This is a genomic window from Kribbella sp. NPDC000426 (assembly GCF_040300265.1).
Taxonomy (GTDB): domain Bacteria; phylum Actinomycetota; class Actinomycetes; order Propionibacteriales; family Kribbellaceae; genus Kribbella.
Genome location: NZ_JBEPDK010000012.1, coordinates 114,024 through 171,185, shown reverse-complemented (window position 1 = coordinate 171,185; position 57,162 = coordinate 114,024). Strand labels below are relative to the sequence as shown.

Below are 57,162 nucleotides of genomic sequence, written 5' to 3'. Positions count from 1 at the left end.
GAGAAGTACCCGGATGCGACCGTGCTGGCGAACGGTGACGCGACCGCGGAGAAGGTACTGCGGGAGCTCGACGGCGCATGGATCGCGCACATCGCGGCGCACGGGACGTTCCGCGCGGACAGTCCGCTGTTCTCGTCGTTGCGGCTCGACGACGGACCGCTGACCGTGTACGACTTCGAGCGGCTGCGCAGAGCGCCGTACCGGATGGTGTTGTCGAGTTGCGACTCCGGGCTGGCGAAGCCGGTCGGTGCGGACGAGCTGTTGGGATTGAGCAGCAGCCTGATCCCGTTGGGTGCGGCGGGGATCCTCGCGAGCGTCGTGCCGGTGAACGATCCGGCGACCGCGCCGTTGATGCTCGCGTTGCACGACAACCTGCGGGCCGGCCAGTCGCTGGCGACCGCGTTCGCCGGCGCCCGGACCGAGGCGCGCGGTGATCCGGTCACGATCGCCGCGGCGCGATCCTTCGTCGCGCTCGGCGCCTAGTGTCCTGGATGTATCAGCGCTGGTCCGGACCGACTCTGTACTAGTGAAGCGGTCCGGTGAGAGAAGGGGGCGGCATGCGGGACGACCCGACAGTCGTCGACCTGGTCACCCGGGCCAGGGACGGCGAGAAGAGCGCCTGGGACGAACTGGTGGAGCGGTACGCGCCATTGGTCTTCTCGGTCTGCCGCCGGTACCGGTTGGCGCAGCCCGATATCGACGATGTCGGGCAGAGCGTCTGGTTGCGGTTGGTCGAGCATCTGCCCGGCCTGCGTGAACCGGCCGCGTTGCCGGGCTGGATCGCGACCACGACGCAGCGGGAGTGCTTTCGGCTGATCCGTTCGACCAGCCGGGTCGAGCCGGTCGACCTGGCGGAGTCGCCCGACGTGCCCGAGCAGGCGATCGCCGAGGAGGAAGTGCTGCGGCACGAACGCCGGACGATCCTGCGGACCGCGTTCGCCGAGTTGTCGCGGCGGTGCCAGCTCTTGCTGGCGTTGCTGATCCAGGATCCGCCTGCGCCGTACGACGAGATCAGCCGGCAGCTGGAGGTTCCGATCGGCAGCATCGGGCCGAACCGGGCCCGCTGCCTGACCAAGTTGCGGCAGACGCCCGCGCTGGCGTTGCTGGCCGCGGACGGACCCGATTTTGATCAAGGGACGAGGGGGTGAGAACCGTGATTCATCCGGACTGGAACGACGACGAGAAGTTGATCGACGCCCTGCGTGACGCGCTGGCGTCTTCCGACGAGGTGCCGGCCGCGTTCGTCGACGCGGGTAAGGCCGCGTTCGCGTGGCGGACCATCGACGCCGAACTGGCGGCACTCACCTACGACTCGGCCTGGGATTCACTGGACGCGCTGGCGATCCGGTCCGAGAGCGCGATCCTGCGGTCGCTCACCTTCGCCTCGGACGGCTGGACCGTCGAGCTCGAGCTGACCCCCGACGCGGTCCTCGGTCAGCTGGATCCGCCCGAAGCCGGGGCGGTCAGCGCCCGCGGTGAAAGCGGCAAGCTGGCCACCACGGACATCGACGACCTCGGCTTCTTCGTCCTCCACCCGCCGCCGAACGTACCATACCGTTTGGTATGCACGACCACGTCGGGCACCACGATCCTGACCGGGTGGATCACGCCGTAAAGACCTGCGAGTCGTCGGCGAAGGCCTTGAATTCAAGGGCATTGCCGGCCGGGTCGAGGAAGAACATCGTCCACTGTTCGCCGGTCTGGCCCTGGAACCGCACGTACGGCTCGATCACGAACTCGATGCCGGCCGCCTTCAGCCGCTCGGCGAAGGTCTGGAACCCCTCGACGGTCAGGATCAGGCCGAAGTGCGGCACGGGTACGTCGTGGCCGTCGACCGGATTGTGGATCCGCTGCTGCCGCACGGTGGCGGGATCGGCGGCGACGTGGGTGACGAACTGGTGGCCGCGCAGGTTCCAGTCGATCCAGGTCTCGGAGCTGCGGCCCTGCTCGAGGCCGAGGACCTCGCCGTAGAAGTGCCGCGCCGCGTCGAGGTCGTCGACCGGCATCGCGAGATGGAAACGGGGGATGGGCGAGTCGAGAACGGTCATGCTGCTATTCAAACAGTCCTTCAAGCCGTCGTCTCGTGACGCTGCTCGATCTCCACATGCGGACGGGATTGCCACAGGGCCCACTCGGCACTGACGTCGCCGGCCGTCCGCAGCAGCTGTGGCAGGTGGTCGTGCAGCAGCGTGTCGACCGTGGTCTCGGCGGCATGGACGGTCACGTTCATCGCCGCCCGGACCGTGCCGGTGCCGTCGCGGACCGGTGCCGCGACCGAGCGGACGCCCGGCGCGAGCTCCTCGTCGGCGAGCGCCCATCCGCGCGCGCGGATCTCGGTGAGCTCGTCGCGCAGCTGGCCGGCCGTCCGGCCGATGTACGGCGGGAGCCCGGCGCGACTCGGCAACGCGAGCACGTCGGCGAGCTCGTCCGGAGAAAGCGCGGAGAGCAGGACCTTGCCTTGTGAGGTCTGCGCGGCGGGGAACCTCGTGCCGATGTCGACGCGCAGCGCGATCAGCTTCGGCACCGACACGCGGGCCACGTAGACGATGTCCGAGCCGTCCAGTTGTGCCATCGACGACGACTCGCCGGTCCGGGCGACGAGTGATTCGAGGTGCGGTTTCGCGATGTCCCACAGCCCGAGCGAACCGACGTACGCCATCCCGAGAGTGAGGACCTTCGGGGTGAGCTGGAACGCGCCGTCGCTGGTACGGACGAAGCCGAGCTCCTCGAGGGTGAGCAGGAGGCGGCGCGCGGTCGGCCGGGCCAGACCGGCCGCGGTCGCCACCTCGCTGAGGGACATGGTCCGGTGGGCGGCGTCGAAGCAGGCAAGCACATCCAGCCCGCGAGCCAGCGACTCGACGAAATCCGGACCTGCGCCGCGCCCTGCCATCAGATCGTCCTCCAGTTGATCAGCTCGTGATCGAGCTGCTGCTCGACCTACTTGTCACCGAAGATGGTGCCACGTGCCTCGCGGGTCGAGTCGGACTTGTAGTCGGTGTACTGGTACGGGTTGTCGAGCACCTCGCCCTTCGGCAGCTCCGGGTTCATCCCGCTCCGCCAAGCCTCCTCGCCCAGCGTCGAACGCAGGTAGTCGACGGTCGACTCGACTTCCCGGCGTACGGCGGTCAGGTCGCAGCCGACCAGTTGACCGTCGTGCTTCACGACGCGGCCGTCGACGATCACGGTGTGGACGTCGCCGCGCTGGGACTGGAACGCCACCTGGCCGTACGGGTTGATCAGCGGGAACGAGACCGGCGACGCGTCGTTCTTGATCAGGATCACGTCGGCCTTCTTGCCCGGTTCCACGCTGCCTAGGTCGTCGCGGCCGAGTGCCTTCGCGCCGCCGCGAGTCGCCCAGTCGACGACATGCTCGGCGCGCAGATGGCTGTGGGTCACCGTCGCGCCCTTCATGTGCGCCTCGAGATGTTCGCGCGCGCGGTCGGCGCCGAGTGTGGTTCGCATCGAGCTGAACAGGTCGCCGCTCCACCAGACGCTGGTGTCCATCGACAACGACACCGGGATGTTGTGCCGGCGTACCTGCCAGGTGGGTGGGTAGCCTTGCCCGGCGCTCTGCTCGGACTCGGTCGACACCGAGATCGAGCCGCCGGTCGCGGCGATCCGCTGGTACGAGTCGGTGGTGAGGGTGGCCGCGTGGACGTAGATGTTCTGCGGCGTCATGAAGTCGTTCTCGTGCATCAGCTTGATGCCGTTGTCGTTGGTCGCACCCCACACGCCCGCATGCGTGGTCACGCCGAGCCCGAGCTCCCGCGCCACCTCGAAGGCGGCCTTCTCCGGGAAGGCGGGGTCGCCGGTCACGTCGAAGGCCAGTTGCAGTCCGAGCTTCGAGTCGTCCCGCATCCGCTCCAGGAACGAACGCACCGCCGGGTCCGCGGTCCACTCCCACGGTCCGGCCTGGATGTTGCCGTAGGCAAGAACAAACCGCCCGGGTACGGCGCGGAGTGCGTCCGCGGCCGCCTCGGCGTGGTCGACGCTCTGCAGGCCGTGCGACCAGTCGACGGTCGTGGTGACACCGGCCTCGAGCGACTCCCAGGCCGAGGTCAGGTTGCCGGCGTGGATATCCTCCGGGCGGAAGGTCTTGCCGTGCTCGAGGTAGTACCAGACGAAGTACTGCGTCAGCGTCCAGTCGGCGCCGTACGCGCGCATCGCGGTCTGCCACATGTGCCGATGGGTGTCGATCATGCCGGGCATCACGATGCCGCCGGTCGCGTCGATCACCTGGGTGTTCTCCGGGACTTCGAGCGCCTGGCCGACGGCAACGATCTGATCGTCGACAATCAGCACATCACCGTTGTCGACAATCGTGTGCCGGTCGTCCATGGTCAGCACGGTCCCGCCGCGCAGCAGGATCGGCCGGCCCGCCAGCGGCGTCTCGGCAGTGGTCATGATTCCCCTCCAGCAAAGTGTCCGGACATGCGTCCGTATGGCGGTCATCGGGGCGATGAGACTCACTATCTGAGCGTCGGTACGGGAGTGTCAAGGGCTCGAACCGGTGGTTGACAGCCGGGCGTCGAGCGGCTGAGACTGAAGCGATCTAGCCGTGCGGACACATGTCCGGAATCTTGCTGGGAGGTCGCGTGACGGGTCCGCTCTCGGGACTGCTGGTGGCCGACTTCTCCCGGATCCTGGCCGGCCCGTACGCGACCATGCTGCTGGCCGACCTGGGCGCCGACGTGGTCAAGGTCGAGGCGCCGGGCGGTGACGACACCCGGTCCTGGCAGCCGCCGGTCCGCGACGGCATCTCGACGTACTACCTCGCGGTGAACCGGAACAAGCGGTCGATCGCGCTCGACCTGAAGGACGCCGACGACCTCGTGGCGGCGCAGGAGCTGGCGCGGCGCGCGGACGTGCTGGTGGAGAACTTCCGGCCCGGTGGACTCGCCCGGTTCGGGCTGGACTACGAGACCGTTGCCAAGGGCAACCCGAAGCTGATCTACGCCTCGATCAGCGGGTTCGGGTCGGGACCGAAGGGCGCCAAGTTGCCCGGGTACGACCTGATCGTGCAGGCGATCTCCGGATTGATGAGCCTGACCGGCGACCCGAAGGGGGAGCCGTTCCGGGCCGGCATCTCGGTCTTCGACGTGATGGCCGGACTACACGCGACGATCGGCGTCCTGTCCGCGCTCAACGCGCGGCACGAGACCGGCCGCGGCCGGCATGTCGAGGTCAACCTGATGTCGTCGGCGCTGTCCGGCCTGGTCAACCAGTCCAGCGCGTACGTCGCGGGCGGCGTCGTACCCCTGCGGATGGGGAACAGCCATCCGAGCCTGTTCCCGTACGAGCCGCTGCCGTGCGCGGACGGGGAGCTGATCATCACGGCCGGGAACAACGGGCAGTTCCGCAAGCTGGTCGAGGTTCTCGGCGTACCGGAGCTGGCCGACGATCCGCGGTTCGACCGGAACGAGAAGCGGACCGCGAACCGCGAGGAACTGCGGCCGCTGCTGATCGAACGATTGTCGACAAGAACCAAGCTCGAGTGGTTCCAGGACATCATCGCGGCCGGGGTGCCGTGCGGCCCGATCAACACCGTCGACGGCGGCGTCGCGTTCGCGGAGGACCTCGGGCTGGATCCGGTGGTCACGATCGGCGGTATCCCCGGCGTGCGCAACCCGATCACATTCACGGGTGACACAGCGGGCAACGGAGGAGACGCCGCGTCGTACCGGCTGCCGCCGCCGGCGCTGGACGAGCACGGCGCCGAGCTGAGGAAGTGGCTGGAGGCCGAGGGATGAGCGACGAACAGGTGGCACCGCCGGCGTTCCCGACCTCACTCGGTACGTCGACCGCCGACGAGATCCGTCTGCTCGGGCAGGACCTGACCGCGGACCTGATGGGCAAGGTCGGGTTCGGCGAGCTGGCGTTCTGGCTGGTCGCGCTGCGCCGGCCGACACCGTCGGAGACTCGCGTGTTCGAGGCGGTCCTGGTCGCGCTGGCCGACCACGGCTTCACGCCGACCGCGATTGCCGCGCGGGTCACGTACCTGTCGGCTCCGGATTCCCTGCAGGGGGCGCTCGCCGCCGGCCTGCTCGGTGGTGGATCCCGCTTCCTCGGCGTGACCGAGGACTGCGGGATGTTCCTCCACCAAGCGCTGGAAGGCGGCGAGCCGCCGGCAGACGATGCCGGCTGGGACGCACTCGCACTGGAACTCGTCAAGCAGTCGCGGGCCAACGGAACCTTCATCCCCGGCCTCGGACATCCGGTCCACAAGGTCCAGGACCCTCGGACGCCGGTGCTCATCAATCTCGCCCGCGAAGAGGGCCTCGAAGGTCCGCACCTCAAACTCTTCCAGGCGATCGGCCGCGTGCACGAGCAGGTGCTCGGCCGCAAGCTGCCCTTGAACGGAGCCGGAGTCTGCGGCGCCGCGCTCGCCGACCTCGGTCTGCCGGTCGAGCTGCTGCGCGGATTCGCCCTGCTGGCAAGAGCCGCCGGGCTGCTCGGCCAGCTCGCCGAGGAACGTCGCCGGCCGATCGGGATGGACATCTACGCAGCAGTCGACCGCAACGCCGTGTACGTCGATCCGGAATCCTGAAGGAGCTCGTATGGCCACTGTCGCCGCCGTGATCGCTTCCACGCATCATCCGTTCTACTACCGGGCCAGCACCGCGACCGGCGCGGACCGGCCGCCGTTCGCGGACGAGTGGGTGGCGAAGATCGAGGCGTTCCGCGAGACGCTGACGAAGGCCCGGCCGGACATCCTGGTGATGGTCGGCAGCGATCACTTCCACCAGCTGTGGCTGGACAACATGCCGCAGTTCCTGGTCGGCAAGGCGCCGTACTTCGACGCGAACTGGTACAACGAGGAACGCGAGTTCGGGCTGCCGCGGATGCGGCTGGCCGGGGACGAGCAGCTGGCGTCGCACATCCTGCGCAACGGGCTGGACGCCGGCTTCGACCTTGCCTTCAGCAACGAACTGCGGATCGACCACAGCATCACCTGCCCGATCATCACGCTGCGTCCGGACGCGGACCTGCCGATCGTGCCGATCTACACGAACATCTTCGCGCCGCCGCTGCCCCGTCCGGGCCGGTTCGTCGAGCTGGGACGGACGATCCGGCAGCTGGTCGAGTCGTGGCCGATCGACAAGCGGGTGGCGATCATCGGCACCGGGCACCTGTCGCTGGAGCTCGGCGGACCGCGGCAGTTCGGCGAGCACGGGCCCGATCCGGAGTTCGACCGCAAGGCGGTGGACTGGATCGCGAGCGGTGACCTCGACGGGTGCCTGTCCGAGGTGACGCTGGACAGCTTGCATCAGCCGGGCAACGCGACGCACGGGTTCATGGACTTCATGCTGATGATGGGCGTCGCGGGTGCGGGCGCGAAGGCGGATCACGTCGACTCGCTCGACCTGTTCCACACCATGGAGGCCTACTTCACCTGGTACCCGAACGGAGTGCCGGCATGAGCAAGTACCTGCTGAACAAGTTCCTCTACACCGTCGATCGGGATCCTGAGCTGGTCGAGCGGTACCGCGAGGACGCCGCCGGGACGGTCAGCTGGTGGGAGCAGGAGATGGCGAACCAGTTGCTGAACTGCGCGGTGGCGGAGCAGTCGACCTGGCTCGAGTTCACCGACGAGGAGCGGCGTGCGCTGCGCGAGCACGATCATGTGGCACTGTTCGGGCTGGGCGCGCATCCGTTCCTGACGCTGACGTTGTTCATCGCGATGTTCGAGCGGGACCACGGACCGCTCGAGTACCAGAAGGCGTACGGGCGGGCCTTGCAGCAACATTCGTTGCCGTACCCGGACATATCTACCTGAGGAGGACCCCGTGCGAGCCGCAGTACTGCACACTCACGGCGAAGCCCCGAAGCACGTCGAGCATCCGGATCCCGTTGCCGGGGATGGCGTGTCGATCGTGCGTGTGACGGCCGCTCCGGTCGTCCCGCTGGACCTGTTGTGCGCGTCCGGTACGTCGTACTTCGGTCCGCCGGCGTTGCCGTACGTGCCGGGTGTGCAGGGTGTCGGCGTGGTCGAGCAGTCCGAGGTGATGGCGCCGGGGACGAGGGTGTTCTTCGCGACGTCCGCCGGAATGGCCGCGGGTGACGGGAGTTTCGCGGAGCGGGCCGCCGTTCCCGATGCGGACCTGATTGCGTTGGATACGCCGGTGTCGGACGCTGCGGTGGCGGCCATCGGGCTGTCGGGGGTGGCCGGGTGGATGACGTTGACCTGGCGGGCGCAGTTGCAGCCGGGGGAGCAGGTCCTCGTGCTCGGCGGTGGCGGTGCTGTGGGTCAGGTCGCGATCGGCGCGGCCCGGGTGCTCGGAGCCTCGCGGGTCGTGGCCGTGGCTCGCTCGGAGGCGTCGAAGGAGCGGGCGCGTGCCGCGGGTGCGGACGAGGTGATTGCCGCGAGCACCGATGTCGACGAGCTGACGAGCCGGCTCGGCTCCCCGTCGTACGACGTGGTGATCGACTCGGTCTTCGGGACGGCCGCGACGGCCGCGGCGCGGGTGCTCGCTCCGGGCGGCCGGCTCGTGAACCTCGGCGGATCTTCGGGCGACGAGGCGGTGTTCTCGTCCGCCGTACTGCGGGGCCGGACGGCGAGCGTGCTCGGGTACACGAACAACGCGCTGACGGCGGACCAGCGGCGCGAGGCGCTGACCGCCGTACTCCACCACGCGGCGTTCGGAGCCATCGCGGTGGCTCACGAGACTGTCACGCTCGACGAGGTCGCGAGCGCGTGGAAACGTCAGGCGGCCGGCGAAACCGACGGCCGCCTCGTGCTGACGATCAGCGCAGCTGGGTGATCAGGCCGTAGTCCTTGGCTTCCTGGGCATTCAGGATCCGACCTGAGTCCAGGTCGTGCGCCACCTCGTCGGCCGACCGGCCGGTCGCGCGCGCGAGCAGGTCCCTGAGTCGCGCCAACTGCCGCTCGTGCTGGTCGGCGTAGGCCACGAGTTGGTCGGCCGTGCCGTCCGCCCTGAACTGTGGCGTGGAGAGCACGAACATGGTGTGCCGGTGCGCCTCACGCTGCGCGGCGGCCGCGAGTACGGCGACCGCGGGACCGCGGACGGTGCCCCGGGCAACGACGTGGACCGGTGCGTCGATCAGGTCGATCGCACCGGTCAACGCGAGCACGGCATCGAGCTCGGATTCCGACGAGGACAGCTGCAGTGTGATCGGCTCGTTGCCGCGGGCATCGAGCAGGAGGAGCTGCGCCGCCACATGACTGCCCAACGGGTCGTCCAGCCGCCCGTCGACCAGGATCGTCCGCTGCGCCAACAACCGATCGGCCAGCTCCTGCTCGAGACTGATCGAGGTCGGCTCGTACCAGGACGGCAGGATCGGCTGCGGCGAGACACCAGGCTGCGGAGGCACCGCGGGGTTCGGTGGGATCGCGGGTCCCGGGCTGGGGATCTCCGGACCGGTTGGCCAGGTCGCGGCGGGTTTCTCGACGTACATGCTTCCTCCTGGGTGCGTCGTCCCGTCCACCTTGCGACAGACGTCTTCCAGCGTGAAGGGTCTTCAGCTGACAGCAGACACGGCGGCGACGATCCGGTTCCAGAAGGCGTCCTGGTCGAGGGCGACTGCGATCCGGGCGTTGGGCGGGCGACCGGTGTAGCCGTCGAGGTCCACGACGGTCGCGCCGGCGGTCCACTCGCCTTGGGTCTCGATCACCAGGTTCGCCTCGACGCAGCCGACGATGGCCGGGTCGATCACCCGCGCGACCGCGACCGGGTCGTGCAGGGGCGGTGACTCGAAGCCGAACAGCTCGCGGTACGTCGACGCGAAGAACGTCATCCACTCCGCGCACACCCGCGCCAACGGCGTCCCGAGCTGCTCGAAGCGCGCGAGTACGTCGGCCGTCACCAGCGCTTGGTGCGTCACGTTCAGCCCGCACATCGTGACCGGCACCCCGGACCGTACGACGAGGTCCGCCGCCTCGGGGTCGACGTACGCGTTGGCCTCGGCGAGGGGCGCGATGTTGCCGCGGTCGGTCGATCCGCCCATCCAGACGATCTCGGTGATGTTCGCGGCCAGGCCCGGCTCGTCGGAGAGCAGCCGGGCGATGTTCGTCAGCGCCCCGGTCGCCACGATCGTCGCCGGCGTCGTCCGCAGTACGTCGACCAGCAGCTCGTGCGCGGAGTACGGCGACTCCGGCACCGACGGCTCGTCGTCGAAGAGCGGTCCGTCGAGGCCGGTCTTCCCGTGAACGTCGTCCGCGATGCGCAACCGGCGTACCAGCGGCCGATCGGCGCCGCGCGCGACCGGGATGCCGGACACGCCCGCCAGCGACAGCACCCGGCGCGCGTTGAGCGTGCACTTGTCGACGGTCTGGTTGCCGGCCACGGTCGTCACCGCGAGCAGCTTGACGGCCGGATCGGCCACCGCGAGCAGGATCGCCATCGCGTCGTCGTGGCCGGGATCGCAGTCGAGGATGAGGGGTACGGGAGTAGGCGCAGCCATGCGTCAGGGTACGACGCTGGAGTTGTTGCTGTTTCCGGGACGGTTCAGGTCCTATGTTGGGCACATGAGCGACAAGGATCAGCCGCCGTCCCAGGATCAGTCCACGGCCGACCGCGGGCCGGGCCAGGGCCGGGACTCCGGTCAGAATTCTGGTCAGGGTTCCGGGCAGAGCGATGGCAGCGACGGATCGCAGCGGCCCCCGCACAAGCCGTGGCGGACCGAGGGACTGCCGCCCGGTCACGGCGACGGCGGCAAGCCGCGCCGCCCGAAGTGGTGGAAGTGGGCCGCCTGGATCGTCGGCGGGTACCTGGTGCTGTTCCTGCTCACGACCATGCAGGACCAGATGGCCGGCAGCCAGCAGACGATCGCCTACACCGACTTCACCGCACAGGTGCAGAAGCAGAACGTGGCCGAGATCTTCGCCCGCGGCGACACCATCCAGGGCCGGCTGAAGGCGGCCGCGCCGGTGCCGGGCAAGACCGACCAGAACTACACGAAGTTCACCACCGAGCGGCCGACGTTCGCGAACGACAACCTGTACGGCGACCTGCAGAAGGGCGGCGCCACGGTCCGGGCGACGCCGGTGGTCGCGCAGCGCGGCGTGCTGCTGAACCTGCTGATCTCGCTCGGCCCGTTCATCCTGATCGCGTTGTTCTACTGGTGGCTGTTCCGCCGGCAGCGGGCCGCGGGCGGTCTCGGTGGGGTCGGCGGGTTGTTCGGCGGCGGCCAGCAGAAGAAGCCGGTCGATCCGACCACCGTGCGGGTGACGTTCGCCGACGTCGCGGGGATCGACGAGGTCGAGGCCGAGATCGAGGAGATCGTCGATTTCCTGAAGGATCCGGACAAGTACCGGCGGCTCGGGGCGCGGGCGCCGAAGGGCGTGCTGCTGGCCGGCGCACCCGGTACCGGCAAGACCTTGCTGGCGCGGGCGACCGCGGGCGAGGCCGGCGTACCGTTCTTCTCCGCGAGCGCGTCGGAGTTCATCGAGATGATCGTGGGCGTCGGCGCGAGCCGGGTCCGCGAACTGTTCGGCGAGGCGCGCAAGGTGGCGCCGGCGATCATCTTCATCGACGAGATCGACACCATCGGCCGGGCCCGCGGCGCCGCCCGCTCGATCGGCGGGCACGACGAGGGCGAGCAGACGCTCAACCAGATCCTCACCGAGATGGACGGCTTCTCCGGCGCCGAGGGCGTGGTCACGCTCGCGGCCACGAACCGGGCCGACGTCCTCGACCCGGCGCTGCTGCGGCCCGGGCGGTTCGACCGCACGATCACCGTGAACGCGCCGGACCAGCCGGGCCGTGAGGCGATCCTCAAGGTGCACGCGCGCGGCAAGCCACTCGCGCCGGACGCCGACCTGAACGCGCTGTCCAAGTCCACGCCGGGCATGACCGGCGCGGATCTTGCCAACCTGCTCAACGAGGCGGCGCTCACGGCGGCGCGGCAGGGCGAGTCGCAGATCACCCAGCGCGATCTCACCGACGCGCTCGAGAAGATCCAGCTCGGCGCGGCGCGGAACGTGGTCATGCCCGAGGAGGAGCGCCGGCGTACGGCGTACCACGAAGGTGGGCACGCGCTGCTCGGGATGATCCAGAAGGGCGCGGACCCGGTCCGCAAGGTGTCGATCATCCCGCGCGGCCGCGCGCTCGGCGTCACCTTGTCGACGCCGGACGCCGACCGCTACGGGTACGACGTGGAGTACCTGCGCGGCCGGATCATCGGCGCGCTCGGCGGGATGGCGGCCGAGCAGGAGGTGCTCGGCGTCGTCACCACGGGCGCCGAGAGCGACCTGGAGACAGCGACCAGGATCGCGCGCTCGATGGTCGGCCGCTGGGGTATGTCCGACGCGATCGGCCCGGTGTCCATCCTCCCGTCCGAGGGCGACGCGCGTACGGCGGGTGTGTCGGACGAGCTGCTCAACACCGTCGACGCAGAGGTCCGCAGCCTGATCGAGCAGTGCTACGCCGACGCCCGGCGGTTGCTGCGCGACAATCGTCCGCGGCTCGACTCGATCGCCGAACAACTCCTCCTCCACGAAACTCTCGACGAGGCGGACGCGTACGCCGCGGCGGGTATCCCGCACAACAACCGACCGGAGCTGACCCCGGAGCCGCAGACGTCGGCTCGCGACGACGCGTCCTAGCCGCCGTCCAGCCGGAAGATAGTTTCCGGCTGGATGGTGATGACGGGAACCGTTCACCTGCGCGTCGCCTGAGGACCACCTGAGAGGGGTGGTTCGTTACCTGGGCGTTGACAGAGTCCGGCGCGGTTGCGTGTGGCGCGTGTCTTGGGGGACCGCGAGTGCTCGGAGCGTTGACGCTTGCCCAGGTTCGGACGGCTGTTGCCAGGGATCGCTGTTGCGTTCGTGGCGATGGTAGGCGGAGTGCAGCCGGCGGCGGCGCATCCGTTCGGGGACCCGCAGACTGTTGTGATCGCGGGTGAGGGCGCCGTTGTTCACCTGCGCTGGAAGGTCGGCGGGCTCGACGACCTGACGTTGCTCGGCGTCGCACTCGGGGTGTTGCCGCGGGACCGCGTGATGATGGACGGCGCGGTGATCTACCAGCCGGCCGACGCGGTCGCGATGGGTCCGTCGCCGAAGTTCAGCGGGTACCTGCTCCGGCAGATCACGGTTGCCAGCCGCGGGAAGGATTGCCCCGGCGCCGTGCAGCCGGGTGCCGATCTCGCGAAGGTCGGGGTGTCGATCGACTACACCTGTCCGGCCGCGGTCGGCGAGGTGTCGGTGACCGTGAAGACGCTGACGGATCTCAACCCGGCGTACAAGACACTCGCGACCGGGCCCAACGGTGCGCGTGCGGTGTACGGCGACGGGAATGACCGGCACGACTGGACGCTGGGTGCTGTCGAGGAGTCGCACCTCGGGCGCAGCGCAGCTGTTCAGTTGGGAGCTGTGGCCGGCGCGGTTCTGCTGGTCGTCGCAGGTGTGTTCGGCGTACGGCGGCGGCGCTCATGAGTCTTGGCGATCAGCTCGAGGGGTTCATGCATTCGCCCGGTGTACCGCCGGTCGCGTTCGTGCTGGCATTTGCTGCCGGTGCTGGGCATGCGGTGATGCCTGGGCACGGGAAGAGTCTTGCGGCGGCGTACCTGGTGGGGGAGCGCGGACGGGTGCGGGACGCGGCTTGGCTGGGTGGGTCCGTCGCCGTCATGCACACGTTGTCGGTGCTCGTGATCGGGATTGCGTGGACGTTCCTGTCGCTGTCCGATCTGGTGCAGATGGAGCAGCTGACCACCGGCCTGCAGTTGGTCGGCGGCGTACTGGTGGTTGCTACCGGCATCTGGTTGTTCAGACGGCACAAGCATCAACGGGGACACGGGCACGGGCACGGCCATGGTCATGAGACATCCCGGCCGGGGCTGTTTCTGCTGGGGATTTCCGGTGGGTTGACGCCCTCGCCGTCGGCCTTCCTCGTGCTGGTGGCCGGGCTGTTCCTCGGCCGCGCCGGCTTCGCCCTGCTGCTGGTCATCACGTTCGGAATCGGTATGGCGGTCGTGCTGTTCGGCGTCGGGCTGCTGGCGGTTGCCGGTAGCAACGTCGTCGTCCACGGCGGTCGCTCGCATCACCTCTTGTACGTCGCCACGCGCGTGGCACCCCTCCTCGCCGCCACCGGCATCACGCTGGCCGGCGTCGTCATGACCGCGTACGCCGCAACGCAGCTCGCGGCCCGCCTGTAGAAGGAGACCCTGACATGACCTTCACATTCAGACGGTGGCGAGCCGCCGCGGCGATGCTGGCGGCCGCTCTGGTCGCGGGCTCCGGCGCCGCGATCGTCTCGACCACGTCGGGTGCGCAAGCGGCTGCCGCGGCCGAGTCGACCGGCGCGCCCACCCTCAGCATCCGCGACGGCCAGACCCTCGAGGGTACGACGGCCGTGACCGCCGAGCCGAGCGCGGAGAACGACTCGGTGGTCGCGCTCAAGATCGACGGTCAGCAGGTCGACGCCGACCGGACGGCTGGTACGGCGCACTTCGCGTTCGACATGGGCGGCAACGGCACCGAAGCGCGGTACCACAACTACCTCACGGTCAACGGCCGGACCGACAAGGTGTTCTTCCCGGACATCCCGGGCGGCCAGAGCGGCAAGCTCGACCTGCCAGGCGAGTGGCTGCACACCGGCGTCAACACGGTCACGGTGCACGCCGGCGCCGCCTGGGTGGACACCACGAACACCGCCGCGGTCGGCTACGAGGTCCTGCCGTACGGCGAGGGCGCTCGCTGCCCGAACTACGACGACTTCCCGTTGAGCAGCATCAGCCTGAGCCTGCTCGGGATCGCGATCGACGGCGAGCAGAACGACTTCAGCTACAGCTTCGGCGACGGTACCTGCGGCAGCGGGAAGCACCTGCTCACGCAGGACCTGACCTTCGTCGTCTCCGGCGAGCCCGGCAGTACGGCGGGACTCCGCAAGGACCTCGACACGACGCAGCTGACCAACGGCGAACACACCATCGCCGCGACCACCGCCTCCGGCGCGACCACGGTCGCGAGCGTCCAGGTCAACAACGCTCCGGCCGGCGCCGCGAAGATCACGCCGGCCGACGGCATCGTGGTGAAGGGTGAGCAGCCGGTGATCGCCGCCGTACCGAGCGACGCCCCTTCCGGCGTCGAGTCGCTCGCGATCGACGGCAGCCCGGCGCAGAACGACGAGACGCTGGCCGCCGGTACGGCGACCTTCGGTGTGACCGTCGAGGCGGGCAACTCGGTCGAGGCGCGGTACCAGAACTACTTGCTTGTCAACGGCAACCGTGTCGACCTCGGTGGCGACTACGGTGTGAGCGGCGCGGAGACCGCGGCGGTCAAGTTCCCGCAGCGCTACCTGAAGCTCGGTGACAACACCGTCCAGGTGAAGACCGGCGACTACAACGGCACCGTCAACAGCGCGACCTGCGCCAACCACGACGACTTCAAGCTCAGTGCGCCCAGCCTCTCCGCCGCTGCTTCGGTGACCCGCGGGACGACGTACCTGCTGACGACGACCGGTTCGACCACCACGAAGACCGCGACGACCGACGCGATCCTTGCCCTGGGCGACGGAACGTGCGGTGCGAACAAGGAGGCCGAGTTCCACTTCACGGTCGCGGACGCTCCGGTCACGCGAACGGTCGACACACTCGGCAGCGGCGGCGACGCGCATCTCAAGCTGTTTGTCGGCGGCAACGGTTCGGACAACGGGTACGACAACAAGGTGCTGATCAACGGCATCCCGCTGGACTTCGGCGTGTGGGAGAAGGAGACCGCCGAGCTGGCGTTCCCGAACGAGTGGCTGGTGCCGGGCGTCAACGTGCTCGAGTTCGTCGCCGGCAACGACCGCGGCAGCGCGAAGCCAGGTGGTTGCGACAACTTCGACGACTTCACGATGCGGGACTTCGAGCTCATGCCGGACGGGGCGAAGGCGACCCAGCTGAGCAAGGAGATTGCCGAGAGCAACGTCACGATCGGCTCGGCGACGTACCCGGTCGGTACGCCGGTGACCGTCTACATCGGCGACGGCACGTGCGGCAGCAGCCACAACGCCGAGCTGCGCAAGACGGTCACGTTCGACGTCACCGCACCGGACGGGTCGCCGCTCCCGGCACTCGGCCGGCGCGCGGACGTCGACACCACCGCGATCGCGGACGGCGCGCACACGATCGAGGCGGTCGTCGCGGACAAGACCGCGACCCGCCACTTCACCGTCGACAACTCGGCGCCGACGGTCGACAGCAGCGTCCCGGCGGAGGGTCAGCGGATCACGTCGACGATCGCGCTGATGGTGAACGTCGAGGACGCGACCGGACTGTCGGGTACGCCGCTGATCACACTGGACGGCACCCCGGTGAAGCAGGGCGACCAGATCGGTCACGGCCTGCCCGCCGGTGCGCACACGATCGCGGTGACCGCGGCCGACACACTGGGCAACACGGCGACTCGCGAGATCCACTTCACCAGCGCGAGCATCCCTGACGTACCTACCAACCTCACCGCCGCGGTCACCGGCGTGAACGACCAGACCGCGAGGCTGACCGCGCAGATTCCCGGCGAGACCGGAGTGCAGCTGAACGCCACGTTCACCAAGGCCGACGTGGTCACCCCGGTTCAGGGGTACCAGGGCGAGGCCGCCGATGTGCCGACCTCGCTGGATGTCGCGCACGACAAGACGGTCGACGTGAACTCGCTCAAGCCACTCGACGGCAAGACGGTCGACACGACGTCCAGCCGGGATGTCGTGTTCCAGCGGTACGACCTGAACGTGAGCCAGGACAGCACGCTGCGGTGGGAGGGGACGATCGACCCGAAGCGAGTTGTCGCGCTGCGGGCGTGGGACCCGACCGCGAAGAAGTGGGTCGCTCTGACCAGTGGACGGGGTACGGCGGGGGAGAGCACGGTGCTGACCGCGCCGGTGCCCGCGCAGTACCGCGACGGTGGTGTGGTGCACGTGCTGGTGACGGGGGAGGACCCGTTCGCGGACGACCTGTCGCCGCGGGACGCGTCGGCGCAGGACAACAAGGACCACTTCGAGGACCCGGCGTCGTACGACTTCTCGATCGCGCACTTCACCGACACGCAGTACCTGACCGAGGGCGCGGCCGGCGGGACCTACGACGACTGGGACGGCGTCAAGGAGCCCAGCGACGTGATGACCGCCGAGGAGCAGGCGATCTGGGCCGCGGCGTACCGCAACGAGGTGCAGTGGATCGCCGACAACAGCGCCGGCCGCAAGATCCAGTACGCCGCCCACACCGGCGACGTGATCGAGAACGACTACTACGACCCGCTGGCGAAGAACCCGGACGGCTCGCTGCAGCGACCCGGGCTCAACGAGGAGGTCGAGAAGGAGCTCGCGCTCGCGTCGAGCTACCAGGACATCCTCGACAAGAAGGGCGTCGTCAACCAGGTCATCGCCGGCAACCACGACAACCAGCTCGGCGCCGAGACCGGTCCGGCTTCGCGGTTCAGCAAGACTTTCAGCGCGGAGCGGTACCAGCAGGTCGCGAAGGGCTGGCCGGCGGGCTCGGAGTACCACGCCTGGGACGAGAAGGTGAACCAGGACGGGTCGATCACGCCGGGCAAGGACAACCAGAACAACTACGTGCTGTTCTCGGCGGGCGGGCTCGACTTCGTCGCGGTCGGCCTGTCGTACGGCGTGACGCCGCAGGAAGCCAACTGGGCGGACTCGATCTTCAAGCGATACAAGGACCGTAACGGAATCCTGCTGTCCCACGACTACCTGCGTCCGTCGACGAACCCGGACGGCCGCGACACCGGCTTCTCGTCGCCGGACGGCTCGCCGCTGTACAAACAAGTTGTCGAGAGCAACCCGAACGTCTTCCTGGTGCTGGCCGGTCACGAGCACGGTGTCGGCACCAACCTGAAGACCAAGGTCGGCGTGACGGTTGCGCACGACGTGGTCGAGCTGCTGGCGGACTACCAGTTCTATACGGTGCCCGCGGGTGAGCTCTGGCCGACGCTGGTCGATGCCGCAGGCAACATCGACGTCAACGGCGACGGTACGCCGGACCACAAGGCGACCGACCGGCTGCAGTTCGGGGCGAGCTTCCTCCGGCTGCTGCAGTTCGACGTGAAGCGTGCCGAGATGCACATCGATACGTACTCGCCGTTCCTGAACAACTTCGGGGCAACCGAGTACGACATCCGCCAGGACGGCAGTCAGACGAAGCCGCGGTACAACGGCGCCGAGGACAACCTCACGCTGCCGGTAGACCTGACCACGAGGAAGACGTCGTTCACCACGGACTCGCTGGCGGCGTACGTGCCGAACGGCGTGATCGGCACCGACAATGTGGTCGCCAACGGTACGGCGACGACAACCTGGAGCGGCCTGACTCCGGCGACGTCGTACGGCTGGGTCGTTACCGCGACGAGTGCGGACGACGGGATCGCGGTCGCGCAGCCGGCCGTGTTCCGGACCCGCAAGGGTCAGCCGGCCCTGACCGCTGCTGCTGTTACCGCTCAATGGGGTAACGCGGCCAAGGTCACCGTGAACGTTGCCGCGGGCAAATTGCCGGTGACGGGGACGGTCGAGCTGCGCGAGGGCACGAAGGTGCGCGGTACGGCGCCCGTGACGAACGGCAAGGCGACGTTCACGCTGCCGGTCGGTCTGGCCGCAGGCGTGCACACGCTGACCGCGTCATACCCGGGCAGCGACACCTTCGAGCCGGCGCAGGCCACGGTCGGCGTGACCGTGAACCTGCCGCCGGCGTGGAACGCGAAGACGCTGTACAAGGCCGGCGCGATGGTGTCGTATCAGGGCAAGCCGTACGAGGCGGCCTGGGCGAGCATCCTGCTGCCGCCGGGCGATGCGTACGGCGCGTGGCAGGAGCTCGCGATGACCGAAGACGGGACGACGCTGTGGACGCCGTCCCGCATCTTCGACAAACCTGACGTGGTGCTCTACAAGGACAAGCGCTACCAGGCCAAGTGGTGGACCCGGAACCAGGCTCCGGGCGACCAATACGGGCCGTGGGCACCTATCCGATAGTCACCGTTTGCCCTAGGTCGTTGTAACCAGTGCTCGCCTGCCAGGTTCCGTTGTTGGCCAACTGCACCGCATAGACGGCGTTGTAGGTCTCGGTGGAACCCGGCAGGTGCGCCTGCGACTGCAGCTTCGGGTCCGCGATATTGAGCAGGACCTTGTACTTACCCGCCGGAATCTTGACGCTCCAGTTCAGGCTTACGGTCTGGCCGGCGCCCCAGCGACGCGGATCGGCCGGCACGTTGACGCGGTAGGTGTGCTTGGAGTTCTGGAACACCAACTGCACCTGCCGCGGGTTGTACGGCGCTGCCCAGCCGTCGTTCCGGATCTTCACGCCGACGTCGACCTTGCCGTGCGACTGACTCACAGTGCTCTGGGTCAGCGCGAGCCGGTACCCCAATTTCTGCTTGGCGATCTCGATGTTCGAACCCCAGCTCGCCAGCACGTCCGGGTGGTACTCGATGTTCAGGAACGAGAAGTGCAGCGCGGCCATCTCGGCCGACGCCGACGGCCACTCCGACCGCGGCGCGTCGACACCACAGGTCTCGCCGCCCTCCGGGACGTAGTTGGTGTCCTGGGCAACGAAATCCTTGTCCAGCTGGATCGGGTCGCTCAGGTAGGTCCCGAAGTCGTCCGGGCTGGCCAGGAAGCAGTCGTTGTGCTGCCCGATCCGCGCGACCGCGGACCCGTTGTACGCCTGCTGCGCGGTCAGCCCGCCCGCGGTGCCGGTCGGCACGCCGTACATCCGCTGCTTCATGTACGGCGTCCGCACCTGGACCATCTTGTCCTTCGGCAGCGCTGTCAGCAGCGCGTCGATGACGGCCTTGCGGTCGGCCCAGTTCTGGTCCGAGACCTGGCTCGGGTCGGCCGGGTTCGAGAAGTAGTCCGTGTAGTAGCCCTCGCCCCAGAGCCCGACGAAGCCGGACTGGACGACCGCGATCATGTCGGCGTTCTTCCGCAGGATCGGCGTCAGCTGCTTGATCTGCTTGACGACCCGGGCGACCGGAGCGTCGCCGTACGGCGTCGGCGGCGGCCAGCCGTCACCGGGCAGCGCGTAGGCGAACCGGACGATCATCTTCACGCCGGCCGCTCGCGCGGTGTTGAAGTCGGCCTGCATCAGGTCGAGATAGTGCTTGTCGATCACGTCCTGCTTGGAGAACTTCTCCAGGTAGAACAGGCGCAGGATCTGGGTGATGTGTTCCTGGGTGCGGAAGTTCCGCAGCTTCGTGACGTCGAGCGGGACGTAGCCGGAGTTGTCGGCGTAGTAGTGCGTCTCGGCGTGGTGGTAGAAACCGCGCTCCTGGTTCGAGATCACTGCGTCGGAGGTCGTGTAGCTGACCGTGGTACTCGGGGGAGCGTGGTGTGCCATTGCGGTCTGGGTCGGGAGCAGCAACCCAACCACCGCAAGGCTTGCGGCAAGCCGTCGTCTCATGCGGATGTCTCCTCGGACTAGCTGACGGTGAGCGTGTGCAGGAGCGAGTTCATCCCGGTGCTTGCGTCCCAGGTTCCCTGGTTCGCGAGGCGGATGGAGTACTCGGGGCGGGTGGACAGGAGCGGATCCGGCAGGTTCAGCAGCAGGGAGTACGAACCTGCCGGAAGATTCGTGGGCAGCGTGAGCGTCTGCGACACCGTGGTCGACGTACCTGCCGTCCAGCGGCGCGGGTCGGAGCTCATCGCGAGTTTGTAGGTGGAGCCGGACGACGTGTTCCGCAGTACGAGCTCGAGGTTGCGGGGGTTGAAGGGGGTCGCGTAGCCGTCGTTGTGGACGGTGAAGCTCACGGGCAGACTGCCGCCGTGGACGGCGCTGGCGGCGTAGGTGCCGGACTCGAGGCGGAACCGGTAGCCGAGGTTCTTGCTGATGTCCGCGAGACAGCCACCGGTGTTCCACGAGTTGAGGACGGTCGGCTCGTAGTCGGTGTTGATGAACGACCAGTGGAACTGCGCGAGCTCCCCGGTCGCAGTCGGGCAGCTGGACCGCGGCGGGTTCGAGCCGCAGGTCTCGCCGCCCATCGGGACGTACGTCGTGTCCGCCTGGAGGTACGGGTACTCGACGGACGGGTTCTCGTAGGTGCCGAAGTCGTCGGCGCTGGCGAGGAAGCAGTCGTTGTGGTGGCCGATCCGGGACAAGGCCGAGCCGTTGTAGGCGTTGCCCGGCTGCACGGCGGTGGTCGAGTACATGGTGCGCTTGAACTTGGGAGTACGGAGCTGGATCATCCGGGACGACGGCACGACGCTCAGCAGCTTGTCGGTGACGGCCTTGCGGTTGGCCCAGTCGGTGGACGTGACCGTGCCCGCGTTGCCGAAGTTCTGCGTGTAGTACCACTCGCCCCAGGCACCGATGAGGCCGGCTTGAACAACCGCGAGGACGTCCTTGCCTGAGTTCAGGTACGGCGCCAGCTGGTCGAGGTGAGCGAGGATCCGGTCCTTCGTGGTGTCGTCGCCCGCGGTCGAGGTCGTGTACGCGAAGCGCAGCACCATTTTCAGACCGGCCGCCCGCACGGTGTCGATCTGCTGCTGCAGCTGATCGAGAGCCGCTTGTGCGATCGCGCCGTTCTTGTACTCCGCCAGGTAGAAGACGCACATCACCAGTGAGATGCCCTGGCCGGTCCGGTAGGTCTGCAGGGTGCTCTGGGAGAAGTCGGCTTTGTCGCAGTCGCCGGTGTGGTGATAGAACCCGCGCTCGGGATTGGCGAAGTTCTCGGTCGACGGTGTGTAGGTGACGGAACCGCCGGAGGAGTAGGTCTGGGTGAGCTTGGTCGAGGTCTCCAGCGGGGACTCGACCTGGAAGGTCAGGTCGGCATCGCCCGGAGTCGCGGTCTCGCCGAGGTCCGAGCGGTTGACCGTCCACTGGGCGACTCCGCCCGAGCTGGAGAACGTGACTGTGCCGACCAGCGTCCAGCTCCAGCCGCTGCCGGTGTGCTGGTACAGGATGCCGTTCTCGAGTAGGTAGTCGGCGCCGGTGCCTGCTTGGGCGAAACCGGTCGACGCGTTGCGGTCGGTGTCGACGTACACGCGGAGGAACTGCGGGGTGCCGGTGTAGGCAAAGCGGTAGGTGACGGTGGTGGCGGTGTTGGTCGCGGTGGGGCTGCTGATGGTCGCGTGGGCGGGGGAGACCAGGAGGGCGGCGAGCAGCGTACCGGTGAGGAGTGCGCTGAGCAGGCGGAACGGACGCATCACGATGCTTCCTCTCGCTGGGCGGGGCGATGGGAATAATCATGGAGTCCAGGAAAATTATGTCAAGGTCTCAGGCCGGTCCTGATCGTCGCCTCGACCTCGTCGAGCGCGAGCCGTACGGCGCCGAGCGCGACCCCCTCGTCGGCGAACGCGGAGACGCGGATCTCCGGCGTCCGCAGACACCACCGGTCCAGCTCCCGCCGCAACGGCTCCACCATCACGTCCGCCGACCGCGAGAACCCACCCCCGATCACCACCAACTGAGGGTCCAGAGTCAGCACCAGCGCCGACGCACCGACAGCTAGATCCCGCACATAGTCACGGATGGCCCGGACGGCACCCCGGTCACCCGCGCGAGCCGCGATGAACACGCTCTCGAACTCGACCGGAGCGGAGGCCGAGGCGGAGGCCGCGGTTCCCTCGAGCCAGCTGGTGAGGTGTTCCGGGGCCCGCAGCCAGCCGGCGGCGGGGAGGGCGCCTATTTCGCCGGACCAGTTGGCGAAGCCTCGGTGGAGTTTGCCGTCGATGATCAGGCCGGCGCCGGTGCGGAGACCGGCGAGGAGGAAGACGACGTCCTTTGCGTAGCGGGCGACGCCTCGCCACGTCTCCGCGAGGGCGGCGAGTTTGCAGTCGTTCTCCACCCGGACGGGGCCGGGCACCAACCGGCGCACGTGGGCGGTCAGGTCTACGCCGCTCCACTCGGGCAACGAGTCCGACAGCATGACCTTGCCGGAGGCGTCGACGAGGCCGGTGGTTGCCACGCCGGTCGACCAGATCTGCCCAGCCTCGACGCCCGCGCCGGCCAGTGCCTTCGCCACGCAGCGGTCCAGCACCGCGAGTCGCTCGCGCCGGCCGGCAGCGGGATCGACCGTGATGCGTGTCTGGTTCAGCACCTCGCCGTCGAGGTCGGTGACGACGGCCAGCGCCTTGTGTCCGCCGATGTCTACCCCGAGCAACCGCCCGGCCCCGGCGTTGAACCGGTACCGTCGCGCGGGCCGCCCGACCGACCCCGACGCCGGCGCGACCTCGGCCAGCCAGCCGCGTCCGAGCAGGTCGCGTGCAACATCTTCGGTCGAAGCGCGCGACAGTCCCGTCCGTTTGGACAACTCGGTGAGCGTGAGCGGCTGATCGCCCCGCAACTCCCGCAGTACGGCGGATGCGTTGAGCTGGCGCAACCGCGAGAGATCCCCGCCGATCGGCTCCTCGGTCATCGCAGCTCCTCGCGTTATCCAGGACTCCTGGATAACTATAAGCACTCCGGCTGCGCGCTGGTCTCAGCGTGTGAAAGGGCGTGCCGGACCCCTGTCCAGACCTCCTGACAACGTTGTACCGTGATCTGCCGACGGTCGATCCGAAACGTTTCCGAATGCTTCCGATATGAGGAGACCAGAGTGTCCAACCCACTGAAGATCGCCACCCTCAGCTTCTGGCATGTGCATGCCGGGGACTATTCACGGCAGGCCCAGGCGCACCCGGGAACGGACCTGGTGGCCGTCTGGGACGACGACGCCCAGCGCGGTACGGCCGCCGCCGAACAGTTCGGTGTCGAGTTCACCGGCGACCTCGACGCACTGCTGGCGCGGGAGGACCTGGACGGCGTGGTGATCACGACGCCGACCGACGCCCACCGCGACATCATGGTCAAGGCGGCGCAGGCCGGTAAGCACATCTTCACCGAGAAGGTGCTGGCGCCGACGGTCGCCGAGGCCGAGGAGATCGTGGCCGCGACCGACGAGGCCGGCGTGAAGCTGATCGTGTCGCTGCCGCGGCTGTACCACGGCTACACGCAGGCGATCAGCGAGGTCATCGACGACGGCACGCTGGGCACGATCACGTACGGCCGGGTCCGGCTCTCGCACGACGGCGCCATCCCGCGTGACGGCGTCGAGGGCTGGTTGCCGCAGCGGTTCTTCGAGCCGTCGACCGCGATCGGTGGCGCGCTCACCGACCTCGGCTGCCACCCGGTGTACCTGACCCAGCTGTTCCTCGGCGCGCAGCCCGACACGGTCAGTGCGACGTACCGCTCGATCGCCGAGCGCGGTCTGGAAGACAACGCTGTCGTGGTCGTCGGTTATCCGGACCAGAAGATCGGCGTGATCGAGGCCGGGTTCGCGAGCAACAACCCGTTCACGATCGAGCTGTTCGGCACCGACGGGACGCTCACCTACACCGATGCCGGCAACGTGCTGCTGGTGAACGGTGAGCAGGTCGACGTACCGGAGCACTCGACCGACGCGTTCGCGCAGTGGGTCGATCACATCACCAACGGGACCCGCGCGGACGACAACATCGCGCGCGCAGTCGAGTTGACCCGTTTGGTGGTGGCCGCGAACGAGGCCGCCAGGACCGGTAACGCCATCGCCTACAAGTGAGGAGACGTCCGATGATCAAGGTTGGACTCATCGGTGCCGGCGGGATCGCGTCGGCGCATATCAAGGGTTACCGGCAGCACGCCGACAAGATCGGCGTGACGGCGGTCGCGGACGCGGTCGAGGAGACCGCGGCCAAGCGCGGCGAGGAGCTGGGCGCGACGCCGTACACGGACTATCGGGAGATGCTCGCGAACGAGGAGCTGGACGCGGTCGACATCTGTCTGCCGCACCACCTGCACCGCGACGCGATCGTCGCAGCGGCTGAGGCCGGCAAGCACATCCTGTGCGAGAAGCCGCTGTGCCTGTCGGCCGAGGAAGCAGCCGATGTGCGCAAGGCGGTGGTCAAGAGCGGCGTGACCCTGATGTGTGCGCACAACCAGCTGTTCATGCCGGCGGTCGCCAAGGCGCGCGAGCTGCTGCAGGGCGGCACGATCGGCACCGTATACGAGGTACGGACGACCGACAGCTTCTACAACGACTTCGACCCGAGCTCGATGGGCTGGCGGGCGAGCAGCAAGACAAGTGGCGGCGGCGAGCTCATTGACACCGGGTACCACCCCACCTATCTGATGCTGCACCTGGCCGGCGGGCTGCCGGTCGAGGCGACCGCGATGCTGTCCACGCACCGGTTGAAGTTCATGGAGGGCGAGGACTCCGCGCAGGTCCTGATCAAGTTCGACAACGGAGTCGTCGGGCAGCTCGTGACCAGCTGGGCCTACCAGCCGGCCGCGTCCACCGAACGCTTCTCCGCCGTCGGCGAGCTCGGCTCACTGACCAGTGACGGTACGACGTTGTCCTACCGCCTGCGGTCCGGCGAGACCGAGACGTTCGACTTCGAGCCGGTCGACACGTTCGTCGCCGAGATCGGCCACTTCGCCGACTCCCTGCTCGGCAAGACCCGTCCGCTGCACACCGAGGAGGAAGGGATCGCCGTCCTCGGCATCCTGCTCGCGGCGTACGAGGGCTCGCGCTCCAAGACGATCGCGCCGGTCCTGAAGGTCTAACCCTCGAAGTAGAAACCCTCCGCCAGGTCCTTGAGGAGGCCCGGGTGCGTGGGCTGCCAACTGAGCAGCTCACGTGTCCGGGCCGAGGACACCGGGCTGTTCATCGTGGCGAACCGGGCGAGATAACCGAGGTACTGCGGTGCCTCGTCCGTCGTGATCGACCTGGTGGGCAGGTCCAGGCCCCTGCCGATCGCCTCCGCGATGATGCGGAACTCGATGCCCTCGTCCTGGACTGCGTGCAGGCGGCTGCCTGCCGGAGCCGACTCGAGGGCCAGACGGTAGAGCTGTGCGGCGTCGAGAGTGTGCACGGACGGCCAGTGGTTCGTCCCGTCGCCGATGTATGCCGCGAAGCCGTTCTGGCGGGCGAAGGCGATCAGCGCCGGCGCGAAACCGTGGTGGTCCAACCGGCTGTGGGTGATCGCCGGCAGTCGGAGGACCGACGACCGGACACCCTTGGCGGCCAGTTCGACGACGAAGTTCTCCGCGTCGATGCGGTACCCGCCGGACGGGTCGAAGTCGTCCTCGGTCGCAGTCCGGTCCTTGACGATGCCGGCGAGCATGCCGGTGCCCGACGTACTGACCAGCGGCTTGTCGGTGCCGGCGAGAGCGTCGCCGATCGCTTGCAGAGCAGCGAGATCGGACGCAGCAGCGCCGGCCAGGTCGCCGGCCTGCATGGCGTCGTGGCGGAACGCGAGGTGTACGACGCCGTCCGCTGCCGCAGCCGCGGCCTGCAGGCGGTCCAGGTCGTCGAGGTCACCGCGAACAGCTTCGGCGCCCCAGCTCGTCAGGCGTTTCGCCGACTCGTCCGAGCGGGCCAGGCCGAGAACCGAGTGACCGTTGTGCAGGAGCTCCGGTACGACGGCCGAGCCGACGTGTCCGGATGCTCCGGTGATGAACACGCGCATGGGAGATACCTTTCGGGTGATGTCATTGACTGACATCACAATGCTACAGGTTCTGATGTCAGTCAATGACATCAGCTAGGATCGACCCATGGGACGGTGGGAACCGGACGCGGCCGGGCGACTGCGTGAGGCGGCGATGGCGCTGTACGCCGAGCACGGGTACGACGGCACGACCGTCGCCGACATCGCCGACCGGGCCGGCGTCACCGCCCGGACGTTCTTCCGGCACTTCGCGGACAAGCGCGAGGTGCTGTTCGCGGGATCCGAGCTGCTCGAGCAGCTGATGGTGAAGGCGCTGGCCGATGCGCCGGCGGACGCGACGCCGATGGAGGCGGTCGCGGCCGCCGTCCTGGCGTCCGCGGAGTTCTTCGACGACATCCGCCGGGAGTATTCGCGCCGTCGTCAGGGCGTCATCAACGCGACCCCGGAGCTGCGCGAGCGCGAGCTGATCAAGATGGCTGCGCTCACGTCCGCGCTCACCAACGGCCTGCTCGAGCGCGGGGTCGCACCCGATGTCGCGCCGCTCGCGGCCGAGACCGGGGTCGCCGTGTTCCGGGTGTCGTTCGAGCGCTGGATCTCCGACCCTGACGGTGAGCCGATCGTCGACGTCATTCGGTCGACGCTGAAGACGCTTTCGGGCCTGACTGCTTGACGCTCTCGTCCCAGGACGCCACCGCGACGAGCGCGACACAGGTCGCCGCGATCAGGACCAGATCGGCCACCGAGCCGAGCTGCGGGGTCGCGAGCGGCAGGAGCAGCAGGATCACCACGCCGGCGAACGACGTACCGAGGTGGATGCGGGACGGCTCCGAGATGATCCGGTGCACGGCCCACAACAGGGCGACGAAGCAGGCGGTCGGTACGGCGACGGAGTAGCTCGCGGCGGTCGGCGAGATCTGCAGGTCGTGGCTGGTCTGCTCGACGACGACCTCCAGGCCGGCGCCGAGCGCGGCGAGCGACGCGAAGATGCCGTAGTGGCCGTAACCCCAGCGGTACGAGCGATCCCGGCGCTCCTCGAGCCGCGGACCAGCGGGGCGTAGGAAGTACAGCCACCACAACGCGAACAGGATGACCAGTCCGCACGCCGCGACCGCGATCAGCTCGGCACTCACCTCGGTCTCCTCGACGGCACGCCGTACTGCGTTCGACGAGGCCAGGACGGCCTCGCCGAGCAGGATGATCGTGAACAGCCCGTACCGCTCGGCGATGTGGTGCGGATGCCAGTGCGTCGCCCGCGGCCGCTCCGCCCACAGCGGCACCGACAGCTCGAGGATCGCGAGGACGACGAAGGCGGTGAGCAGCACGGTGTCGGACGCGCCGTTATCGGCCAGATACAGCCGCCCGAACCAGCCCAGCTGCAACACCCCGATACCGAACGCGTAGCGGAACGGAGTACTGCGTGATTCCGGGTCCTCGATGCCCGCGCGCAGCCAGAGCGAGATCAGGCCGAGCCGCATCACGAGGTACCCCGACGTGACCATCAGGTAGTCGCCGTGGTCCGCGGCCGCCGGGACGCCAGCGGCGAGCAGCAGCACGCCGGCCATCTGCACCATGGTGAGGATCCGGTATGTCACGTCGTCGGTGTCGTACGACGAGGCGAACCAGGTGAAGTTCATCCAGGCCCACCAGATCGCGAAGAACACCTGCAGGAACGGCAGCAGGCCGTCGCCGCCGTGACCGTCGGCGATCGTGTGCGCGAACTGCTCGGTGACCGCGGCGATCGCGATCACGAAGGTCAGGTCGAACAGCAGCTCCAGCTGGCTGGAGACCCGGTTCGGCTCGTCGATCGGCCGTGCGGTCATCCGCACGCGGATCCGGACCGTGGCGTTCGGCACGGTGTGTCCCTTCGTCGGACTCGTCATCAGTGAGGTCATCAGTGAGACAGGACACAGGCCCGCAGTGTGACTGTCACAAGCCCGGCGGGTGCCCTGTCTTACCTGATGACAGCGCAAAGACACGGGAAACAACCGAAGGGGATCAGCGATGAAGATCGTCATCATCGGCGGCACCGGCCTGATCGGCACGAAGCTGGTGGCGAAGCTCACCGAGCACGGCCACGAGGCGGTGCCGGCCGCGCCGAGCACCGGTGTCAACACCATCACCGGCGAGGGCCTGGCCGACGTGCTCAAGGGCGCCGACGTCGTGATCGACGTCGCCAACTCGCCGTCGTTCGAGGCCGGGCCGGTGATGGAGTTCTTCAAGACCTCGACCGGCAACGTGCTCCAGGCCGAGGACGCGGCCGGGGTCCGGCACCACGTCGGGATCTCGATCGTCGGCACCGAGCGGATGCCGGAGAACGCCTACTTCGCCGCGAAGATCGCCCAGGAGGAGCTGATCAAGGCTTCCGGCCTGCCGTACTCGCTGGTGCACTCGACGCAGTTCTTCGAGTTCGTCGGGCCGACTGCGGACTCGGGCACCGACGACGAGGGCAAGGTGCACATCGCACCGGTCGCGTGGGCGCCGATCGCCGGTGAGGACGTGGCGAAGAACCTCGCGAAGGTCGCGGTGGGCGAGCCGCTGAACGCCCGGATCGACATCGCCGGACCGGACGAGTACCGGATGGACGAGTTCTTCCGGAAGGCACTGGCTGAGCGCGGCGACACCCGCGAGGTCGTCTCCGACCCGCACGCCCAGTACTTCGGCGCCGAGCTGAAGGAGCGCAGCCTGGTCCCCGTCGGGCCCGCCACCCTCGGCGAGCTGCACTACGACGAGTGGTACGCGGCCCAGGCCGGTCGATGACGATGAGCGAAGCTGATCCGACCCTGCGGGACCTCGAGGTCGAGGTCGAGGCCGACATCCAGCTGGACGCGGCCGGCGCCGTACCGGACGACGACGAGCTCGACTGGGTGCTCGATCCGTACGAGGCGCAGGCCGAGACGGCGGATCTGAACAGCTTGCGCGGCGCGATCCAGGCGCTCGAAGGCGACGAGCCGCCGTACGCTACTGGGAGCTGACAGAAAGGTGCCGATGGAGCTCGACGACGCGGTCGCCGTCTTCAACGAGGTGCGGCCGCGCCTGATGGGGATCGCGTACCGGATGCTGGGGAGCCACGCCGAGGCCGAGGACCTGGTCCAGGAGGTGTGGCTGCGCTGGCAGGCCGCCGACCGGAGCAAGGTCGAGAGTCCGGTCGCGTACCTGTCGACGGCGGTCACCAGGCTCGCGATCAACGCGAGCCAGTCCGCGCGGGCCCGGCGGGAGACCTACATCGGGCCGTGGCTGCCCGAGCCGGTCGACACCAGCGCCGATCCGTACCTCGGCGCCGAGCGCGGGGAGGCCCTGAGTTTCGCGGTCCTCCTCGTGCTCGAGCGGCTGTCACCGACCGAGCGGGCGGCGTACATCCTGCGCGAGGCGTTCGACTATCCGTACGACGAGCTCGCGACGATGCTGCAGTCGACAGAGCCGGCGGTGCGACAGTTGGTCAGTCGAGCGCGGAAGCGGATCCGCGCGGAACGCCGTACCGAGGTCACCGGCAGCCAGCAGAAGAAGCTGTTGACCGCTTTCGTCGAGGCGGCGCGGTCGGGTGATCTCGCCGATCTGGAGCAGTTGCTGGCCAAGGACGCGATCAGCTACTCCGACGGCGGCGGGGCGGCGCGTGCGTCGAAGTTCCCGGTCGTCGGGCGGGACCGGGTGGCGAAGTACCACCGGGCGTTCCAGTCACGGTTCTGGGTCGGTGTCACGGTGGAGTTCGGCCGGGCGAACGGCCAGGCGGTCGCGATGCTCGAGCGCGACGGGGTGATGTTCGCGGTGTGCACGGTGATCGCGTCGGACGACGGCATCGACGAGGTGCTGTGGATGATGAACCCGGCGAAGATCACCGCGGTCGCTTGAGCTGGAGGAGATGTGTTCAAGCGGGGCGATCATGCCGTCGTACACCGGTTCGCCATGGCCTGCCGGACCGGCAGCCCGGGGGCGATCCGGAGTTTGCTGGCGCCTGAGGTGATCGCGGTCAGCGACGGCGGCGGACAGGTGTTCGCCGCGCCGGGCCCGGTGCGGGGGATCGCGCAGGTCGCGGAGTGCGTGTCCACCGTGCTCGAGGTGCATCCGGAGATGTCGCTGACCGTCGAGGCGGTCAACGGCCAGCCGGGCGTCGTACTGCGCGGCGACGGGCGCGTCGTCGCCGTCGTGAGTCTGAAGGTGACCGGCGCCAAGGTCGCCGCGGTCTGGATCGTGCTGAACCCGGACAAGCTGCGGCACTGGGTGTGACCTGTCCTGGGGAATGAACCCCCCTGGTCTGGTGTTGACGTGTCAACCTAGACTTGTTGTGGTGAGCGGACAGGAGAGTGGGAAGCATGCCTGAGTTGGCCTTCGGGCTGGACAGCTTCGGGGACATTCCCGTCGATGACAGCGGTGCGCCGGTGACCGACGCGGCGGCGATCCGGCAGGTGGTCGACGAGGCGGTCCTGGCCGACCAGATCGGCGTGAACGCGATCGCGCTCGGTGAGCACCACCGGCCGGAGTACTCGATCTCCTCGCCGGAGACCGTGCTGGCCGGCATTGCGACGAAGACGTCGAACATCAAGCTCGGCTCCGGTGTCACCGTGCTGAGCTCGGACGACCCGGTGCGGGTCTTCCAGCGGTTCTCGACCGTCGACGCGCTGTCGAGCGGGCGGGCCGAGGTGATCCTCGGGCGCGGGTCGTTCACCGAGTCGTTCCCGCTGTTCGGGTACGACCTGGCCGACTACGACAAGCTGTTCGAGGAGAAGCTGCAGTTGTTCGTGCAGCTGCTCGACGAGAAGCCGGTCACCTGGGAGGGCACGGTTCGGGCCGCGCTCGACAATGCCGACATCTACCCGAAGACCGAGTCCGGCCGGCTGAACACCTGGGTCGGGGTCGGCGGTTCGCCGCAGTCCGTCGTCCGTACGGCGTACTACGGACTGCCGTTGATGCTGGCGATCATCGGCGGGGCGCCGGACCGGTTCGCGCCGTACCTGGATCTGTACAAGCGGGCGGCGGAGCAGTTCGGGACGGTCGCGCATCCGGTCGGCATGCACTCGCCGGGGTTCGTCGCGGAGACCGACGAGCAGGCGAAGGAGATCTTCTACGCTCCGTACAAGGTGATGCGGGACCGGATCGGCGCGTTGCGCGGCTGGCCGCCGTTGAAGCGCGAGGAGTTCGAGTCCGAAGTACTGCACGGATCGATGTACGTCGGGTCGCCGGAGACCGTCGCACGCCGGATCGCGGATGCGGTGGGGACGCTCGGGGTTTCGCGGTTCGATCTGATCTACTCGGGCGGTCCGTTGCCGGTGAGCGCTCGGATGAAGGCCGTTGAGCTGTACGGCACGAAGGTCATCCCGCTGGTGCGCGACATGCTCGCGGAGTCCAAGTGACGACGATCGGGATTCTGGGGGCCGGGAAGGTCGGGACTGTCCTGGCCCGGCTCGCGATCGCGGCCGGGTATCGCGTGCTGATCGCCGGCTCGGGCGACGTTTCCAAGATCGCGTTGATCGTGGAGGTTGTCACGCCGGGTGCCGTGGCCACGACCGCTGCCGAAGCGGCGGCGGAGGCCGATGTGGTGATCCTGGCGCTGCCGCTCGGGAAGTACCGGACGATCCCGGTCGACGAGCTGCGCGGCAAGCTGGTCATCGACGCGATGAACTACTGGTGGGAGGTCGACGGCATCCGCGACGACCTGACCGATCCGCGGACGTCGTCGTCGGAGCTCGTCCAGGACTTCCTGCCCGAGTCGCGCGTGGTCAAGGCCTTCAACCACATGGGCTACCACGACCTCGACGAGGGCTCTCGCCCCTCAGCTGCGGCTGATCGCAAGGCGATCGCCATCGCCGGTGAGCCTGCCGACGCGGCCGAGGTCGCCGCGATTGTCGACGCCCTCGGATTCGATCCGGTCGTCGCCGACTCGCTTGCCGACGGCAAGCGCCTCGAGCCCGGCACCGAACCCTTCGGCGCCAACGTCGCCGCCTCCGAACTCCGCGAGATGCTGACCCGCTATCCCCGGACCGTCCAGGCCCAAGAGGCAGCCGCAGCTCGCGCCGCCACCGAGAACGTCGCCTGACTCGCCCGCGACCCACCCCGCGACCCACCCCGCGGCCCACCCGGGATCCTGCGGCGTTTCCCTGGCAGACCCATCAAACAGGGGGTTCCCCACCCGGAGTACGGGTGGGGAACCCCCAACGTGATGGGTCTGCTAGCCGAATTGGGTCAGGTGCCAAGCCTGCGCGCGGGTTGGCTAGCCGATGGAGATGCGGTCGAGGTCGGGGGCGGAGTCGGCCGGGTTGTAGATGCGGATGGTGTTGGCGCCGGCCGTGAGGTGGATGGGGACGGTCGTGGTGCGGACTGTGTTGTTGCCGATGTCCGTGACCGATACCTCGGCGGGGGCGCCGCTGTTGACGGATACGAAGTACGACTTGGTGCCGTTGACCGTGTAGTCGATGTAGAGCGTGTAGTCGCCTTCGGTAGGCACTGTCACGTCGGGGAAGACGACGTGGGCATCGTCGGCGCCGCCGAGGTTGCGGACCTTCTGGCCTCCGGAGCACGGGCCGCAACTGGTGATGCCGGCGGAGCCGATCTGGTTGAGGGAGCTTTCGGCTTCGCGCATGAAGATGCGGTCCGCCGGGCGGATCTGGATCGGGACGGTCTTCGAGATCTTGTGGGGGAGGCCAACGGTCTCGAAGGTGACGTCGATCGGGACTTGTGCGGCTGTGGAGCCGGTCAGGGTCCAGGTCCCGGAGATGACCTGGCCGAGGCGGAGCCGGGATGCCGTGACCGGCGCGCCGGTGACGGTCCAGCCGGCCGGTGCGGTGGGGGACAGCTTGACGTTGTCCACCGCATCCTCGTCCAGGCGAAGGTTCGCCGAGACGGTCACCGATTGCTGCCCCGGGCCGACCCACACGATGCCCGACGGCTGCACGGTCATCGTGGTTTTCGGCACGTCCGACGCGGGTGGGAGCGGGCCGACCGTGATGCGGTCGAGCGGCGAATCACCCGTGATCTGTACGACGTTGGCACCGGCCTTGAGCTGCACCGGAATCGCGATACTCGTCGGCACCTCGGGGTTGCCGGGGTCCAGGGTCGCGCTCACCGGAGCGGCCCCGTTGACCCGTACCTGGTAAGCGCGGTCCTTGGCCGGCGTTCCGTAGAGCTCCAGTTTGTAGGAGCCATCGGCCGGCGCTTGGAGGTTCCGGTACGTCGCCCCGCCCACGACAGCAGCAGATCCGGAGCAGGCTGCGCACCGCCGTACGTGCGTGCCTCGCACCGACTCGGCCTCCAGCGGGACCGGATCGTGCAGCGCCTGCGGGTACGCGTACCCGACGCGGATCTCGTCGATCTTCAGCTTGCCGAAGTACGTCGGGGACTGCGCTCCCGCCCACGTGTTGAGTACGTCGAGCTTGATATACCGCGCGAGTTGGTTGCCGATGTCAATGAACTGGACTCCGCGCCGGCTGGGCATGGCGGCGGCGCTGACCTGTTTCCAGTGCCGTCCGTCGATGCTGACCGAGACCTTGTAGTCCTTGATCCGGGCCGAATCCTCGGGCCGACCGAAGGATTCGCGAGCGTGGGTGGGGGACCACTCGGTCTGGTTCACCGCGAGGTACGTCGCGGACCGCGGCCGCTTGAGGTCGAGCGTCATCGAGACCGGGAACTTGCCGTCGGCATCCCAGTACGACGGGTAGCTGCCGTCCACCAGCGCGGACGCGGGATGCCCCGCGGCCGAGGACGAAGCTGTTGCCTCGAGCATGCTGTTCGGATACACACCGGTCTGTCCCGAGGTGGTCACCTTGAAGACAGTGTCGTAGGTGTCCCACGAAGTGACGCCGAGGATGCTCAGATAGCCGCCGGACTGGTTGAAGCGGAACTGCTTCCCCGTGCGGACATCCGACACCGCGGTCACCCGATAGCCGTTGTCCCGCAGCCTGATCAGGTCCTGTGACGCCGGCTTCGTCAGCACGTGGACGTACTGCGTGTTGCCGGCGAGCGTGATCACGCCGTGCGCGCCGTCGTTCCAGAAACCGGGCTGCATCCCGCCGTACATGTATCCGCCGCCCTGGGTTTTCGCCAGCGACGACTCGATCGGCGGCAGCCAGTCGGCCATGAAGTTGTTGAAGGCGACCTGCTGCGGCGGGAACTTCCCGTTGACCATCGCGGTCTCGGCCATCAGCGATTTGATCGACGAGCCGGCGTTCGCGACGTACCGGCCGACGCTCAGCCCGTAGTCGACCTTGCTGTCGCTGCCGTCGTACCACCACTGGCCGCTCGTCGGGAGCTTGTAGTCGGCCTCGGTCAGCCGCGGCATCGGCGTGAACGTCGCCTGCGGATAGTCGTACGCCGGGGTCATGCCGGTCTTCTGCTCGTTGCTGACCGTGTCCATGATCGGCGTGTCCTCGTTGTTGTTGCTGAGCAACCACGAGGGCCGTTGCTGCCGGATCTGTTCGTACAGTCCGTGCTGTTCCCAGTATTCGTTGTCGTTGTCGATCCAGAACCCGGACAGGTCGGGGTAGTCGTCCATGACTTCGTGGAACAGGTCATAGCTGTACATCCCGAACCCTTGCCGCGTGGTCAGGTCGACCTGCTGACCCTTGTACGCCGAGTACGCGGCCGAGTCGAGCGTCTCGACCCCGGGCACCTCGTTGTGCCACTGCGGGTCGTCGGTCATGTAGAGCAGCACGTGCACGCCCTTGGCCTTGCCCGCGGCCACGAGTTCGCCGAGGAAGTCCCGTTGCGTGGAGCAACTACCGGGAATCTTCGACGGCCACGGCCGGGCGTACCCGAGGCGGCTGTGGAAGGTCGCGAGCACGATGTACGACGCGTGCAGCTTGAGCGCCTCGTCGACCCAGTAGTCCGCGCTCCAGCCGCCGGCGGTGACGTCCCGCTCCCAGGCGGCACAGTCGGTGTGGCGGGGAGCGGTGAACATGCCCCAGTGCAGGAACAGGCCGGCGGTGGAGTCGCGCAGCCACTGCTGGCGCGGGTTCTCCACCTCGGCCCGGGCGCTGGGGCTGCCGGAGACGAGTGTGGTCAGAAGGGTGGCGAGGAGGGCGAGGACGAGCAGGAGGATGCGGGGGAGTCGCAGGGCCATCGGTGATCTCTCACTTCCAGCTGGGCGGAAGAATCTCTGAAGAATTAGGGCAACCAGATTGCCTATTCAGAGATCCGATCTTTCATCGCCCGACCCGGCCCGGTCAAGACCCCGGCACCGCCAACAGCTCCGCGACCACCGTGTCGAGCGCCATCCGGGCCGCACCGAGCGCGACCGAGTCCGCGCCCATCGTCGAGCTGACCACGTCGATCGGGACCAGCGTGAGCTTCGCCAGCTCGCGCCGGAACGGCTCGGCGATGATCGCCCCGCCGCGCGACATACCGCCGCCGAGCACGATCACCTCGGGATCCACGGCCAGCGCGAGCACAGCCGCCCCGCGCGCCAGCACCTCCGCGAACTCGATCAACACGTCCAGGCTCTCCGGATCCTGCCGAGCCGCCGAAGCAATCACCAGCTCACCCTCCCGCCCGGAGGCCAGGACGGCGGTCTCGGCGGCGAGTTCTCTGCCGCGGGCGTGCAGGCGCTCCATCGCGGGGGCCCAGCCGAGGGCCGGGAAGACGCCGATTTCGCCGGCGGCGCCGTGCCGGCCCTGGTGGACCTGGCCGTCGATCAGCACGCCGGCGCCGGCTCGGTGGCCGGCGAACATGTAGACGATGTCGCGGTAGTCGCGCGCCGCGCCCTTCCAGTGCTCGGCGAGCGCCGCGAGCTTCACGTCGTTGGCCACGGCAACCGGCCTGCCCAGTCCGGCCGACAGCTCGCCGGCCACGTCGATCTCGGTGAATCCAGGCAGCGAGTAAGGCGCCAGCGCCGAGCCGACCGGCCCTTCGCGGACGTCGTGCACCCCTTCGCCGGCCCGCAGGGCGCCGGTAACCCCGCAGGCGACGCCAGTGATGTCGGAGGCGGCGATCCGGGCCTGCGACCAGCTCGCCCGCGCCGCGTCGATCGCGGCGCGGACCCGGTCGGGGGCGGGCAGTGCGGGGTCCAGCGAGACCCGATGGGTCGCGAGGAGGTTGCCGCGCAGGTCGGTCACCACGGCCAGCGCCTTGTGCGCGCCGATGTCCAGGCCGGCGACGTACCCGGACTCGGCGCGGAAGCGGAAGTGCCGGGCCGGGCGCCCGGCGGCCCGCGTGGACGACGGGGTACGTGGGGCGGAGGTCTCCTCGACGCGACCTTCGGTGAGCAGCTCGGCGAGCAGGTCCTCGGCGGTCGGTCTCGAGACGCCGACGACCGCACGGAGCTCGCGCAGCGTCAGCGACTCCGCCGCGAGGAACGCGCCGAGCGCGGCGGACAGGTTGAGCCTGCGCAGCAGCGACGAATCGCCGGTACGCCCGTCGGGGGCTCGATCTTGACTCATCCGATGAATCGTCCTTATGCTCGCGCCGATATTGCTAACTAGATTGCATATTATGCGCCGTCGAGAGGAACCTGATGAGATCACGGTTGACGGTCACCCTGGCGGCCCTTCTGACGGTAGCGCTTGCGGGCTGTACGCAAGGTGGCAAACCCGCCGACGGCGCCAAGAGCGGAGGCGGCACCGTCGAACTGACGATGCTCACGTTCGAGACGCCGAACCTGCCGGCCTCGCTGTGGGATTCGGCGATCGCGCGGGTCGAGCAGAAGGTCCCGGGCGTGAAGATCAAGAAGCTGGTCACGCCGAACGTCGACCGCACGACGTACGCGAAGCAGCTGGCCAGTTCGGGTCAGCTGCCGGACATCATGATCGCGGTGAACCCGCAGGGCTTCGCCGAAGGCGGCCAGCTGGCCGAGTTCACCCAGGACGACCTGAAGGACTTCGCCGACCCGACCTCGGGCGCCATCAAGGGCAAGATCTACCAACTGCCGACGAACGCCCAGCCCCAGTCGCTGCTGTACTACAACAAGGACGACCTCGCGAAGGCGAAGATCACCGCCCCGCCGAAGACCTGGGCCGAGTTCCTCGCCGACTGCGCGAAGCTGAAGGCGGCCGGCATCACGCCGATCGCGGTCGGCGGCGGCGGTCAGGACACGTTCGCGAGCATGTACACGTGGGTCGGCACGGTCGGCACCGACGTCTACCTGTCCGATCCGGACTTCTCGAAGCAGATCACCGACGGCTCGAAGACGTTCGACGACCCGGCGTTCGTGAAGGCCACCGACAAGGTCGCGCAGCTGGCCAAGCTCGGGTACCTCGACAAGCAGGGCACCAGCCGCTCGTACGCCGACCACGAGAAGGCGTTCCGTGCCGGGTCCGCGGCGATGTACCCGATGGGCTCGTGGTTCGCGACGTCGGCGGACAACGACAAGCCGAAGTTCGGCGTCGGCGTGTTCGCCTGGCCGTCGGACGACGGGAAGGCCGTCGTACCGAATCTGACCGGCGGCGGGCTGAGCGTCAGCGCCAAGGCCGAGAACGTCGACCTGGCGAAGAAGTTCGCGCTGGAGTGGACGAAGGACAAGGAGACGTCGGACGCGTTCACCAAGGCCGACGGGACGTTCAACACGATCAAGGGCTACCAGCCGCCGGCCGACATGGGGCCGTTGTTCAAGGAGACGCTCGCGATCTACAACCAGGCCGTGCAGGACCAGACGGTGACGCCCGCCCTGTCGATCGAGCAGGGCGACAACGGGCTGCCCGCGGACATGACGGTGCCGGTGCAGCAGATCGCGGTCGAGTTGCTGAACGGGAAGTCGGACGCCAAGGCCGCGGTGACGAAACTGAACAAGGAATATGCGTCGCTCAAGTAGCCGGTCGGTCCGTGAGTTCGCCGGCTTCGCCCTGCCCGGGCTGTTCCTGTACGGATTGCTGGTGCTGGTTCCGATCGGCTGGACCGTCGGGCTGGGGTTCACCGACCGGAACCGGTTCGCCGCCGCCACGCACTGGGTCGGGTTCGACCAGTTCCAGCGGTTGTTCGGCGACGACCAGTTCTGGCTGGTGCTGAAGAACACGTTCGTGGTGACGGCGATCGTGGTCGTCGTACCGAATGTCCTCGGGCTGGCGATCGCGTTGCTGCTGAACCGGAACACGCTGCTGTACCGGTTGCTGCGGTCGGTCTTCTTCACGCCGGTGATCCTCAGCGGGATCGTGGTCAGTGTCATCTGGCAGAGCATGCTCCGGCCGGGCGGAGTGCTGGACCAGGTCGGCTGGCTGTCGGATCCGGGCATCGCGCTGTACTCGATCTCGGGGATCATCTGCTGGCAGATGCTCGGCTTCTGCGTCGTCGTCTACCTCGCGGGGCTCAACGGCGTACCGCGGGAGCTGTACGAGGCGGCGATCGTCGACGGGGCCGGCTGGTGGCGGCGGTTCGGGTCGATCACCTGGCCGATGATCGCGTCGGCGGTGACGATCAACACGGTGATGCTGCTGATCAGCGGCTTCAAGGTGTACGAGCACATCCTCGTGCTGACCAACGGCGGACCGGGCCGCAACACCACCGCGTCGATCGCGTTCGACGTCATCGAGAAAGGGGTCCGCGGTGACCGGATCGGGTTCGCCGCGGCGGAGGCGACCGTGATGCTCGCGATCATCGTCGCGCTGAGCGGCGTCGTACTGCGGGTGCTCCGGCGCCGGGAGGTGCACTTGTGAGGGCACTGCGACCGATCGGCGCCGTCGCGTTGGCCGCGCTGTTCTTCTTCCCGGTGTACGTCGTCGTGACCGGCATGCTGAAGCCGGTCAAGGATATCCAGTCGTCGCCGCTCGGACTGCCGGTGCCGCCGACCGCCGCCAACCTCGGTGCGGTCCTCGGCCGTGAGGACGGGCTGTACTGGTCGGCGTTGCTGAACAGCGTGCAGATCACCGTGCTCTCGGTGGTCGCGCTGACGTTGCTCTCGGCAATGTTGGCGCACTACCTGGTCCGCTCGACCGCACGCTGGACGCGGCCGGCGCTGCTGATGCTGCTGTCCGGGTTGATGATTCCGCCGGCGGTGATCCTGCAGCCGATCACGCAGGTGCTCGGCGCGGTCGGGTTGATGAACTCGGTGGTCGGCGTGGTCTGCGCGAACGTGGCGTACTACCTGCCGTTCGGCGTGTTCGTGTTCGCCGGGTTCATCGGCGGCGTACCGGTCGAGATGGAGGAGGCGGCGAGTATCGACGGCGCGAGCCGGTTCCGGCTGTTCTGGCAGGTGGTGTTCCCGACGCTGCGGCCGGCCGCGGCGAGCGTGATGATCTTCCTCGGGGTATGGGTGTGGAACGACTTCCTGACCCCGCTGATCGTCCTCGGTCCCGAGGCCGGGACCACGGTGACGGTCGGCGTCTACCGCTCGGTCGGGGAGTATTCGACCAACTTCGGCACGTTGTACGCGTTCTCGTTCCTCGCGTCGCTGCCGGTCCTGTTGTTCTTCGTCGCGCTGCAGAAGCAGTTCGTCGCCGGTCTCACCGCGGGGGCGGTCAAATGAGCATCCATTTCGCCGATGGGGTCCTGCTGATCAGGACGCCGGGTACGTCGTACTCGGCGTACCTCGGTGATGACGACATCCCGATCCACACGCACTGGGGTGCACCGATCACGGTCGCCGATGCGGAGTACCTCGCGCGTTCGACGGCAGCGCGGCTGGACGCGGAGTGGACGAGCTTCCGGTCGGCGGCGAACGGGCACGAGGAGTATCCGCTCGACGGGGGGCTGCAGTTCGGGCGGGCTGCGTTGTCGCTCGGGGACCAAGGTGTTGCATGGTCCTTCGCAGGGCACGTGATCGGCGAACGTCAGCTGGAGCTGCAGTTCGCGGCCGGCGATGTGCGGGTCGGTCTGCATTACCGCGTGTACGACGACAGCGATGTGATCGATCGGTGGGTGACCGTGCGGAACGAGTCCGCCGCGACGGTCGACGTCCGTCGGCTGGACTCGGCCGCATGGGTGCTGCCGGAGCAGGCGACGTACCGGATGTCGACGTTGACCGGGCGATGGGCGGCGGAGACGCGGCTGAGTCGGCATGCGCTCGGTGAAGGGCGGTTCGTGCTCGAGAGTCGGCGCGGGATCACCAGCCATCACGTGAATCCGTGGTTCGCGATCGACGACGGCACGGCGACCGAGGAGTACGGCGAGGTCTACAGCGCGGCGCTGCACTGGAGCGGGTCGTGGCGGATGCTCGCGCAGTACGAGATCGACGAGCCGGTGCAGGCGTTGTTCGGTTGGGGGCACGAGGACTTCGGGCCGCGGCCGTTGGAGCCGGGTGAGGAGCTCGAGACGCCGGTGTCGTCCGGGCTGTTCAGTGCCGGCGGCTTCGGTACGACGAGTCGCGCGTGGCACACGTACGCGTTGAAGCACGTGCTGCCGGGGGCCGGCGACGTACGGCCGGTGTTGTTCAACTCGTGGGAGGCGACGGGCTTCGACGTGGACGAGGCCGGGCAGGTCGAGTTGGCTACGCGGGCCGCGGATCTCGGGTGCGAGCTGTTCGTGCTCGACGACGGCTGGTTCGGCGGCCGGGTGGACGACCGGACCGGGCTGGGCGACTGGTGGGTGAACCGGGACCGGTTCCCGAACGGGTTGCAGCCGCTGATCGCGAAGGTGCAGGCGCTCGGGATGGGGTTCGGGCTGTGGGTCGAGCCGGAGATGGTGAACCCGGACTCCGATCTCTACCGGGCGCATCCGGACTGGGTCTACCACTTCGAGGGCCGGCCGCCGGCGTTGCGCCGCAACCAGCTGGTGCTGAATCTGGCTCGGCCGGATGTCGCCGCGTGGGCGTTCGAGCAGCTGGACTCGTTGCTGTCGGCAAACGATCTGCAGTTCGTGAAGTGGGACATGAACCGGCCGTTCGCGGACACCGGATGGCCGGCCGAGCCGTCGCGGCAGGGGCGGATCTGGTTCGATCACGTGACCGCGGTGTACGGGATCATCGATGCGTTGCGGGCGAAGCATCCCGGGGTGGCGATCGAGGCGTGTTCGGGTGGGGGCGGGCGGGTCGACCTCGGGATGATGGCGCGGGCGGACCAGTTCTGGACGTCGGACAACACCGATGCGCTGGACCGGCGGTACATCCAGCACGGGTTCAGCCAGGTGTATCCGGCGCGGACGATGTCGTGCTGGGTGACCGACGTACCGACGTTCATCAACAAGCGGACCGTGCCGCTGCGGTACCGGTTCCACGTGGCGATGGCTGGGGTGCTGGGGATCGGCGGCGATCTGACCGAGTGGTCGGCCGACGAGCTGTCGTTGGCGCGGGACCTGATTGCGGAGTACAAGTCGGTCCGGCACGTGATCCAGCACGGCGCGCAGTACCGGCTCGGCGAACCCGGGCGTGGGGTGTCAGCTGTTCAGTACGTGACGGATGATCGGCGGGAGTCGGTCGTGATCGTTTATCAGGAGGCTCAGCAGTTCGACAGTCCGGCGTTGCCGGTCAGGCTTCGCGGGCTGGATCCGGATGCGGCGTATGGCGAGCTGTCCGGTGCGGCGTTGATGTCCAGCGGCGTACACCTGTCATTGACCGGCGACTACGCCAGCGAGCTCCTTCACTTCAGGGCGCGCGGCGCGTTCGGCGCCGATGCCGGCGGTGATTACGCAGGCGATGCCGACGGCCTGGAGGAGACCGGGGGACTGGCTCAGGAAGATCCAGCCGACCAGTAGGGCCAGGGCCGGCTCGAGGCTCATCAACGTGCCGAACACGCCGGCGTCGAGCTTGCGGAGCGCCAGGTACTCGAGGCTGAACGGGATCACCGGAAGCAGCAGCGCCAGCCCGAAACCGATCACGACCAGCTGCCACGTCATGACCGGGATCGTGCTCGGCCCGGCGACCGCGGTGGCGACGACCGCGGCTACTGGCAGTGAGACGCCCATGCCTTGCAGGCCGGTGACGCTCCCGCCGACGCGCTGGGTGAGGACGATGTACGCCGCCCAGCACGCGGCCGCGCCGAGCGCGAACAGGACGCCCAGGCCGTCGACCGAGCCGTGCCACGGCTGGGTCAGCAGCATCACGCCGACGAACGCCAGTGCGGGCCAGATCAGCCGGCCGCGACTCCGCAGTACTGCGACCGAGAGCGGGCCGAGGAACTCGAGAGCGCTCGCTGTACCGAGGGGCAGGCGGGCGGCGGCGGCCATGAACAGCAGCGTCACGCCGGCGGTCGCGATGCCGAGCCCGACCGCGGCCAGGAACGAGTTGCGGTCGAACGAGCTGCGGCGCGGACGGAACAGCACGAGCACGATCAATCCGGCACAGGCCAGCCGCAGCCAGGCGGCGCCCTCCGGGCCGACCTGGTCGAAGAGCCCGACGGAGGCGGCCAGCCCGAGCTGGACCATCGTCATCGACAGGACCGCGAAGGCCACGCCGGTCCGGGTGTCAGGTGTGCTCATGTCCTCCAGTGAAGCTCGCTGATTCCTTCGCGTCCACGTGATAATCCTGGACAGACCGTTCATGATTAGTGAATGGATGTACGACGCCTCGAGCTGCTGCTCGCGCTGTCCCGGCAGGGGTCGATGCATGCGGTCTCGGCGACGCTCGGCGTCACCACGTCGACCGTCTCGCAACAGATCGCGGCGCTCGCCAAGGAGGTCGGGACGCCGCTCCTCGAGCCGGACGGCCGCCGCGTCCGGCTGACTCCGGCGGGTCGGCGGCTCGCCGCTCACGCGGTCGACATCCTCGCGGCACACGAGGCCGCGCGCGCCGACCTCGATCCGTCGGCCGAGCCCGCCGGGACTGTGCGTGTGGCCGCCTTCCATACGGTCATCCGGGACAGCTTGTTGCCGATCGTGGCCCAGCTGCCTCCCGCCGTACGACTGGAAATCCAGGAGCAGGAGCCACCCGAGGCGCTCGCGTTGCTGGAGCGCGACCAGGTCGACCTGGCGCTGAGCTACGACTACAACCTCGCGCCGGCCGCGGTCGACCCGGCCCTCGAATCCACTCCGCTCTGGGAGTCCGCGTGGGGCCTCGCCGTACCTTCCCACTCGCGCCGGTCGAGCGGTACGGCGGCCGACCTGATCGCCGCCTTCGCCGACAGCGACTGGATCGTCAACTCCCGCCACACCGCCGACGAACACGTCATCCGCACCCTGGCCGCCCTCACCGGCTTCGAACCCCGCATCACCCAACGAGCCGACACCCTTCAACTGGTCCAGGAAATGATCACCGCCGGCCTCGGCGTAGCCCTCATGCCCGCCACCTACCCCAAAACCACCGGCATCTCCCTCCGCCGCCTCCGCACCCCCGAACCCCGAATGCGCGCCTACGCCCTAACCCGCCGAGGCCGCACCAACTGGTCCCCCCTCGCCTTCGTCCTCAACCTGCTCTCGCCCACTCGTAAACGACCCTCCGCAAGCCGCTCGTAATCGGCAAGAAGACCCCATCAGAGCGACACGGCGTGCAGGAGCTGGAGTGAAAGCCGGCCGCGGTCGAAGAGGTCGGCGAGGCGGGTGTCCTGGCGACGGGCCAGCGCGTAGGCAGGATGAGTGCGGTAGCGGGCGGAGATCAGCGCGGTCACTTCCTGCGCGCGGCGGGTCCAGGACAGGGGTACTGCGGCCGGCCGCTCGGTCTGCTCGACCAGGTCGAAGCCGCAGGCCCCCAGCAGGTCGACGAGCTCGGACTGGAGCGGGAAGTAGTTGCCGTCGGGCGGATCGGCGATCGGCTCGTCGGCGACCACCACCAGGAGCCCGAGTGACGCATGTGGGGTGAGCACGCGGTGGATCTCGCGCAGTACGGCGGCCTTGTCCTCGACGGTGCAGAGGACGCCCAGGCACCACGCCACGTCGATCGAGCCGGTGCGGAGCGGGATGCGCTGGCCGTCGGCCGTGAGGACCGGGAGGCCGAACAGCCTCGACGCGGCACGACCGGCGGCGGGCATCGGTTCGAGGAGGATCGGGCGTGCGCCGAAGCGCTTGGCGGCCCAGGCCGCCGGACCGCCGCTGCCCGCGCCGACGTCCAGCAGCCGATCGCCGGCCGACAGTTCGCACGCCTCGGCCAGCCAGGCGAGGGCGGCCGGGCTGGCGCTGCCGCGGCAGGCCGCCGGAATCGCGTGCTCGTCACCGAGATCGCCCACAGCCTCCGCGGTCCACGCGGCCACCTCGTCGAACTCGGCGACCATCGCCTGGGACGTCAATTGGTCACCTCGACCAGCCGGTACCCAGTCGGCAAGCCGGCCACCTCACTCGACCAGCTTCCCGTCGCTGGAGACGTGCCGCATCAGCCGCCGGAACTCGTCCGGGATCGGCGGGATCTGCTCGGCCTCGATCTGACCCGGCCCCGACCAGACGAAGTTCACCTGCAGCGAGTCGTCGAGCTCGGGGTAGTCGGACCGGTTGTGGCAGCCGCGGGACTCCCGCCGTAGCAGGGCGGCGTCGAGCGTCGCCCGGGCGGCCATCGCCGAGGCCTTCAGGTCGAAGGCGTGCGCGAGGTCCTGGAAGCCGGCGATGTCGGGATGTACGCCGACCTGCGTGATCCGTTCCTCGAGCTCGGCCAGCTCGGACAGCCCGGCGTTCAGGCCGTGTTCGTCGCGGACGACGCCGGCCCGCGCGGTCATGGTGTCGCGCAGCGACCGTTGCAGGGCGCGGACATTCTCCGGGCCGTCGTTCGCCAGCAGGTCGTCGATCTCGGCCCGGGCCGCGCCGACCGCGTCCGCCGAGCGCAGCTGCGCCTGCCGCCCGATCGAGTACTTCGCGGCCTCCTCGGCCACGATCCGCCCGAACACGAGCAGCTCGATCAACGAGTTGCCGCCGAGCCGGTTCGCGCCGTGCAGACCGCTGGCCGCCTCGCCGATCGCCCACAGCCCGTCGACGCCGGTGCCGTGGTCCTCGGGCCGGACCCAGACGCCGCCCATCGAGTAGTGCGCGGTCGGGGCGATCTCGATCGGCTGCTTGGTGATGTCGAGCATCTGCAGTTCGAGCAGGGTCTGGTAGACGCGCGGGAGCCGGCGCATGATCGTCTCCCGGGAGAGGTGGGACACGTCCAGCCAGACGCCGCCGTTCGGGGTGCCGCGGCCTTCCTTGATCTCGGTGTACTCCGCGAGCGCGACCCGGTCCCGCGTCGACAGCTCCATCCGCTCCGCGTCGTAACGGGCCATGAACCGCTCGCCGAGCGCGTTGCGCAACTGCCCGCCCTCGCCGCGGGCCGCCTCGGAGACGAGGGTGCCGGCGGCGTTCTCGGGCTCGATCAGCCCGGACGGGTGGAACTGGACGAGCTCGGGATCGCGGAGCCGCCCACCGGCGTTGACCGCGAGCCGGAAGGCGTCACCGGTGTTCTCGTCGCGGCGGGACGACGTACGCCGCCAGATCCGGGTGTGGCCGCCGGCCGCCAGGATCACCGCGTCGGCGTGGATGACGTAGCGCCGCCCGGTCGTCAGGTCGAACCCGTACGCCCCGAAGACGGTGTTGTCCTTGACCAGGATCGACGTCACGTAGACCGTGTCCAGGATCGGTACGCCGAGCTGCACCGCGCGGTTGACCAGCGTCCGCTGGATCTCCAGTCCGGTGTAGTCGCCCGCGAACGCAGTACGGCGGTAGGTGTGGGCGCCGAAGAACCGCTGCGAGATCCGGCCGTCCGCCTCGCGGGCGAACGGCATACCCCAGCGCTCGAGGTCCTCGATCCCGCGGGCGGCGCCCCGGGCGACGATCTCGACCGTGATCGGGTTCGCCAGCAGGTAGCTCTCCTGCAGCGTGTCGGCCGCGTGCTGCTGCCAGGTGTCCTCGGGATCCATCGTGGCCAGCGCCGCGTTGATACCGCCGGCCGCCAGCGACGTGTGCGCGTCCGAACGCGGGCGCTTGCCGAGGGCGAGCACCTCGACGCCCTGCTCCGCCAACTCGATCGCGGCACGGAGACCGGCACCACCGGTTCCGATCACCAGGACCGACGTGGCGATCTGCTGTTCGGTGATGCTCATTGGCTCTCCCTGGCGCTCGGTGCTCTCATCAACCAGGACAGCGCAGCGCGCCCGGTTGTGACTGTCTCGCCGGTCACAACCACCGTGTCTGTCCGGTCTCTTCAGTGAGTCCGGCACACAGACACAGAAGGGGAACCCATGAGCGAGAATCCGGTCGTCGTCCTGGTCCACGGCGCGTTCGCCGAATCGGCCAGCTGGAACGGCGTCATCGAGCGTCTGCAGGCGCGGTCGATCGAGGCCGTCGCGGCGCCGAACGCACTGCGCAGCCTCGAGGGCGACGCGCAGTACGTCCGCGACGTGATCGCCGGCATCGGCAAGCCGGTCGTCCTGGTCGGCCACTCGTACGGCGGCATGGTGATCACCGAGGCCGCCGCGAACAACGACGCGGTCAAGGCGCTGGTCTACGTGTGCGCGTTCGCACCCGACCAGGGCGAGAGCGCGTTCGCGTTGTCCGCCAAGTTCCCGGGCAGCACGCTCGGCGACGCCCTGAACGCGTATCCGGTCAGCACCGGCGGCAACGACCTGGCGATCCGGCCGGACGTCTTCCGCCAGCAGTTCTGCGCCGACGTACCGGCGGACCAGGCCGCGCTGATGGCCGCGACGCAGCGCCCCGCCACCGAGGCCGCACTGACCGGCAACCTGGCGACCGACAGCCCGGCGTGGAAGTCGACGCCGTCGTGGTTCGTGTTCAGCGACCTCGACCTCAACATCCCGGTCGCCCTGCACCGCTTCATGGCCGAGCGCGCCGGCGCCAAGAACACCCGCGAGATCGCGGGCGCCTCGCACGCTCTGAGCGTCTCGCAGCCCGAGGCTGTCACGGCCACGATCCTGGAGGCCATGAACGCCTGAGAACGCTGACACTTCCGTTACCCGCGGGTCCTGTACGGGTATCGCTGTTCGCCCGTAGCCTCTGCTGGGGAGACTGCGATGACCACGAGCGGCAGCGAACTGGAGCTTCGAGGGCGCCGGCCGGAGTGCGGGCGCCTCGACCAGGTCGTGGCCGGCGTGCGCTCCGGTTCGGGCCAGGTGCTGGTTGTTCACGGCGAGGCGGGCATGGGCAAGTCCGCGTTGCTCGACTACCTGGTCGGCCGCGCCGAGGGTTGTCGCGTCGTGCGGGCCGCCGGGGTCGAGTCCGAGATGGAGCTGCCGTTCGCCGGACTCCATCAACTGTGCCTGCCGCTCCTGGAGCTCCGTGACCGGCTGCCGGATCCGCAGCGGGACGCGTTGGGGGTCGCGTTCGGGTTGAGCGCCGGCGGGCCGCCGGACCGGTTCCTGATCGGCGCGGCGACGCTCACTCTGTTGTCCGCGGCATCGGATCGGAGTCCGCTGCTGTGCGTGATCGACGATGCGCAGTGGCTGGATCAGGCCTCGGTTCAGACCCTGACTTTCGTCGGACGCCGGTTGTTCGCCGACCGGATCGGACTCGTGTTCTCGCTCCGCGAGCCAGTCACCGGCCCGGAGTGGCGCGGGTTCCCGGAGCTGCCGGTCGGAGGCCTCGCCGACGAGTACGCCGGTTCCCTGCTGGACTCCGTCGTACCCGGGCGGCTCGACGAGCATGTCCGCGGCCGGATAGTTGCCGAGACCCGCGGCAACCCGCTCGCTCTCCTCGAGTTGCCGCGCGGCCTGACCGCGGCCCAGCTGGCGGGCGGGTTCGAGCGGCCCGATGCCCGTCCGATCGCGAATCAGATCGAGCAGAACTTCGCCCGCCGCGTGCAGGACCTGCCGACGGACACCCAACGGCTGCTGCTGACCGCGGCGGCCGAGCCGGTCGGCGACGTACCGCTGCTGGTCCGCGCCCTGACGACCCTCGGCGTTCCGATGCGTACGGCGGAGGCTGCCGAGGCGGCGGGGTTGATCGATATCGCCGCGCGGGTCCGGTTCCGGCATCCGCTCGTCCGGTCGGCGACGTACCGGTCGGCCGACCCGTCGGAGCGACGTACGGTCCATCAGGCGCTCGCCGAGGCGATCGACCCGAACCTCGATCCCGACCGGCGCGCCTGGCACCGGGCGCAGGGGGCGTCGGGGCCGGACGAGGACGTCGCCGCCGAGCTGGTCAGCTCGGCGGCCAGAGCACAACGACGAGGCGGCATGGCCGCCTCGTCCGCGTTCCTCCAGCGGGCGACCGAGCTGACACCGGACCCGGCGACCCGCTCGACTCGCGCCCTCGCTGCGGCCCAGGTCAGCCTGGCGGCCGGCGCGTTCGAGACCGCGCTGCGCCTGCTGAACACCGCGACGCAAGGCCCGGTCAGCGGTTTGCACGAGGCGCGGGTCAAGTTGGTGCGGTCCCAGTTGACGTTCGCGTCCGGTCACAGTGTGGCGGCGCTGCCGTTGCTGCTCGAGGCTGCCCGCCGGCTGGAGCCGCTCGATCTGCGCCTCGCCCGCGACACCTATCTCGAGGCCGTCGCGGCCGCGCAGTTCGCCGGGCGGTTCGGCAGCGAGGCCGGGATCGCCTACATCACCCGGCTCGCGCAGGCGGTGCCGTCGTCCGAACCGCCGCGCAAGCGGGACCTGATCTACCGCGCGGTCACGACGCTGTTCGCGGACGGCTATCCCGACGTGGTCGAGCCGGCCGCTGAGGCGATGCAGGCGTTCTCGGCCGAGAACGGGACCACCGACGCCGACGACCTGACCTGGATGTGGCTCGCGGCTCTCCTCGCCGTCAACCTCTGGGACGACGACAACTGGGACGTGCTCACCGCACGGCACTTGCGGATCGCCCGTGACCTCGGCGACCTGAACCAACTGCCGCTCGTCCTGCACCACCGGGTGATGCTCGACCTGTACGCCGGCGAACTCGGCGCCGCGGCGACGCTGCTGGCCGAGGTCAGGACCATCCGGGAAGCGACCGGCGTCGAGCTGGCGTCGTACGGCGAGGTCGCGCTCGCGGCCTGGCGGGGACGGCCCGACGCCGCGCCGATGATCGCCGGCAGCCTGGAGGACTCGGCAGCCCGCGGCGAGGGCGGTGCGGTGTCCTTCGGCCACATGACAAGCGCGCTGCTGAGCATCGGACAGTCGCAGTACGCCGAGGCCTTGGCGGCAGCGCTTGCCGCCACCGAGTATCCGGAGGAGCTGGGCCCGGCGAACTGGGTGCTGCCCGACCTGGTCGAGGCAGCAGTCCGGGCCGGCCATCCGGAGCAGGCGGCCGAGGGGTACGGGCGTTTGCGTGAGCAGGCGCTGGCATGCCGGACGGACTGGGGGCTCGGGGTGCTGGCGCGGGCGACCGGTCTGCTGTCGACGGGGGCGGCGGCGGAGACGGCGTACCAGGAGTCGATCGAGCGGCTCAGCCGGACCCGGATGCGGATGGACCTGGCCCGGACCCACCTTGTGTACGGCGAATGGCTGCGCCGGGAAGGCCGCCGGCAGGATGCTCGTGGGCAGCTGCGGACGGCGTACAAGCTGTTCTCCGCGGCGGGTGCGGACGCGTTCGCGGAACGGGCCGGGCGGGAGCTGACCGCGACCGGCGAGACGCTGGACGACCACCGGACCGACCGCAGTACCGACCGGGACTCGCTGACCGCTCAGGAGGCTCATATCGCGGAGCTGGCGGGCGCCGGGCTGACGAATGCCGAGATCGGGGCGCAGATGTTCCTGAGTCAGCACACTGTGGAGTGGCATCTGCGGAAGGTCTTCGCCAAGCTGGGGATCAGCTCTCGCAAACAGCTCCGCCCCTGAGCCCGTCACAATCGGCAGGCGCGGGGTGTCTTACATGATGGGGACTCCAAGGACCTCTAGGGACGGAGAAATGGTGCGCAGGATCCTGGTGGTTGGCGGCGGGTATGCCGGGTTCTACACGGCGTGGCGGCTGGAGAAGAAGCTGCGGCAGGACGAGGCCGAGGTGGTCCTGGTCGACCCGCGGCCGTACATGACGTACCAGCCGTTCCTGCCCGAGGTGGTGGCCGGTTCGGTCGAGGCCCGGCACGCGGCGGTGTCGCTGCGGCGCAACCTCGAGCGGACGAAGATCGTGTCCGGGATGGTCGTGAACATCTCGCATGCCGACCGCACGGTGACGATCCGGCCCGCGGACGGCGCCGACTACACGATGACGTACGACGTGATCGCCGTGACCGCGGGTGCGGTGACGCGGACCTTCGACGTACCGGGCGTCGCCGAGCGGGCGATCGGCATGAAGCATGTCGAGGAGGCGGTCGCGATCCGGGACCGGCTGTTCACCGCCTTCGACGAGGCGGCCGGGCTGGCGCCGGGCAAGCTGCGGCGGAAGTTGCTGACGGTCACATTCGTCGGCGGCGGGTTCTCCGGAGTCGAAGGCTTCGCGGAGCTGCTGTCGCTGGCGCGAGCGTTGCTGAAGAAGTACCCCGAGCTGTCCGAGAGCGACCTCGCGTTCCACCTGGTCGAGGCGAGCGGCCGGATCCTGCCCGAGGTGAGTGACAAGCCGGGCGAGTGGGTCGTGAAGATGCTCGAGAAGCGCGGCGCGGTCGTGCACCTCAACACCACGATGCAGTCGGCCGACGACGGGCACGTCGTGCTGTCGGACGGGTCCGAGTTCGACTCGGAGCTGATCGTCTGGACGGCGGGCAACGCCGCGACCCGCCTGCTGCGCAACCACACCGACCTGCCGCACAACGAGCGCGGGATGGTCCAAGTGCGGGCGGACCTGCGGATCGGGACCGACGCCGAGGTGGTCGAGGACGCGTGGGCGGCCGGCGACGACGCGGCGGTTCCCGACCTCGCCTCGTCGACCCCGGGCGCGTACACGGTGCCGAACGCGCAGAACGCCGTACGGCAGGGGAAGCTGCTCGCGAAGAACCTGCTGCGCTCGCTGCGCGGGCGGCCGCCGAAGGACTACGAGCACCACAGCCTCGGCGTGATCGCGACACTCGGTCTCGGGACCGGCATCTTCCAGTACAAGCGGCTCGTCATCAAGGGTGTGCTCGCCTGGCTGATGCACCGCGGGTACCACGTCCTTGCGGTCCCGACCTGGGACCGCAAGATCCGGGTGCTGGCGATCTGGCTGGTGGCGTTCTGCTACGGCCGCGACATCGTGTCGCTGGCCTCGGTCCAGAGTCCGCGCGAGGCGTTCGAGACCGAGGCCAAGGCGCGGGCGCTCAGCGCGAGCCGGCCGGGATAAGCAGGTCGGTCAGGCCGAACGCGTCACCGGCGGCGGGCAGGATCGGCTGCCAGTCCGGCTCGAGGCTGAGGTAGCTCGACGGGTCTGCGCGCAGCAGCCCGATCAGTACCTCGGCCACGATCCGCCCGCCCACCGGACCGAGTCGGTCCCCGTCGCCGAGGTGCTCGGACTCCTTGAGGATGTAGAACCACAGCGGCGTACCGCCGCGCCACATGTCACCGGTGACGGAGGAGTCCAGCGGCGGTACGTCGAGGAGCTTGGCGACCTCCTCGCCGCTCGGCAGACCGGTCGTGTCGCCGCGCAGCAGGTCGCGAACGGCCAGCGACCGGTACGCCGACTCGTCGACCGCACCGGTGATTCGCTCGGGCAACCCGATCAGGCTCGCCGCCAGCCGCCCGTCGAGTCGCTTCGCCCGTTGCGCCCGCGGACGCCCCGGTACGTCGAAGATCTGCGCGAGGTCGAGCCGATGGTCCACCGGCAGCGGGCCGAATCCGACCAGATCGGGGAACAGCGGCAGCTCGGGCCCGCCCTCGACCAGGTGGTACGCGTGCCGGATCTGACCGTGCCCGTAGCGGTACGCGGCATCGGCGTACTCCAGCGGGATGAACGCGTTCAGCGGCTCCGGGTGGAACCACCTCCCGCCGTCCTGGAGCACCTCGTCGACCAACTCCCGGCCGACCAACCGCGGCAGGAAGTCGTGGACGACGATCCACTGGTAGTGCCAGGTCAGCGTGATCCGCGCCTTGTCGAACACGTCCTCCTCGGGCAGCCCGTGCGCCCGCAGGTGGTCGACGATCCGGTTGTGCGCCTGCAGCAACGCCACATGCAGACTCAGCGTGAAGATGTGGACGTCGTTGCGCGGGTCCCCGATCAGCGCGATCCCCTGCGGATTCCGCGGTACGTCGTACCCGTCGGGGCTGAGCAGGAACTTCGCCGGATCGTTCACGTCGAACATGTACGGCGAGCCGATCGGCCCGTCGGCGTACAGCATCTCGAGATTCAGCCGCGGCGATCGCGAGTTGCGCAACGCATCCGTCTCGACGCCGCCCATCAGCGGCGACCGGTCCGCGGTCGTGTCGTGCGCGAGCAGCTGCCCGAAGAACGGCCACCCCGCCGCCTGCTCCGCGTCGTCCCCGCCGGCGCCGAGATCCAGTGCCGCCGCGGCATCACAGACCCCGCCGTCGCTGCCGGCCCGCATCAGCAGATGCGGATCCGTGCCCAACGGCTCGAGTCGCGGAAACATCCGCCCGTACCGCGCCCCGCCAGTCGGCCGATCCACACTGCGCACCAGACTCAGACAGTGGTCCCGCGCCGCCGGATGCATGCTCATTCCCAACCTCCCGAAGATTCCAATCCACAGGAAAGACAGCCCAAGCATGCACCTTGTGACCGGGGCACTCAGCTGATGCGGGTCAGGCGGCCGTCGGGGAGGACTCGGATGGTGGTCTTGCGGGCGCCGACGGTCAGGTCGACGAAGAACATCGTGCCGACCGTCCGGGTCTTGTAGGTGACCGTTTCGGTGGAGTTGGCGGGGACGATGGCGGACAGGATCGTGGCGCTCGTCCCGTTGCGGCCGAACTTCACGACCGGAGCCGACTCCCGGTGGAAGATGTCGGGGTAGTACCAGCCCTGCACCGGGTCCTGCTGGCCCTGAACGACCGTGATGGCGTCCCTGGGCGGCTGCTGCTTGTACGGGATCTGGAGCAGGTAGGTCTTGGACTTGTCGCCCGGCTTGGCCGCAACGGCCGTGGTGGGGGACTGGACCGCGACCTTCTGGCCCGGCGCCAAGTGCCAGAGGGTCTCGTAGCGCTCCGAACCGACGGCTTGGCCGCGGTCCAGAGTGATGATCAGGTCGGGGTCCTTGAGGACGAGTACGTCGCGTTTGCGGGTCACGCCCGGCGCCGGGGAATCGGCCAGCGAGTACGACTCCGCGGTCGGCGTGATCGACGCCTGCACCAATTGCGTCGGCACCGACGCCATGTCCGCCGACGGGATCGTCATCACGTTGTGCGCGGCCGCGCTCTTCGACCATGCCTGCCACTTGTCGAGCTGGTAGCCCGAGTGCCCCGGGTCGATCAGTACGTCGCGGCCGTGCGACGAGTACGTGATCGACATGTGGTCGTCGTGACCGTGGAGCGTGCGCGCCGCGCCGTACCGGATGCTGTACGTCGACTCCTGCGCGAACGGGCGTGTCTCGCCCCACCCGGTCCGGCCGAAGACGTACCCCGCGTCGTACACCGCGACGCGCTTCGGCGGTTTCGTCCCGCGCTTGCCGAGCGAGGCGACGTAGTCGAGCGCCGTCCCCGCCGCCCCGGTCGGCTTCTGCGCTACGGCGTCGCCGACCTGCTGCAGCTCACCGGTCGACTTGGTCGCCAGCGCCAGCCACTCCGAGAGCGCGGCCCGCCGCTGGGAGATCACCGGTCCGGGGTTCGAACCGCATCGCTGCATGGCCGTGGTCGCCCGGCCCCAGAGCAGGTAGTTGAACATCGCGTACCCGACGGACTGCTCGTTCGTCGAGCCTTGCGCGTCGATCGCGGTGGTGATGGCCTCGGTCAGCCGGTTGACGGCGAGCGTCTTCAACTCCGGCCGCTTCAGCGTGCAGCCGACCCCGAACAGCGCGATGCTCTCGTCGGTCCCGTGGTTCGACATACCGCTGAAGTTCACGATCATGAACTGCGCATGGTCGATCAGCGCCTTGTCGAGCCAGGCGTACTGCGCCGGCAGCGTGCGGACATGCATGCCGGTCAGCACGGCTTGGCGCGCGCAGAGCAGCACGTTCGTGCGGTGCATCGTGGCCTCCCACGCGCCGACGTCGCCTTTCCACGAGTACGGGTTGTCCCGCACCCAGTCGTGGATGATCGCCATCGTGTGCGCCAGCACCTCGCGGTCGCCGCGCTGCCCGGCCTCGATGCCGTTACCCAGCCAGCGCAGCGAATGCAGCCACATGTACCAGCTCGGCTTCTTGTACGGGTCCGAGCGCCAGTTGATGTCGCCGTTCCCGTTGCCGACCTTGTACGGCGGATCGTCGCCCCACGAGAACGTGTCGTTCATCAGCATCGACACCGGGACCTGGATGCCGCTGTAGCCGGGGCACTCGTACGTGCCGGTGTTGGCGACCGGTGTCGCCGGCGGGGGAGTGGCCGGCGTGTCGACGCCCGGGAGCGGCTCGTCGGTCGAATCCGGCAGGGTGGGCTTCGGGCTCGGCGTACCGGGCTTCGGCCGGCTCGGCGTCGGCGAGCCGGCGGCGGCAACCGGCGTACTGCGGTCGCGGGTGCCGGGCATCAGCACGAAGACGGCGCCGGCGAACGCCACACCACAGACCAGGACGCAGGCAAGCGTCAGCGCGACGGTCGTGCTCAACCGCCTCGTGCGCTGCGACGCCACTCGCTCCCCCTCCTGGCCCGGCTTTCACCAAGCAAGACGCTCCGACCCACCCGATTCGTTGCATCCGGCCCCATCGATTGCAGCCCGGACGAGCGATTTGTTCAAGCTCCGTCACCGCATCGTGAGGAAGGTTTCCGGCCGGACCGAAATCCCCGGTGGATCCGGCCCCCGCCGTCCTCGTAATTGCCCGGCCGCGGTCACGCCGAAGGGACCGGGACGCGGGTGCGCCGGATGGTGGCGGCGAAGACGGTGACACCGAGGCCGGCGACGCTCGCGGCGGCAGCGACGATCGTGCAGGTGATGAAGCCGGAGCTGAGGTTGTGGGCCGTGCCCAGGAGCGGGCCGAAGGTGGCGACGCCGATGGCGCCGCCGATCTGGCGGGAGGTGTTGAAAGCGGCCGAGGCCGCGCCGTGCAGATCGGGTTCTACGGCGGCGATGGACTGGGCCGTCATGGTCGGGACGAGCAGTCCGGAGCTGAAGCCGATGGGAACGAGGGCGAGGACCATCGGCCAGACGACGGACGAGGTGCTGGCCCAAGCGAGCCCGAGGAGCGCGAGGGTGAGGATGCCTTGGCCGATGGCGAGTACGGCGGGGCGGCCGAGGCGGCGGGCGAGCGGGGCCGAGCAGAGGTTGGCGATCGAGATCAGGCCGGTCAGCGGGAGGAACAGGAGACCGGTGACCAACGGGCTGAGGCCGCGGCCCTGCTGGAGCAGCAGGCTCATCGTGAACAGCACGCCGTAGAACGCGAAGTTGAGCAGCGTGCCCTGCGCAGCGGCCGCCGCGAAGCCACGGTCGCCGTACAGCTTGAGCGGCAGCAGCGGCGCCCCGACAGAACGCTCCACGAAGATGAAGGCGACCAGCCCTGCGACCGTCAGCACGGCCGCGCCCAGCACCGCCGGATCCAGCCACCCGCGCGCTGGCGCCTCGATCAACGCGAACACCAGCCCACCGATGAACGCAGTGGCCGTCCCCATCCCCGCAAGATCCAGCCGACAGGCTCGGCGTACGACGGAAGGCATCGAGCGGACTGCCCAGATCGCGGCCGGGATGCCGATCACGACGTTGACCGCGAAGACCGCTCGCCAGTTCGCAAGCGCGACCAGGCCGCCGCCCAGGAGAGGACCGGCCGCCATCCCGGCGCCACCCGCGGCGGCCCACCAGCTGACGAGACGGTGGCGGCTGTGCTCGTCGGTCGCCGACGCGGTCGCAAGCACGAGCGCACTCGGCAGCAGTAGCGCCGAGCCCGCGCCCTGGACGAGCCGGGCGAGGTTCAGCATCAGCATCGAACCGGCCGCCGCGCACACCGCGGACGACGCGGTGAACACCACCAGCCCGGTCAGGAACGCCCGCTTCGCACCGAGCGTGTCGGCAATCGCCCCGGCCCCGAGCATCAGCGCCGCGAACGAGAGTGTGTAGGCGTTGAGCGACCACTCCAGCTCCGCGCGGGACGCGTTCAGGTGGGTGGCAAGCTGGGCAAGGGTGACGTTCACGATCGTGCCGTCGACGAAGACCATGAACGAGGCGATCAGGGCCAGCGCGACAACCGACCGACGGTGTTCCAGGGGCATGCGCCCCACCCTACGTCGCTGTTCGATGTACGTCGAACAATATTCCGGCGGCCGGACGCGGTAGCGTTCTCCGCGGAAGGGGGTACTGCGGATGGATCTGCAGCTGGGTGGGAAGACGGCGGTGGTGACCGGTGCGGGCCGAGGAATCGGACTGGCGATCACACGCTCGCTGGTCGACGAAGGGGTGAAGGTGGTCGCGGGCTCGCGCACCGTTGGCGCCGAACTCGAAGCGCTGCCGGTCGAGGCGTTCGCCGTCGATCTCGGTACGGCGGACGGCCCTGGCCGGCTCGTCGACGAGGCGATCACCAAGGCCGGCGGATTCGACATCCTGGTCAACAACGTCGGCAGCGTGCACCCGCGCCCCGGCGGGTTCGCCTCGGTCACCGACGACGACTGGCTCGAGACGCTCAACCTCGACCTGATGTCGGCCGTCCGGACGACGCGTGCCGCGTTGCCGACGCTGGTCGAGCGCTCCGGCGTCATCGTCACGGTCTGCTCGGTCAACGCGACCCTGCCCGACCCGCTGGTGATCGACTACAGCGCCGCCAAGGCCGCTTGCCTGAGCTTCTTCAAGTCATTGTCGAAGGAGCTCGGGCCGCAGGGCGTCCGCGTCAACACGGTCAGCCCCGGCCCGGTCGCGACAGATCTGTGGCTGGGCAAGGGCGGCGTCGCGGAGACCGTCGGCGGTGCCGTCGGCGCCGCGCCCAAGGACGTTGCCGCTCAGGCCGCGAAGGGCTCGGTCACGGGCCGCTTCACGCGCCCGGAGGAGGTCGCGGATCTGGTGGTGTTCCTGGCCAGCGACCGCGCCGGGAACCTCACCGGTGCGGACATCATTCTCGACGGCGGCCTGACACCGACGATCTGACCGGTCCCGGCGCCGCAGGGGTCGGCGCCGGGACCGGGGCTCTCAGGCCGCGAAGCCCGGGTCGGGCTCGGCTACGTGGCAGGCCGCTTCGTGGTTCTCGCCCAGACGGCGGGGGAGCGGCGTCTCCTCGTGGCAC

At 68.9% G+C, this 57,162-nt stretch carries 48 protein-coding genes and 1 pseudogene (2 of these 49 running past the window's edge); 30 read left to right on the top strand and 19 right to left on the bottom strand.

All coding sequences use genetic code 11. The features are described 5' to 3' along the window. The 3 genes from ABT313_RS43025 to ABT313_RS43015 form a co-directional block, all read left to right on the top strand. A protein-coding gene (locus ABT313_RS43025) for a CHAT domain-containing protein (protein WP_350866603.1) crosses the window boundary here: on the top strand, positions 1-483 show its 3' end. Its footprint begins 2,196 nt before the window's first position; 483 of the gene's 2,679 nt are visible here — the last part of the coding sequence; the start codon falls outside the window, past its left edge; it ends in the stop codon at positions 481-483. Between the two features lie 74 nt (positions 484-557). Continuing rightward, a complete protein-coding gene (locus tag ABT313_RS43020; protein ID WP_350866602.1) occupies positions 558-1,148 on the top strand; it encodes an RNA polymerase sigma factor in 591 nt (196 codons plus the stop codon). Next, positions 1,145-1,615, top strand: coding sequence for a hypothetical protein (locus ABT313_RS43015; protein ID WP_350866600.1), 471 nt, complete (start codon positions 1,145-1,147; stop codon positions 1,613-1,615). The genes ABT313_RS43020 and ABT313_RS43015 overlap by 4 nt, the downstream gene beginning before the upstream one ends. Here ABT313_RS43015 and ABT313_RS43010 read toward each other — a convergent pair. From ABT313_RS43010 to ABT313_RS43000, 3 genes are read right to left on the bottom strand one after another with little or no spacing between them, the layout of a single operon-like run. Continuing rightward, a complete protein-coding gene (locus ABT313_RS43010; RefSeq protein ID WP_350866598.1) occupies positions 1,605-2,048 on the bottom strand; it encodes a VOC family protein in 444 nt (147 codons plus the stop codon). The genes ABT313_RS43015 and ABT313_RS43010 overlap by 11 nt on opposite strands. A 20-nt stretch (positions 2,049-2,068) precedes the next feature. Next, positions 2,069-2,890, bottom strand: a complete 822-nt coding sequence (locus tag ABT313_RS43005; RefSeq protein WP_350866596.1) for an IclR family transcriptional regulator domain-containing protein — start codon at positions 2,888-2,890, stop codon at positions 2,069-2,071. A gap of 47 nt (positions 2,891-2,937) precedes the next feature. Continuing rightward, on the bottom strand, positions 2,938-4,404 hold the full coding sequence (locus ABT313_RS43000; RefSeq protein WP_350866594.1) for an amidohydrolase family protein: 1,467 nt from the start codon (positions 4,402-4,404) through the stop codon (positions 2,938-2,940). A gap of 191 nt (positions 4,405-4,595) precedes the next feature. Between ABT313_RS43000 and ABT313_RS42995 the strand changes: the two genes are divergently transcribed. The 5 genes from ABT313_RS42995 to ABT313_RS42975 are packed head-to-tail and all read left to right on the top strand — an operon-like array spanning position 4,596 to position 8,762. Further along, the gene (locus ABT313_RS42995) at positions 4,596-5,750 is read left to right on the top strand and encodes a CaiB/BaiF CoA transferase family protein (protein ID WP_350866592.1); all 1,155 of its coding nucleotides are present in this window, start codon (positions 4,596-4,598) and stop codon (positions 5,748-5,750) included. Further along, positions 5,747-6,547, top strand: coding sequence for a citryl-CoA lyase (locus tag ABT313_RS42990; protein WP_350866590.1), 801 nt, complete (start codon positions 5,747-5,749; stop codon positions 6,545-6,547). The genes ABT313_RS42995 and ABT313_RS42990 overlap by 4 nt, the downstream gene beginning before the upstream one ends. 10 nt (positions 6,548-6,557) lie before the next feature. Beyond that, positions 6,558-7,421, top strand: a complete 864-nt coding sequence (locus ABT313_RS42985; RefSeq protein WP_137257351.1) for a DODA-type extradiol aromatic ring-opening family dioxygenase — start codon at positions 6,558-6,560, stop codon at positions 7,419-7,421. Beyond that, positions 7,418-7,777: a hypothetical protein gene (locus ABT313_RS42980; protein WP_350866588.1), complete on the top strand. Its 360-nt coding sequence runs from the start codon at positions 7,418-7,420 to the stop codon at positions 7,775-7,777. Before ABT313_RS42985 ends, ABT313_RS42980 begins: the two co-directional genes overlap by 4 nt. Positions 7,778-7,787: 10 nt before the next feature. Beyond that, positions 7,788-8,762 carry a quinone oxidoreductase family protein gene (locus ABT313_RS42975; protein WP_350866587.1) on the top strand — a complete coding sequence of 325 codons (975 nt, stop codon included), beginning with the start codon at positions 7,788-7,790 and terminating at the stop codon, positions 8,760-8,762. Here the strand turns inward: ABT313_RS42975 and ABT313_RS42970 are convergent. Both ABT313_RS42970 and ABT313_RS42965 read right to left on the bottom strand, forming a co-directional pair. Further along, positions 8,746-9,417: an ATP-dependent Clp protease proteolytic subunit gene (locus ABT313_RS42970; RefSeq protein ID WP_350866585.1), complete on the bottom strand. Its 672-nt coding sequence runs from the start codon at positions 9,415-9,417 to the stop codon at positions 8,746-8,748. The two genes, ABT313_RS42975 and ABT313_RS42970, sit on opposite strands and share 17 nt — an antisense overlap. 63 nt (positions 9,418-9,480) lie before the next feature. Next, on the bottom strand, positions 9,481-10,422 hold the full coding sequence (locus ABT313_RS42965; RefSeq protein WP_350866583.1) for a nucleoside hydrolase: 942 nt from the start codon (positions 10,420-10,422) through the stop codon (positions 9,481-9,483). A 64-nt stretch (positions 10,423-10,486) separates the two neighbouring features. On the opposite strand from ABT313_RS42965, the gene ftsH reads away from it, so the two are divergent. From ftsH to ABT313_RS42945, 4 genes are all read left to right on the top strand, one after another. After that, positions 10,487-12,565, top strand: coding sequence for an ATP-dependent zinc metalloprotease FtsH (ftsH, locus tag ABT313_RS42960; protein WP_350866581.1), 2,079 nt, complete (start codon positions 10,487-10,489; stop codon positions 12,563-12,565). A 177-nt stretch (positions 12,566-12,742) separates the two neighbouring features. Then, the gene (locus tag ABT313_RS42955; protein ID WP_350866579.1) at positions 12,743-13,393 is read left to right on the top strand and encodes a hypothetical protein; all 651 of its coding nucleotides are present in this window, start codon (positions 12,743-12,745) and stop codon (positions 13,391-13,393) included. Then, positions 13,390-14,112: a cobalt transporter gene (locus tag ABT313_RS42950; protein WP_350866577.1), complete on the top strand. Its 723-nt coding sequence runs from the start codon at positions 13,390-13,392 to the stop codon at positions 14,110-14,112. Before ABT313_RS42955 ends, ABT313_RS42950 begins: the two co-directional genes overlap by 4 nt. A gap of 14 nt (positions 14,113-14,126) precedes the next feature. Beyond that, a complete protein-coding gene (locus ABT313_RS42945; RefSeq protein WP_350866575.1) occupies positions 14,127-18,917 on the top strand; it encodes an Ig-like domain repeat protein in 4,791 nt (1,596 codons plus the stop codon). Here ABT313_RS42945 and ABT313_RS42940 read toward each other — a convergent pair. The 3 genes from ABT313_RS42940 to ABT313_RS42930 all read right to left on the bottom strand — a co-directional run bounded on the left by ABT313_RS42940 (position 18,907) and on the right by ABT313_RS42930 (position 23,296). Further along, the gene (locus ABT313_RS42940; RefSeq protein WP_350866573.1) at positions 18,907-20,343 is read right to left on the bottom strand and encodes a DUF4832 domain-containing protein; all 1,437 of its coding nucleotides are present in this window, start codon (positions 20,341-20,343) and stop codon (positions 18,907-18,909) included. The genes ABT313_RS42945 and ABT313_RS42940 overlap by 11 nt on opposite strands. Before the next feature lie 17 nt (positions 20,344-20,360). Beyond that, positions 20,361-22,085: a DUF4832 domain-containing protein gene (locus tag ABT313_RS42935; protein WP_350866612.1), complete on the bottom strand. Its 1,725-nt coding sequence runs from the start codon at positions 22,083-22,085 to the stop codon at positions 20,361-20,363. A gap of 62 nt (positions 22,086-22,147) precedes the next feature. Next, positions 22,148-23,296, bottom strand: coding sequence for an ROK family transcriptional regulator (locus ABT313_RS42930; protein ID WP_350866571.1), 1,149 nt, complete (start codon positions 23,294-23,296; stop codon positions 22,148-22,150). Between the two features lie 180 nt (positions 23,297-23,476). Here ABT313_RS42930 and ABT313_RS42925 point away from each other — a divergent pair, with 180 nt between their 5' ends. Both ABT313_RS42925 and ABT313_RS42920 read left to right on the top strand, forming a co-directional pair. Then, a complete protein-coding gene (locus ABT313_RS42925; RefSeq protein ID WP_350866570.1) occupies positions 23,477-24,457 on the top strand; it encodes a Gfo/Idh/MocA family protein in 981 nt (326 codons plus the stop codon). Between the two features lie 11 nt (positions 24,458-24,468). Continuing rightward, positions 24,469-25,461 (top strand): Gfo/Idh/MocA family protein, encoded by a 993-nt coding sequence (locus ABT313_RS42920; RefSeq protein ID WP_350866568.1) that lies wholly within the window; start codon positions 24,469-24,471, stop codon positions 25,459-25,461. Here ABT313_RS42920 and ABT313_RS42915 read toward each other — a convergent pair. Continuing rightward, positions 25,458-26,366: an SDR family oxidoreductase gene (locus ABT313_RS42915; RefSeq protein ID WP_350866566.1), complete on the bottom strand. Its 909-nt coding sequence runs from the start codon at positions 26,364-26,366 to the stop codon at positions 25,458-25,460. The genes ABT313_RS42920 and ABT313_RS42915 overlap by 4 nt on opposite strands. Before the next feature lie 88 nt (positions 26,367-26,454). Between ABT313_RS42915 and ABT313_RS42910 the strand changes: the two genes are divergently transcribed. Continuing rightward, positions 26,455-27,018, top strand: a complete 564-nt coding sequence (locus tag ABT313_RS42910; RefSeq protein WP_350866564.1) for a TetR/AcrR family transcriptional regulator — start codon at positions 26,455-26,457, stop codon at positions 27,016-27,018. Here the strand turns inward: ABT313_RS42910 and ABT313_RS42905 are convergent. Next, entirely contained in the window at positions 26,975-28,228 is a 1,254-nt protein-coding gene (locus ABT313_RS42905) for a low temperature requirement protein A (RefSeq protein WP_350866563.1), read from the bottom strand. The genes ABT313_RS42910 and ABT313_RS42905 overlap by 44 nt on opposite strands. 121 nt (positions 28,229-28,349) lie before the next feature. Here ABT313_RS42905 and ABT313_RS42900 point away from each other — a divergent pair, with 121 nt between their 5' ends. The 6 genes from ABT313_RS42900 (at position 28,350) to ABT313_RS42875 (ending at position 32,376) form a co-directional block, all read left to right on the top strand. After that, positions 28,350-29,105 (top strand): SDR family oxidoreductase, encoded by a 756-nt coding sequence (locus ABT313_RS42900; protein WP_350866561.1) that lies wholly within the window; start codon positions 28,350-28,352, stop codon positions 29,103-29,105. A gap of 2 nt (positions 29,106-29,107) precedes the next feature. Continuing rightward, on the top strand, positions 29,108-29,320 hold the full coding sequence (locus tag ABT313_RS42895; RefSeq protein WP_350866559.1) for a hypothetical protein: 213 nt from the start codon (positions 29,108-29,110) through the stop codon (positions 29,318-29,320). A 13-nt stretch (positions 29,321-29,333) separates the two neighbouring features. After that, complete coding sequence (locus ABT313_RS42890) at positions 29,334-30,194, top strand: RNA polymerase sigma-70 factor (protein ID WP_350866558.1); 861 nt, start codon at positions 29,334-29,336, stop codon at positions 30,192-30,194. 12 nt (positions 30,195-30,206) lie between these two features. Continuing rightward, a complete protein-coding gene (locus ABT313_RS42885) occupies positions 30,207-30,569 on the top strand; it encodes a sigma-70 family RNA polymerase sigma factor family protein (RefSeq protein WP_350866556.1) in 363 nt (120 codons plus the stop codon). An 86-nt stretch (positions 30,570-30,655) separates the two neighbouring features. Then, positions 30,656-31,693, top strand: a complete 1,038-nt coding sequence (locus ABT313_RS42880) for an LLM class flavin-dependent oxidoreductase (RefSeq protein ID WP_350866554.1) — start codon at positions 30,656-30,658, stop codon at positions 31,691-31,693. Next, entirely contained in the window at positions 31,690-32,376 is a 687-nt protein-coding gene (locus ABT313_RS42875) for an NADPH-dependent F420 reductase (protein ID WP_350866552.1), read from the top strand. The genes ABT313_RS42880 and ABT313_RS42875 overlap by 4 nt, the downstream gene beginning before the upstream one ends. Before the next feature lie 174 nt (positions 32,377-32,550). On the opposite strand, the gene ABT313_RS42870 is transcribed toward ABT313_RS42875, so the two are convergent. After that, positions 32,551-35,394, bottom strand: coding sequence for a discoidin domain-containing protein (locus ABT313_RS42870; RefSeq protein ID WP_350866550.1), 2,844 nt, complete (start codon positions 35,392-35,394; stop codon positions 32,551-32,553). Positions 35,395-35,497: 103 nt separating this feature from the next. Further along, positions 35,498-36,709: an ROK family protein gene (locus ABT313_RS42865; RefSeq protein ID WP_350866548.1), complete on the bottom strand. Its 1,212-nt coding sequence runs from the start codon at positions 36,707-36,709 to the stop codon at positions 35,498-35,500. Between the two features lie 74 nt (positions 36,710-36,783). Here ABT313_RS42865 and ABT313_RS42860 point away from each other — a divergent pair, with 74 nt between their 5' ends. From ABT313_RS42860 to ABT313_RS42845, 4 genes and pseudogenes are all read left to right on the top strand, one after another. Next, positions 36,784-38,076, top strand: a complete 1,293-nt coding sequence (locus ABT313_RS42860; RefSeq protein ID WP_350866546.1) for an ABC transporter substrate-binding protein — start codon at positions 36,784-36,786, stop codon at positions 38,074-38,076. Further along, entirely contained in the window at positions 38,060-38,914 is an 855-nt protein-coding gene (locus ABT313_RS42855; RefSeq protein ID WP_350866543.1) for a carbohydrate ABC transporter permease, read from the top strand. Before ABT313_RS42860 ends, ABT313_RS42855 begins: the two co-directional genes overlap by 17 nt. Further along, positions 38,911-39,723 (top strand): carbohydrate ABC transporter permease, encoded by an 813-nt coding sequence (locus ABT313_RS42850; protein ID WP_350866541.1) that lies wholly within the window; start codon positions 38,911-38,913, stop codon positions 39,721-39,723. The genes ABT313_RS42855 and ABT313_RS42850 overlap by 4 nt, the downstream gene beginning before the upstream one ends. After that, positions 39,720-41,717: pseudogene (locus tag ABT313_RS42845) on the top strand (alpha-galactosidase); the annotation flags it as partial. The gene ABT313_RS42850 and the pseudogene ABT313_RS42845, both read left to right, overlap by 4 nt. Positions 41,718-41,738: 21 nt before the next feature. On the opposite strand, the gene ABT313_RS42840 reads toward ABT313_RS42845, so the two are convergent. Further along, positions 41,739-42,608, bottom strand: coding sequence for an EamA family transporter (locus ABT313_RS42840; RefSeq protein WP_350866540.1), 870 nt, complete (start codon positions 42,606-42,608; stop codon positions 41,739-41,741). Between the two features lie 72 nt (positions 42,609-42,680). Here ABT313_RS42840 and ABT313_RS42835 point away from each other — a divergent pair, with 72 nt between their 5' ends. Then, positions 42,681-43,580 carry a LysR family transcriptional regulator gene (locus tag ABT313_RS42835; protein WP_350866538.1) on the top strand — a complete coding sequence of 300 codons (900 nt, stop codon included), beginning with the start codon at positions 42,681-42,683 and terminating at the stop codon, positions 43,578-43,580. A 17-nt stretch (positions 43,581-43,597) separates the two neighbouring features. Here the strand turns inward: ABT313_RS42835 and ABT313_RS42830 are convergent, their stop codons facing one another. Both ABT313_RS42830 and ABT313_RS42825 read right to left on the bottom strand, forming a co-directional pair. Then, positions 43,598-44,347: a class I SAM-dependent methyltransferase gene (locus tag ABT313_RS42830; RefSeq protein WP_350866537.1), complete on the bottom strand. Its 750-nt coding sequence runs from the start codon at positions 44,345-44,347 to the stop codon at positions 43,598-43,600. Positions 44,348-44,392: 45 nt separating this feature from the next. Next, on the bottom strand, positions 44,393-46,123 hold the full coding sequence (locus ABT313_RS42825; RefSeq protein ID WP_350866535.1) for an L-aspartate oxidase: 1,731 nt from the start codon (positions 46,121-46,123) through the stop codon (positions 44,393-44,395). A 138-nt stretch (positions 46,124-46,261) separates the two neighbouring features. Between ABT313_RS42825 and ABT313_RS42820 the strand changes: the two genes are divergently transcribed. The 3 genes from ABT313_RS42820 to ABT313_RS42810 all read left to right on the top strand — a co-directional run bounded on the left by ABT313_RS42820 (position 46,262) and on the right by ABT313_RS42810 (position 51,209). After that, positions 46,262-46,972: an alpha/beta fold hydrolase gene (locus tag ABT313_RS42820; protein ID WP_350866533.1), complete on the top strand. Its 711-nt coding sequence runs from the start codon at positions 46,262-46,264 to the stop codon at positions 46,970-46,972. Between the two features lie 78 nt (positions 46,973-47,050). After that, positions 47,051-49,795 (top strand): ATP-binding protein, encoded by a 2,745-nt coding sequence (locus ABT313_RS42815; RefSeq protein ID WP_350866531.1) that lies wholly within the window; start codon positions 47,051-47,053, stop codon positions 49,793-49,795. Positions 49,796-49,865: 70 nt separating this feature from the next. Beyond that, complete coding sequence (locus tag ABT313_RS42810; RefSeq protein ID WP_350866529.1) at positions 49,866-51,209, top strand: NAD(P)/FAD-dependent oxidoreductase; 1,344 nt, start codon at positions 49,866-49,868, stop codon at positions 51,207-51,209. Here ABT313_RS42810 and ABT313_RS42805 read toward each other — a convergent pair. The 3 genes from ABT313_RS42805 to ABT313_RS42795 form a co-directional block, all read right to left on the bottom strand. Beyond that, complete coding sequence (locus ABT313_RS42805) at positions 51,187-52,539, bottom strand: peroxidase family protein (protein ID WP_350866527.1); 1,353 nt, start codon at positions 52,537-52,539, stop codon at positions 51,187-51,189. The two genes, ABT313_RS42810 and ABT313_RS42805, sit on opposite strands and share 23 nt — an antisense overlap. Before the next feature lie 68 nt (positions 52,540-52,607). Further along, positions 52,608-54,593, bottom strand: a complete 1,986-nt coding sequence (locus tag ABT313_RS42800; RefSeq protein WP_350866525.1) for a heparinase II/III domain-containing protein — start codon at positions 54,591-54,593, stop codon at positions 52,608-52,610. A gap of 197 nt (positions 54,594-54,790) precedes the next feature. Then, positions 54,791-56,161, bottom strand: a complete 1,371-nt coding sequence (locus tag ABT313_RS42795; protein WP_350866524.1) for an MFS transporter — start codon at positions 56,159-56,161, stop codon at positions 54,791-54,793. A gap of 91 nt (positions 56,162-56,252) precedes the next feature. Here ABT313_RS42795 and ABT313_RS42790 point away from each other — a divergent pair, with 91 nt between their 5' ends. Next, positions 56,253-57,026: an SDR family oxidoreductase gene (locus ABT313_RS42790; protein WP_350866523.1), complete on the top strand. Its 774-nt coding sequence runs from the start codon at positions 56,253-56,255 to the stop codon at positions 57,024-57,026. 42 nt (positions 57,027-57,068) lie between these two features. Here ABT313_RS42790 and ABT313_RS42785 read toward each other — a convergent pair whose 3' ends face one another. Then, positions 57,069-57,162 carry the 3' portion of an ABC transporter ATP-binding protein gene (locus tag ABT313_RS42785; protein ID WP_350866521.1) on the bottom strand. 938 nt of this gene lie beyond the right edge of the window, so 94 of the gene's 1,032 nt are visible here — the last part of the coding sequence; its start codon lies beyond the right edge, outside the window — the gene reads right to left on this strand; it ends in the stop codon at positions 57,069-57,071.

Excerpts from the sequence above, each read along its gene's own strand:
- ABT313_RS42870 (WP_350866550.1), bottom strand. The coding sequence starts at position 35,394 with ATGGCCCTGCGACTCCCCCGCATCCTCCTGCTCGTCCTCGCCCTCCTC.
- ABT313_RS42895 (WP_350866559.1), top strand. The coding sequence starts at position 29,108 with ATGAGCGAAGCTGATCCGACCCTGCGGGACCTCGAGGTCGAGGTCGAG.
- ABT313_RS42980 (WP_350866588.1), top strand. The coding sequence starts at position 7,418 with ATGAGCAAGTACCTGCTGAACAAGTTCCTCTACACCGTCGATCGGGAT.
- ABT313_RS43000 (WP_350866594.1), bottom strand. The coding sequence starts at position 4,404 with ATGACCACTGCCGAGACGCCGCTGGCGGGCCGGCCGATCCTGCTGCGC.
- ABT313_RS42950 (WP_350866577.1), top strand. The coding sequence starts at position 13,390 with ATGAGTCTTGGCGATCAGCTCGAGGGGTTCATGCATTCGCCCGGTGTA.
- ABT313_RS42825 (WP_350866535.1), bottom strand. The coding sequence starts at position 46,123 with ATGAGCATCACCGAACAGCAGATCGCCACGTCGGTCCTGGTGATCGGA.
- ftsH (WP_350866581.1), top strand. The coding sequence starts at position 10,487 with ATGAGCGACAAGGATCAGCCGCCGTCCCAGGATCAGTCCACGGCCGAC.
- ABT313_RS42860 (WP_350866546.1), top strand. The coding sequence starts at position 36,784 with ATGAGATCACGGTTGACGGTCACCCTGGCGGCCCTTCTGACGGTAGCG.
- ABT313_RS42835 (WP_350866538.1), top strand. The coding sequence starts at position 42,681 with ATGGATGTACGACGCCTCGAGCTGCTGCTCGCGCTGTCCCGGCAGGGG.
- ABT313_RS42990 (WP_350866590.1), top strand. The coding sequence starts at position 5,747 with ATGAGCGACGAACAGGTGGCACCGCCGGCGTTCCCGACCTCACTCGGT.
- ABT313_RS42985 (WP_137257351.1), top strand. The coding sequence starts at position 6,558 with ATGGCCACTGTCGCCGCCGTGATCGCTTCCACGCATCATCCGTTCTAC.
- ABT313_RS42940 (WP_350866573.1), bottom strand. The coding sequence starts at position 20,343 with ATGAGACGACGGCTTGCCGCAAGCCTTGCGGTGGTTGGGTTGCTGCTC.
- ABT313_RS42855 (WP_350866543.1), top strand. The coding sequence starts at position 38,060 with ATGCGTCGCTCAAGTAGCCGGTCGGTCCGTGAGTTCGCCGGCTTCGCC.
- ABT313_RS42890 (WP_350866558.1), top strand. The coding sequence starts at position 29,334 with ATGGAGCTCGACGACGCGGTCGCCGTCTTCAACGAGGTGCGGCCGCGC.
- ABT313_RS42810 (WP_350866529.1), top strand. The coding sequence starts at position 49,866 with ATGGTGCGCAGGATCCTGGTGGTTGGCGGCGGGTATGCCGGGTTCTAC.
- ABT313_RS42795 (WP_350866524.1), bottom strand. The coding sequence starts at position 56,161 with ATGCCCCTGGAACACCGTCGGTCGGTTGTCGCGCTGGCCCTGATCGCC.
- ABT313_RS42945 (WP_350866575.1), top strand. The coding sequence starts at position 14,127 with ATGACCTTCACATTCAGACGGTGGCGAGCCGCCGCGGCGATGCTGGCG.
- ABT313_RS42805 (WP_350866527.1), bottom strand. The coding sequence starts at position 52,539 with ATGAGCATGCATCCGGCGGCGCGGGACCACTGTCTGAGTCTGGTGCGC.
- ABT313_RS42905 (WP_350866563.1), bottom strand. The coding sequence starts at position 28,228 with ATGACGAGTCCGACGAAGGGACACACCGTGCCGAACGCCACGGTCCGG.
- ABT313_RS42965 (WP_350866583.1), bottom strand. The coding sequence starts at position 10,422 with ATGGCTGCGCCTACTCCCGTACCCCTCATCCTCGACTGCGATCCCGGC.
- ABT313_RS42920 (WP_350866568.1), top strand. The coding sequence starts at position 24,469 with ATGATCAAGGTTGGACTCATCGGTGCCGGCGGGATCGCGTCGGCGCAT.
- ABT313_RS42935 (WP_350866612.1), bottom strand. The coding sequence starts at position 22,085 with ATGCGTCCGTTCCGCCTGCTCAGCGCACTCCTCACCGGTACGCTGCTC.
- ABT313_RS42930 (WP_350866571.1), bottom strand. The coding sequence starts at position 23,296 with ATGACCGAGGAGCCGATCGGCGGGGATCTCTCGCGGTTGCGCCAGCTC.
- ABT313_RS43005 (WP_350866596.1), bottom strand. The coding sequence starts at position 2,890 with ATGGCAGGGCGCGGCGCAGGTCCGGATTTCGTCGAGTCGCTGGCTCGC.
- ABT313_RS42915 (WP_350866566.1), bottom strand. The coding sequence starts at position 26,366 with ATGCGCGTGTTCATCACCGGAGCATCCGGACACGTCGGCTCGGCCGTC.
- ABT313_RS42865 (WP_350866548.1), bottom strand. The coding sequence starts at position 36,709 with ATGAGTCAAGATCGAGCCCCCGACGGGCGTACCGGCGATTCGTCGCTG.
- ABT313_RS42820 (WP_350866533.1), top strand. The coding sequence starts at position 46,262 with ATGAGCGAGAATCCGGTCGTCGTCCTGGTCCACGGCGCGTTCGCCGAA.
- ABT313_RS42880 (WP_350866554.1), top strand. The coding sequence starts at position 30,656 with ATGCCTGAGTTGGCCTTCGGGCTGGACAGCTTCGGGGACATTCCCGTC.
- ABT313_RS42910 (WP_350866564.1), top strand. The coding sequence starts at position 26,455 with ATGGGACGGTGGGAACCGGACGCGGCCGGGCGACTGCGTGAGGCGGCG.
- ABT313_RS43020 (WP_350866602.1), top strand. The coding sequence starts at position 558 with ATGCGGGACGACCCGACAGTCGTCGACCTGGTCACCCGGGCCAGGGAC.
- ABT313_RS42900 (WP_350866561.1), top strand. The coding sequence starts at position 28,350 with ATGAAGATCGTCATCATCGGCGGCACCGGCCTGATCGGCACGAAGCTG.
- ABT313_RS42970 (WP_350866585.1), bottom strand. The coding sequence starts at position 9,417 with ATGTACGTCGAGAAACCCGCCGCGACCTGGCCAACCGGTCCGGAGATC.
- ABT313_RS42840 (WP_350866540.1), bottom strand. The coding sequence starts at position 42,608 with ATGAGCACACCTGACACCCGGACCGGCGTGGCCTTCGCGGTCCTGTCG.
- ABT313_RS43010 (WP_350866598.1), bottom strand. The coding sequence starts at position 2,048 with ATGACCGTTCTCGACTCGCCCATCCCCCGTTTCCATCTCGCGATGCCG.
- ABT313_RS42815 (WP_350866531.1), top strand. The coding sequence starts at position 47,051 with ATGACCACGAGCGGCAGCGAACTGGAGCTTCGAGGGCGCCGGCCGGAG.
- ABT313_RS42790 (WP_350866523.1), top strand. The coding sequence starts at position 56,253 with ATGGATCTGCAGCTGGGTGGGAAGACGGCGGTGGTGACCGGTGCGGGC.